Below are 54,435 nucleotides of genomic sequence, written 5' to 3' on the forward strand. Positions count from 1 at the left end.
TCGTCGCCCACTTCCACTACGTCGTCTTCGGCACCGTGGTGTTCGCCGCCTACGCCGGCATCTACTTCTGGTTCCCCAAGATGTGTGGCCGGATGATGGACGAGCGGATCGGCAAGCTGCACTTCTGGCTGACCTTCATCGGCTTCCACACCACGTTCCTGGTGCAGCACTGGCTCGGCGGTGAGGGCATGCCGCGCCGCTACGTGGACTACCTGGCCACCGACTCGTTCACCGCGCTGAACATGGTGTCCACGATCGGGTCCTTCATCCTCGGCGCGTCCGCCATCCCGTTCTTCTACAACGTGGTGCGGTCGTGGAAGTACGGCGAGCTGGCGCTGCGTGACGACCCCTGGGGCCACGGCAACTCGCTGGAGTGGGCGACCTCCTCGCCGCCGCCGCGGCACAACTTCGTCGAGATCCCCAAGATCCGCTCCGAGCGCCCGGCGTTCGAGGCGCACTACCCGCACCTCCTTAAGCGGCTCCAGGACGAGGCCCACGCCGGCAAGCGGCACAAGCCGTACGGCGGCGTCAGCGAGCTGGTCGGCGGTACCGGCCCACGTCAGGGCCCGAACGACCCCGACCCCACCTGAGCGCCCCGCGCGACTCCACGGACGCCCCGTCGGCCTACTCGGCCGGCGGGGCGTCCGTCGTCGGCGGTGTCGCGTCGCGGGCCGGAGCCCGCTCCTGCGCACACGGGGCTTCCCGAACCCCCGGGGAGCGGTGCTGCGCGTGGCGGGCGTCCCGGGGGCAGCGAGGGGGCGGTCCGGAGCGGTGCGGCACGATGACGGCGTGCCGCTCGATCCGACGCCCCGCCCCCCGACGGTTCCGCCGACGGAGGCGCCCCGGGCCCTGCTGACCGTCAGCGGGGCCGACCGGCCCGGGGTGACGGCGCGGCTCTTCTCCGCCCTCGCCGCCCCGGGCGACGGCGCACCCGCCGTCGAGGTGCTCGACGTGGAGCAGGTGGTCGTGCACGGACACCTCGTCCTGGGGGTCGTCGTCGGGGCGCGGGCCGGCGGCGACGGTCCGGCTGCCGAGGAGACGGCGCTCCTGAGCTTCCTGTCCGGGGTGGCCGGCGACGTCTCCGCGGCCATGGGGGTCACCGTCGAGGTCGAGTCCGCGTCGGAGCCGCACCGCGCGTCCACGGTCGGCCGCCCGCACCACGTGATCGTGCTCGGCCGCCCGGTCCCGCCGGACGCCGTCGCCGGTGCCGCCCGGGCGATCGCGGGGATCGGCGGCAACATCGACGCCATCCGGCGGCTGTCCGACTATCCGGTGACCAGCTTCGAACTCACCGTCTCGGGCGCCGAGGCGACCCGGCTGCGCACGGAGCTGGCCTCGGTGGCCGCCGCCACCGGCGCCGACATCGCCGTCGAGCAGGTGGGCCTGGCCCGCCGCAGCAAGCGGCTGATCGTCCTGGACGTCGACTCCACCCTCGTCCGTGGGGAGGTCATCGACGAGCTCGCCGCGCGGGCCGGCCGGGCCGCCGAGGTCGCCCGCATCACCGCGGCGGCGATGAACGGCGAGCTGGACTTCGCCGAGTCGCTGCGGGCCCGCGTCGCCGTCCTCGCCGGCCTCCCCGCCGAGGTCCTCGACGAGGTGCGCGAGGCGCTGGTCCTCACCCCCGGCGCGCGGACCCTCATCCGCACGCTCCAGCGTCTGGGGTTCCGCTGCGGCATCGTCAGCGGTGGCTTCACCCAGATCACCGATCCCCTGGCCGAGACGCTCGGGCTGGACTTCTCCGCCGCCAACACCCTCGAAGTGGTCGACGGCGAGCTCACCGGTCGGCTGGTGGGGGACATCGTCGACCGGCCGGGCAAGGCCCGCGCGCTGGCCCGGTTCGCCGAGCAGTACGGGATCCCGCTGGAGCAGACTGTCGCGGTCGGCGACGGAGCCAACGATCTCGACATGCTCAACACCGCGGGCCTGGGGATCGCCTTCAACGCCAAGCCGTTCGTCCGCGAGCAGGCGCACACGGCGCTCAACCAGCCCTATCTCGACGCGGTGCTGCAGGTGCTCGGCTTCACGAGGGACGAGGTCCTCGACGCGATACCCGCGTCATCCTCCGGATGACACCGCGGTGTGATCTGTCGTCCTCCGGACGACACCGCGGCCAATTGCCGTCCCGTGGTGCCTGGAGCCGCTGAGTCACGCCTGCGCGGAACCCTCCGGGTCCCACTCGGCGTGACAGCTCCGGTCTCAGCCCTGGCGGACCGCTCCCTGGAGTTCGACGCCGGCCATCTTCAGCTCCTCGATCGCGGCGTCGGTCGTCCCGTCGGTCACCCCGGCGGTGAGGTGCAGCAACACGCGGGTCGCGAAGCCGTTGCCGACCGCGTCCAGGGCCGTCGCCCGGACGCAGTGGTCGGTCGCGATGCCGACGACGTCGACGGCGTCCACGCCGCGCTCGCGCAGCCAGTCGGCCAGCGGCACGTCACCGGCCCGGCCCTCGAACCCGGAGTAGGCGGCGGCGTGCTCACCCTTGTCGAAGACCGCCTCGATCGGCTCGCGGTCCAGCGCCGGGTGCAGCTCGACGCCCTCCGTGCCGACCACGCAGTGCGCGGGCCACGTCTCCAGGAAGTCCGGGTGTTCGGCGAAATGGCCCCCCGGATCGATGTGGTGATCCCGGGTCGCGACCACGTGGGCGTAGTCCCCGGCCGCCGTCCGGACGTGTTCGGTGACGGCCGCGGCCACCGCCGCCCCACCGGCGACGGCGAGGCTCCCGCCCTCGCAGAAGTCGTTCTGCACGTCGACGACCACCAGCGCCCGTGTCATGACCCCTCCTCGATCAGACGTTCACCGTCTCCAACGCGCATTCCCCGCGGGACAGTGCCCAGGCCTCCTGAGGAAGTGCTCGCCGTGCCTGCTCGTGGTGGGCCCGGGCCCGCCGCAGTGCCTCCGCCGGCGTCACGTCGTCGCAGACGACGCCGGCCTGCACCAGCGGGACGACGAGGTCCCGGTCGCCGTCCCGGGGCGCGATGGGGTCACTGCTCACCACCTCGGCCACTGCGATGCCGTCGGCGTCGTGCCGGCGGACGGCGTGCTTCCGCCCGCCGACCGACACCTTGTCCTTCGACTTCTTGGCCACGGGCACGCCGTCGCGCTCGACCAGCTTGTAGACCATCCCCGCGGTCGGTGCGCCCGATCCGGTCACCAGCGAGGTGCCCACGCCGTAGCCGTCGACGGGGGCGGCCATGAGGCCGGAGATGGCGTACTCGTCGAGGTCGCTGGTGACGATGATCCGGGTCCTGGTGGCCCCGAGGGAGTCGAGCAGCTCGCGGGCGTGCGTGGCCAGCGTGGGCAGGTCACCGGAATCCAGGCGGATGGCGCCGAGCCCGGGTCCGGCCACCTCGACCGCGGCCCGGATGCCGTCGTCGATGTCGTAGGTGTCCACGAGCAGCGTCGTCCCGGGCCCGAGGGTGTCGACCTGGGCCTGGAAGGCCGAGCGTTCGTCGTCGTGCAGCAGCGTGAAGGCGTGTGCGCTGGTCCCTGTCGTCGGGACGCCGTAGCGCCGTCCGGCCTCCAGGTTCGAGCTGGACGCGAACCCGACCATGTGCGCGGCACGCGCCGCGGCGACGGCGGCCTCCTCGTGCGTGCGCCGTGACCCCATCTCGATGCACGGCCGCTCGCAGGCGGCGGCCACCATGCGGGCGGCGGCCGAGGCGATGGCGCTGTCGTGGTTGAGCACCGACAGGGCGAGGGTCTCGAGGAGAACGCCTTCCGCGAACGGCGCGCGCACGGTGAGGACCGGTGAACCGGGGAAGTACAGGTCGCCCTCGGCGTATCCCGCGATGTCACCCGAGAACCGGTAACCGGCCAGCCAGTCGAGGAGACGTTCGTCGGTCAGGCCCTGCTCGCGCAGGGCGGTCAGCTCGGTGTCCCCGAACCGGAAGTGCGGCAGCGCCTCCAGCAGCCGGCCCGTGCCGGCGAGGACGCCGTACCGGCGGCCGAAGGGCAGGCGGCGGGCGAACACCTCGAAGACGCAGTCGCGATCGGCGGTGCCGTCGGCGAGGGCGGCGGCGACCATCGTGAGCTCGTAGCGATCGGTGAACAGCCCTGGGGCCGGTGGGGGAGCGTGCCCGGTGTCCGCAGCCATGATCGGGAAGCGTAGGCGGGCCCGGTCACGGGGGCAGATCGGCGTCCTAAGGTGGAGCCGTGGCCGGACCGCTCGCTCCGACTCGGACTCCCGAGCAGACGGAAGAGGAACTCGGCGACCTCGACCGTCCGTGGGTGACGATCGTGTGGAACGACCCGGTCAACCTGATGACCTACGTGACCTTCGTGCTGCAGGACCTGTTCGGCTACGACGAGCCCACGGCCACGGCGCTGATGCTGCAGGTCCACCACGAGGGCAAGGCGATCGTCAGCTCCGGTCCACGGGAGCGGATGGAACACGACACCAGCCGGCTGCACGCCTACGGGCTGTGGGCCAGCTTCCAGCGGGACACCTGAGCGTGCGAGCTCACGCGTGGGCGATGCCGCCGGCGAGCACCGGCGAGGAGGTGGCATGAAGCCGTTCCGATCCAGCCGTGGGGGCGACATCGTCGCGCGCCTGGAACCGGCAGAGGCGAGCATCGTCGGTCTGCTCCTGGACCAGCTGGAGCAGCTGCTGGCGGCCGACGCCGACGACGTGGGTGACGACCCGGTGCTCGTGCGGCTGATCCCGGACGGACACCGCGGCGATCCCGAGCTGGCCGCGGACTACCGAAAGCTGACCGAGGCCTCGCTGCGCAGCGGCAAGGCCGAGGATCTCGCGACGGTGCGCGCCACCCTGCCCGACGGCGGGGGAGAGGTACGGCTGGACTCCGACCAGGCGGCGGCCTGGCTGCGCAGTACCAACGACCTGCGGCTGGCGTTGGGTACCCGGCTCGACATCGGCGAGGACACCGAACCGCCGGAGGAGATCACCGGCGAGGAGGACCAGCAGCTGGCGGTCTACTACTGGCTCACCGCGCTGCAGGGGTCACTCGTCGACGCACTGGTCGCCGGACGCGCCGCCCGAAGCTGAACACGATGAGCAGTGCCAGCAGCACGTCGAGACCGAAGAAGACGTACACCATCCCGTGCAGCGGGACCCCGACGACGGCTGCCCCCACGGTCGAGACGAGGACGACGACCGAGAGCGCGAGGACCAGCACCAGGGCGAGCGTGCGGAGGGCGACGACCAGGATGTAGGACGCCCGGTCGGCCGGCTCGTCGGGGCTGTAACCGGGACGCTTCGGCAGGCCGCGTACGCCCAGGACCAGCGCGGGGACGGGGAACAGCATCACCGCCGCCGCGACGAGAAGCTCCACCAGCACGTTACGGACCGTATCGGGTTCGGTGTGGCCATCTGACCGCCACCCGATGCCGCTCGGGGGCGCGGACCGAGGCGCCGGACAGCGCCACCTAGACTGCCGGTGTGCTGCGCATCGACCGCGCGACCTACGACGCCATCGTGGCTCACGCCCGGAAGGACCATCCGGACGAGGCCTGTGGCGTCGTCGCTGGTCCCGAGGGCAGCGACCGGCCCGAGCGGTTCATCCCGATGCTCAACGCGGCGCGGTCGCCCACGTTCTACGAGTTCGACTCCGGTGACCTGCTGCGGCTGTACCGGGAGATGGACGACCGGGACGAATGGCCGGTCGTCGTGTACCACTCGCACACCGCCACCGAGGCCTACCCTTCGCGGACCGACGTCGGCTACGCCTCCGGTCCCGCCGCCGACCCCCGCACCCACTACGTGCTCGTGTCGACGCGCCACCACGGGCACGAGACCGGCCTGGTGGACGACGAGGTCGAGTTCCGCAGCTTCCGCATCGTCGGCGGAGAGGTGAGCGAGGAAGAGGTCGAGGTCGTCGAGTCCTACCTCTTCGGGCACTCGCCGACCACCGTCGTCTACGACTGAAGAAGGACCCTCCTGCTCCCACCGTGGAAGGACCCCGTCCCTCTCACCCCTCGCACGCTCGGGGCGAGCCTCCGGACGGAGCCAGCGGCGGACCCTGCAGGAGGGCCACCCGCCGTCCGGAATCCCCGACGGCGACCGGGCGTTGGCCCGCTCAGACGCACGATCGCTGCCTGCGCAGCGCCCTTGACATCCCAGTTCGCGAGGAGAGACACGCCATGGCCATCGAGGTCCGGATCCCGACCATCCTGCGCACCCACACCGGCGGCAACAAGACCGTCGAGGGCAGCGGCGCCACGCTCGGCGCGCTCGTCGACGACCTGGACAGCAAGCACCCGGGCCTGAAGAACCGCCTCGTCACCGAGGAGGGCAAGCTGCACCGCTTCGTGAACGTGTACGTCAACGACGAGGACGTCCGCTTCACCGGTGCGCTGGACACCGAGGTCAAGGACGGCGACTCGGTCACGATCCTCCCGGCGGTCGCCGGCGGCTGCTGAGCCCCACCGATCCTCGTCCCCGTCCCGGAGGAGCTCTGATGGCCCGCTTCGCCTCCCTCGTCGACTCGCTCGGCGGCACCCCGCTCGTGGGGCTGCCCAACCTGTCGCCGACCCTCGACGTCCGGCTGTGGGCGAAGCTCGAGGACCACAACCCCACCGGGTCGATCAAGGACCGCGCGGCCATCGCGATGATCGAGGCGGCGGAGAAGGACGGCTCACTCCACCCCGGCGCCACGATCCTGGAGCCGACCAGCGGCAACACCGGCATCTCGCTGGCCATGGTCGCCAAGCAGCGCGGCTACAAGCTGGTCTGCGTCATGCCGGAGAACACCTCCGTCGAGCGGCGCCAACTTCTGGAGATGTTCGGCGCGCGGATCATCTTCTCGCCGGCGGCGGGGGGGTCGAACCAGGCCGTCGCCGTCGCCAAGGGGCTCGCGGCAGAGCACGAGGACTGGGTGATGCTGTACCAGTACGGCAACCCGGCCAACGCCCAGGCGCACTACGACGGCACCGGCCCTGAGATCCTCGCGGACCTGCCGTCGATCACGCACTTCGTCGCCGGGCTGGGGACGACGGGCACGCTCATGGGCGTCTCGCGCTACCTGCGCGAGCAGAAGCCCGGAGTGCAGGTCATCGCGGCGGAGCCGCGCTACGGCGAACTCGTCTACGGGCTCCGCAACATCGACGAGGGATTCATCCCCGAGCTCTACGACCCCTCGCTGCTGGACTCCCGCTTCTCGGTGGGGCCCGAGGACGCCATCCACCGCACCCGCCAGCTCGTGGAGCGCGAGGGCATCTTCGCCGGGATCTCGACGGGCGCGATCCTGCACGCCGCGCTCGGCATCGCCGACAAGGAGGTCGCCGCCGGCCGGCACGCCGACATCGTGTTCATCGTGTGCGACGGCGGCTGGAAGTACCTCTCCACCGGCGCCTACGGCGGTTCCCTGGAGGAGGCCACCTCCTCCCTGGAGGGCCAGCTCTGGGCCTGACGGGGGTCCTGCGGCCAGGTCCGGGCGCAACGGTCTGGCGTGCGTCGCCCGGATGCGCTGGACTGACCGGCGCCGGTGCGCACGGGGCGGTTCCTGGGTCGCCGGAGCACCGGCGCACAGGTCACCGTCGTCAGCGAGGAGCAGCCGCATGACCACCACCGGCGAAACGGGCAACGTCACCGGCACCAAGGACAAGGACTACAACCTTCTCTGGTTCACCGAGACCTGCCTCAGCAACGCATTGCGCCTGGAGACCTACATCCAGGACGCCGAGCGCGATGGGGACAGCGAACTGGCCGAACTCTTCCGTCGCGCCCAGACGGAGAGCCGCAAGGGTGGTGAGCAGGGCAAGCAGCTGCTCCGCAGCCGAATGTCTGGCTGACCTTCACCGTCGGCACCCGTGGAAGGCCCTCTCCGAACCCGCCTCTTCGGCTTCTGGTGAGGGTGCTCGGGGCACATCGGTGCCTCGGCTCCCGGGGCTCTGACACCGGTCCCCGCCTCGCCACCCGGCGAGGCGGGGACCGCTGCGTTCCGGGGCTCGCGCCCGGGGCTCCGGCGGCAAGCTGGGACCGCGGCGGCATGTGCGTGCTGCGCCGAGGGGGGCGGCGACGTGCCGCCCAGGTCAGCACCGGACGCCGATCAGGCGAACCCGGAGGGGGCCCTCGACGTGCGGAAGGCGCGGCGCGGGGGTCTGTGGCCACTCGTCCTGCGGGGCGTCAGCACCGACGGTTAGCCTGGCGCGCGACATGAGGACGACGGGGGGGCGCGGAGCAGAGGCGCCGATCAGCAACGTCGGCCCGGGCGTCGGTGGGAGCACCGTCGACCGGCCGGTGATGGACGCGCTCTGCGCTGCTCAGGTGGGCGCTGCGTGAAGCTCACCGTCGTCGGGTGCTCGGGCAGCGCTCCGGGCCCGAAGTCCCCGGCCTCCTGCTACCTGGTCGAACATGACGGCTTCCGGCTGCTCCTCGACCTGGGCAGCGGAGCGTTCGGCTCGCTGCTCGGACTGACCGACCCGGCGAGGATCGACGCGATCTTCCTGTCCCATCTGCACGGCGACCACTGCCTCGACGTCGTCCCGTTCGTGGTCTGGCACCGTTACTCGGGGCTGTCGTCGGGTCGGAAGGTGCCGCTGTTCGCCCCGTCCGGTGCCGACCGACGGCTGGCCCTGGCCTACGACGGCGACGGTGCGACGCTGACCGACGTCTTCGATTTCGCGGTCGTCACGCCCGGGAAGTACCGGATCGGCCCGTTCGACGTGGAGACCGCGCGCACCGCCCACCCGGTGGAGTGTCACGCCGTGCGGCTGACCGCGGGTGGCCGGTCCCTGGTCTACACCGGTGACACCGGGCCGTGCGAGCGCGTCGTCGAGCTCGCCCGAGGTGCCGACGTGCTGCTGGCCGAGGCCGCGCACCCGCCAGGCCCCGGCATTCCCCCGGGGCTGCACCTGACCGGCCGGGAGGCGGGGGAGCACGCCGACGCGGCGGGTGTCGGACGGCTGCTGCTCACCCACGTGCCGGCCTGGGTCGACGAGATCGGGCAGCTGTTCGCGGCCAGCGCGGTCTTCTCGGAGACCGAGCTCGTCCGCCACGGCGCGACCTACGAGATCTGAGGACGCGCGCATGGCCGAGGAGGAGCGGGACGGCGTCCGGCTGACCAGCCTCGACCGGCCGCTGGGGGACGCCCTCGGGGTGACCAAGGGCGAGCTCGTCGACTACCTGGACGCCGTCGCCGACCGGCTGGTGCCCCAGCTCGCCGGCCGGCCGCTGTCGATCAAGCGGGTGCGACCCGGGCAGCCGCCGTTCATGCAGCGCAACGTCTCCAAGGGCGCGCCGGACTGGGTCCGCACGGTCGCGGTCTGGTCATGGGGCGCCAACCGGGAGGTGCATCAGGTCCTGTGCGACGACCGGCGGACGCTGCTGTGGCTGGCCAACCAACGGGCGGTCGAGTTCCACGTCCCGTTCGTCCGCGCCGGGGAGGACCAGCCCACCGGCATCGTGCTCGACCTCGATCCGCCCGAGGACACCGACTTCGCCGTCGTCGTGCAGGCTGCCCAGCTGGTGCGGCACGCTCTGGACGACCTCGGCCTGGCGGGGGCGGTGAAGACCAGCGGATCCAAGGGCGTGCACGTCGTCGTCCCGGTGCGGGGCGCCGGCCCCGAGGACGCCGCGGCAGCGACCCGCGCGCTGGCCGCCCGCGCCGAGCGGCTGGACCCCGAGCTGGCCACCACCGCGTACATCAAGGAGGACCGGCACGGGCGGGTCTTCCTCGACTCCACCCGGGCCGGGCAGGGGACGATCGTGGCCGTTTACAGCCCGCGCATCCGCCCGGGGCTGCCGGTGTCGGCACCGGTGAGCTGGACGGAGCTGGCCGAGGTGCGTCCCGGCGACATCACCGTGACGACGGCAGCGGACGCCCTCGGCACGGGCGATCCCTGGGCGGCTCTCCTGCCGGAGCCGCAGCGGTTGCCGGCGGAGCTGATCGCGGAGGGACACACCATCCCGGTCGCCCGGGTGCAGGCCATGCACGAGGGCAAACGGCGAAAGCGGGCCGAGCGGGACGCCGCGGGCGGCGACTGATCCACCGGTCGCGCCGCTGTCCACAGACCCATGCGTGGACGCCGGCCGTGTCGGTCCTCCGGCGCACGCTGTTCCGCATGACGAGCGACCCGCGCACCCTCGCCTGGCTGGACCAGGAAGACGCCCACCTCGCCCGGACCATCAGGGCCCACCGGTGTGCGGTGCAGTACGTCGGTGCAGGGGAGGGGCCCGGTGAGCCGGCGTTCGGCTACACGATCGGGCTCTACGGGCTCGGGCACCCGGAGCTGGTCGTGGTCGGCCTCAGCGCCGAGACCACCCACGGCATCCTCGGCCGGGTCGCCGGCATGGTGGCCGACGGCCGCGACCTGCTGATCGGTGAGCTGCTGACGTGGCCGGAGTGGGACGGCCGGCTGGTCTTGGAGCACCTGCCGAACCCCGGTGACGTGGTGCTGGGCGCGAATCGCTTCTACGAGCGGCCGGCGGAGTACTCCGTGCCCGCCTATCAGCTCACCTGGGCGCACACCGGAGCCGTCTTCCCGTGGGACGAGGACTACCCGTGCGGGCCGGAGTGCCAGCCGCGGCCGGGCACCTGGCAGGCGTGAGCCGTCGGAGTCGGAGCCCCGCCGTGCGTGCCCGGGACGGGCCGTGGTGCGCGGCGCGGCGGCGCACCACGGACCCGGTCAGTTGATCCCGAGGTCGCGCATCAGCTTGGCGACGTGGCCGGTCGCCTTGACGTTGTAGGAGGCGCGCTCGATGCGGCCCTCGGCGTCGACGATGAAGGTCGACCGGATCACGCCGACGACCTCCTTGCCGTACAGCTTCTTCGGCCCGTACGCGCCGTAGGCCCGCAGGACCGACTTGTCCGGATCGGAGACGAGCGTGATGCCCAGCTGCTCCTCGTCCCGGAACCGCAGCAGCTTGTCGGGCTCGTCGGGAGAGATGCCGATGATGTCCAGGCCGGCCTGGGCGAGATCTCCGGCGGACGCGGTGAAGTCGACGGCCTGGGTCGTGCAGCCCGGGGTCAGCGCCGCCGGGTAGCAGTAGACGATCACCCGGCGGCCGCGGTAGTCGGCCAACGACACCGGGTTGCCGTCGGCGTCGGGGAGCGTGAAGCCCGGCGCCGGGTCGCCGGGGGACAGGCGCACGGGCGCCGTGGCGGTGCCGCTGTCGGTCTCGGTCATGACCGCATCCTGCCGTGTGCGGCTGACCGGACGGCAGTGGGGGAGCACTTCTCGCCGTCAGCCCGCGAGGAACGAGAACCGGACGTGGCGGGTGTGGTTGTCGACGTTGGTGTCGACCAGGCAGATCCGCTGCCAGGTGCCCAGCTGCATCAGCCCCTCGAGCACCGGCACCGTGGCGTGCGGCGGCACGAACGCCGGCAGCACGTGGTCGCGCCCGTGCCCCGCGCTGCCGTGCCGGTGCCGCCAGCGGTCGTCCCGGGGCAGGAGCTCGTCGAGCTGGGCGAGCAGGTCGTCGTCACTTCCCGAGCCGGTCTCCAGGATGGCGATGCCGGCGGTCGCGTGCGGAACGAAGACGTGCAGCAGCCCGTCGGTCTCCTGTTTCACGAAGTCCGCGCACTCGTCGGTCAGGTCCACCACCACGGGGACGCCGCCGGTCCGGACGGCACGCAGCTCCGATCGCATGCGGTCGATCGTGGCGGCGGGGCCCGATGCGTGCACGGCGGCCGGCCGGGAGATCGTGCCAACTACGCTCGGTTCCCGTGACCCGCCCCGACGGCCGTGCGGCCGACCAGCTCCGTCCGGTGACCATCACCCGTAACTGGCTCGACCACGCGGAAGGCTCCGTGCTCGTCGAGTTCGGCCGCACCCGGGTGCTCTGCGCGGCCAGCGTCACCGAGGGTGTGCCCCGCTGGCGCAAGGGCTCCGGCCTGGGCTGGGTGACCGCCGAGTACTCGATGCTGCCGCGGGCCACGCACACCCGCAGCGACCGGGAGTCGGTCAAGGGCCGCATCGGCGGACGCACCCACGAGATCAGCCGGCTCATCGGCCGCTCCCTGCGCGCCTCGATCGACCTGGCAGCGCTGGGCGAGAACAGCATCGCCATCGACTGCGACGTCCTGCAGGCCGACGGCGGCACCCGGACCGCGGCCATCACCGGCGCCTACGTCGCCCTGGCCGACGCCGTGTCGTGGCTGGGGGAGCGGAAGAAGCTGGCCCGCCCCAAGGCGATCGTGCAGTCCGTGGCGGCGGTGAGCGTCGGCGTCATCGACGGCGAGCCGCGCCTCGACCTCGCCTACGAGGAGGACGTGCGCGCCGGCACCGACATGAACGTCGTCTGCACCGGGGACGGGAACTTCGTGGAGGTGCAGGGCACCGCGGAGGGCGCGGTTTTCGATCGGAAGACCCTCGACGCGCTGCTCGATCTCGCGGTGGCCGGGTGCGGCCAGCTGAGCCGGCTGCAGGCCGACGCGCTCGCGCGATGAGCACGCGGCTCCTCCTGGCGACCCGGAACGCGGGCAAGCTCGCCGAGCTGCGGCGACTGCTGGAGACCGCCGTTCCCGGGGTCCAGGTCGTCGGCCTCCGGGACGTGCCCGACTACCCGGAGGCGCCGGAGACCGGGGCCACCTTCGCGGAGAACGCCCTGCTCAAGGCCCGGGAGGCGGTCCGGTACACCGGGCTGCCGGCGGTCGCGGACGACTCGGGCCTGACCGTCGACGCGCTCAACGGCATGCCCGGCGTGCTGTCCGCCCGCTGGTCCGGCCGGCACGGCGACGACGAGGCGAACACCGCGCTGCTGCTCGGGCAGGTCGCCGACGTCCCCGACGAGCGGCGGGGCGCCGCATTCGTCTGCGCCGCCGCCCTCGTCACCCCCGACGGTGCGGAGCGGGTGATCGAACGCCAGTGGCGTGGGCGGCTGGTGCGGGAGAAGCGCGGCACGAACGGCTTCGGCTACGACCCGGTCTTCGTGCCCGAGGGACTCCAGGTCACCTCGGCGGAACTCTCGCCGGAGGAGAAGGACGCGCGCAGCCACCGGGGGCAGGCGTTCGCCGCCCTGGTGCCGGTCCTCGCCGAGGTGCTCGGCGCCCGCTGAGGTCACCCGGCGTCGGCGAAGCCCAGCCAGGCGAACGGATCCTCGTCGCGCACCGAGTCGAACATCTGACGACTCCACTCCGGCTCGGCGTGCCGGCCGTGGCGGCCCAGGTCCTCGGTCATCGCCGTCTGCGTCTCTGTCTCGCCTGCGCTGTGCCGCCCTCCGGAGGGCACCCGCTGTTCGGCGGGAGGGCTGACGACAGCGGCGCGGGCGATGGCGGCCGGGAGCCACATGCCCGGGGAAGCGGAGCTCGTCATGTCCGGGTGTTCGGACGGCCGTGGCCCGTCCTCAGCCGCGGCCGGTATCACCCATCCGGACGGGTGAGGTGGCGCCCCGGTGTCATGCGGTGGCCCGGCCCTCGTACATGTAGCCCGACACCCTCGGTGCCCGCGGCTCGTACCAGCTCTTCATCCGGGTGACGGTCAGCGGCGAGGTGGCGAGGAAGCCGGCCACGTCGTTGTCCAGCACGCAGCCGGCCACCGCCCGGTTGATCCGGTTCCCCCGCCGCTGCCGGCGGACGACGTCGGCATCCGGGGCCAGGCCGTGCTCCACGAAGTGCAGGCTCCCACCGGGCCGGAGCACCCGCGCCACCTCCGCGAGGGCGGTGCCGGCGTCCGGTACGCCGCACAGGACCCAGGTGCACAGCGCAGCGTCGAAGCGGTCGTCCGGGAACGGCAACGCCTGAGCGTCGTCCCCGGCCACGACCACCGGGATCGGCGACGCGTCCCGTCGCTCCTGCGAGAGCCGCAGCGCCGTGGCCGACGGCTCGACCGCCCACACCCCGGTGACCTCCGGCGGCAGGTACGGCTGGTTCAGCCCCGCGCCGTAGCCGATCTCCAGCACGTCCCCGGTCAGCCCGGCGCACACGCGTGCCCGGACCTCACCGGTGAGGCGGTCGTTCAGTACGAGCTTGTGGAGCCGGGGCCGCACATGACGGCCGTAGATGCCCATCGGCGCAGCATGTCCCGCGGGGGCGGCAGAGGGAACTGCCGGACGCGTGAGCTGTGCCCTCCGAGGGAACAGCGAGCCGATGCGAATCCACGTGGACGACGTCAGGGCGCTGCACTTCGACGACGGGACGCCGGTGACCGCGGCGTCCGGCATCGCGCCGCTCGGAGTCGGGTGGCTGGTCGCGCAGGACGACGCCACCTTCGCGGCCTGGCTGCACGGGGACCACGTCACACCGGTCCGTGTGCTTCCGCCAGTCGAAGGATTCGACCGCTTCAGCGAGGCCGCGGGGACCAAGCGCCTCAAGCCCGATCTCGAGGTCGCGTGCCCGGCCGAGGTCGACGGGGAGCCGGCCGTCGTGCTCCTCGGGTCCGGCTCCACGGCCCGGCGCATGCGGGGTGTGCTGGTGCGGCTCGAGGACGGCGAGCCCGTCGTCCAGCACGGAGGTCTCGAACCTCTCTACGAGCTCGTCGCCCACCGGCTGGGCCTGCCGATGGACCACCTCAACCTGGAGGGCGCGAGCCGGCACGGCGACACGGTGCGGTGGTTCAACCGCGGCAACCTCGCCGCCGGTGTGTCGTCGGGCAGCGTGGACGTGCCCGTGGCGGGACTGGTCGCCGCCCTTCTCGGCCGGGCGCCCGCATCATCGGTCCCGGTGGCGGAGCCGCGGGTCTACGAGCTCGGTGCGGTCGAGGGCGTCGGACTGGCGGTGACCGACGCGATCGCGCTGCGCGACGGGCGAGTGCTGCTCAGCGCCGCCGCGGAGGACAGCCCCAACGCCGTCGACGACGGTCCCGTGGTCGCCACCGCGCTGGCCCTGCTGGACGGCGACGAGGTCCTGGACCTGGCCCCGATCCCGGAGGTCGGCGGACACGTGCACAAGGTGGAGGGGCTGGCTCTGCGGGGTCTCCGCGACGGGGAGGTGCATCTGCTGGCCGTCGTCGACGACGACGACCCCGAGACGCCGTCGGCCTGCATCGAAGTGCGCGTGGACGTGACCTAGGCCTGCAGGCACCAGCGCGCCGCGGTGCCGACGGATCGGCCGCTGTGGCATCGGCCCGCTGAGCTGCGGACCTCCCCGAGTTCGACGATCGGCCGGCGAGCGCCCCATCACTCCTGACGGTGCTCGTCGCTCTCAGCCGGCACGACGGCGGTGCCGCCGGGCGCTGTCCTCGTCCGTCGTCCGGCGACCGCTGTCCGGGCCGGCTTGCGCGTCGCAGTCGTGAGGGCCTGGCGCACCGCCTGGCGCGGACGGGCGGCGAGCGGCGCCGGGCGCCAGGGGGCCAGCGACGGATGGAGGGCGGTGTCGAGCTCCACACGCAGTCGGTCGATGGCCGTCAGGAGCGCGCCGTGCTGCACCCATGCGGCGGGGTCGGCCTGCGGGTCGACCAGGAGCAGGGCGCTCAACTTGTTGCGCCAGGTCTCCAGCGCCTCCAGATGCTTCTCGATGCGGCCGGCTGCGACCTCGGTCACCTCTCCTCTGCAGACGACCGCACCGGTGTCATCGAGGGCAGTGGACAACGCGTCGAGGACGTGGGCGAGGGCCGCCCGGGCCTCGGGGGAGTAGGCCGCTGCCGCCTCCTCCTCGGGCACGAAGAAGGTGCGGTCCAGGAGCGTTCGAGCGAGGTCGCGCAGCACCACCTGGACGTGCTCGAGCGCCGTGAGCGTGCCCCTCAGACGGGGCCGCGCCTCCCGGGCGACGCGGCCACGGGGGTTCAGCCGGGCGCTCTCCTCGGTCCGTGCCAGGTTCCGGTCGGCCCGGGCCACCTCCTCACCGAGCAACCGCGCCTCGGCCAGCTGGGCGAGCGCCGTCTGCCTCGACCACTCGCCGCAGACGGCCTCCGCCAGCGACCTGCTGAACATGGCCATGCGCTGGGTCAGTTCGGCGATGGCCTCGCTCGCGGGCTGGACGTAGAGCGGTGGGGCGATCAGCAGGTTGACCAGCACGGCGACGACCGCCCCGACCAGGGTCTCCACGACGCGGCCCTCGGCTGCGGCCACGGTCCCGACCCCACCCACCGCCAGGATGAGCATCGCGCTGATCGGCACCTCCATGAGGTGGTCCCCGAGCCGCAGCAGCCTCCCCGCCACCAGGGAGATCGCCACGACCAGGCCCAGGCTCCACCAGGTCAGCCCCGTCACCAGCGCGAACAGATAGGCGACCAGCACGCCGGACACGACACTGACGATGCGCTCCCATCCGGCCGTGAACGTCTCGTACATGCTCAGCTGGACGACCAGCAGCGCGGTCAGCGGTGCGAGTACCGGGGAGTCGCTGGTGTTCAACGCGTCGGCCACCGCGAACGCGATCATGGCGGCCAGCACGGTCTTCCCCGTCCGCAGGCCGGCTGCCCGGCCGCGTCGGAAGAGCCGGTTCACGCGGGAGGGCAGGACGTCGAGGACGGCGCTCGGCACCCGCCCGGCGCGGTGGAACCACGACGGCGATCCGGTCATCGGCCCGTGGTGAACCCCATGAGGCAACTCCCGCCGCTCGCCGGTCCGGTCGCACAGGCACCGGCCCCGCACCCCGCAGAGTAGCGCGATACCCGTGTCCGAACCGGCGACGCCGGGGCGGGCCCGTTCCGCTGCCGATGGCGATCCCGCGAGCCGTCCTGCCCCGCCTTCCTTCTTGCTGCGGCCGAGAACCAGGCTGGGAGCCGGCTGCTGCGCGGGGGCGGGATGATTCCGGGCGTCGTTGACTTCGCGCACTATCTCGGCTCGGCTGCGAGTCGCCCAGGGCTACTTCCTGTGCCGCGCGATGCCGGCCGACCAGTTGGAGGCGGGGTTCGGCGCCGGTCGCCGTCCGGACCTGACCGGGTCCGCGCGGCCGTCAGGGGGTCGGGTCGGCCTCGTCGTTCGGCGCCTGCGACGTCTTCGGCGCCTCGGAGGAGGGCTCCTCGGTCGGCTCGACGTCCGTCGGCTCCTCTGGCGCGCCCGTCGTCGGCGTGGTCGACGTGGTGGGCGCGGTCGGCGACGCCGAGTCCTCACCATCGGTCCCGGGGCCCTCCGTGTCCGGGGCGTCGGGCGCAGGCGCCTCACTGGTCGGGGTCGCCGGCGCGGTGGGTGCCGGTTCCGGGGTCGAGTCGTCGTCCGACGTCGAGGCGTCGTGGGTGAGCGTGCCGAGCGTCGTCGGCCGCGATGTCTCCGTGACGCCGACGATCGCGGATACCGGCTGCTTCGAGACCAGCTCGATCCCGGTGACGATCCCCATGGCCAGCACGAACACCGCGGCCGCGTAGGCGGCGATCCGCGGCCAGCGGATGCGCGCGCGCCGCTGGGGTGGGCGGCGCGGGTCGAGTTGGGCGGGCAGCACGGCGGTGGCCGGGCCGTCAGAGGGCTGCACCGCCGTCCGGCGCGTGACCTGCTGGCGCACCTGACGCAGCCGCTCGTTGGTCTTCTGCAGGGACTGGCTGTACAGCGTGGCGCTCACCGTGCTGATCACGCTGGCGACCGCCGCGCCGATCAGCGTGCCGGCCACCCCGAAGAACGAGGCCACGACGGCGGAGGAGACCGCGGCCAGGGCACCCGCGCTCAGCTGGACGACGCTGAGGCGAGCGCCCGAGGGCTTGTTCTCGTCGTCCTTCTTGCCGGGTTCGTCGAACTTCTTGCCGGGTTCGTCGGGCCGGTCGGTGCTCTCGGTGCGTGGCGTGGTCATGGGCTCCGAGGGGGGTCGGGTCCGGAGGACGTGCTCCGGTGGACGCGGCCTAGGTCCGGCGGCGTCGCGCGCCCGGCCTTTGTCCACGATACGGCGGCCGGACGGTCGACTGCGGGTCCGATCTCCCCTCGGAGCGGCCTGACCTGCGCAAAGACAGCGATGTGATTCGCACGACACGTCGGTGGGTGGGGTCGGCCGCCCCGGACGCGGTCGGGTGAGGGCGCCGAGCCGGCCGGCCAGTACGAGCGCCGCGCCGACGCCGGCGATGACGGCCGCGCGCGGCGGTGGAGGAGGGCGTGCCGTAGATGGAGGTGAACCCGGCCAGCGCGCCGGCCCGAGCAGGCCGGTGCTCCATCCGGCGGCCGGCCAGGCGATTCAGTCGAGTGCGGGAGGGGGGAGTCGAACCCCCACGCCCGAAGGCACCAGATCCTAAGTCTGGCGTGGCTGCCGTTACACCACTCCCGCGCGGTATCGCAGTCTAGGAGTACCCCCGGCAGGGTGCCCCGAAGTTGCCGGCCGAGCTGGACGGCGGATCGTCTGGCAGGCTGTCGCCGTGCCTCGCGACCCACGACAGATCCAGCTGGAGATCGACGCCGCCCGCGAGTCGCTGGCCGCCACGCTGGACCAGCTGACCTACCGGACCAGCCCGACGCGGCTCAAGACCAAGGGCAGGGACGCGGTCCAGCGCTTCCTGCAGACGCCGGCCGGCATGGCCACCGTCGGCGCGGTCGGCCTGCTGCTCACCTTCGCCGTCGTCCAGAAGATCCGGCACCGCAACGACTGACCCCGTGCGCCGCGCCCGTCCTGATCCGATCGGGCCAGGGCAGGAGTCCGTCTGGGACTACCCGCGGCCGCCGTCGGCCCAGGTGAGCACCCGCCGGGTCGTGGTCGAGCTCGGCGGCCGCGTCCTCGCGGACACCGTGCGCGCGGTCCGCGTCTGCGAGACCAGCCACCCGCCGGTGTACTACGTGCCGCGCGAGGACGTCGCCGACGACGTCCTCGAGGAGGCCCGGGGCGGGTCGTGGTGCGAGTGGAAGGGCGAGGCGACCTACTGGGACGCCGTCGTGGACGGCCGACGTGTTCCCGCCGTCGGCTGGTCCTACGAGGACCCGAGCCCCGGCTTCGAGCAGCTGCGCGGCGCTGTCGCCTTCTACCCCGGCCGCGTCGACCGGGCGACCGTCGACGGTGAACTGGTCCGGCCGCAGGCCGGCGGCTTCTACGGCGGTTGGATCACCGACGAGGTCGTCGGGCCCTTCAAGGGCGACGCGGGCACCTCGGGCTGGTAGCCCCGCAACGCAACGAGCGCCCCTCCCGTTCCGGGAGCGGGCGCTCGGCAGAGGCTCGATCAGACGGCGGTGCTGCGAATCAGCGGCATGATGATCGTGTCGAGGATCTGGTCGGCGTAGGCCTCGTCCACCGGCTCGCCGGTGAGCAGCCAGCGCTGCACGAGCGGAGCGCTCGCGGCCTCGCCGATGAGGGTTCCGGACACCTCCGGGCGGATCTCTCCCCGCTCCTGTGCCTGCTGCCACACCTGGTCGAAGGCGGTCCGCCATTCCGCGAGAGGACCGTCGCGGAACGCCTCGGCCAGCGCTGGCTCGTGCGGCACGGTCGAGAGCAGGGACAGCGTGGCCGCGCCTGCCGGGCCGGTGACGATGGCGAGCAGCGACCGCAGCAGGGCCCGGAGATCACCCTCGAGCGTGCCGGTGGTCGGCGGGGCCGCCTGCGCCCGGTTGAGCCCGGAGATGGTGTCGACGACCAGGTCCTGCTTGGTGCGCCAGCGGCGGTAGATCGTCGCCTTTCCGACGCCGGCCTCCGACGCAACGGCGTCCATGGTCAACGCGCCGTAGCCCACGTCCCCCAGCAGCCGCAGGATCGCGGCGCGGATGACGCTGTCCCGGCTGGGGTCGCGCGGGCGGCCACCACGACTGGGGCGGATGGCGTCGCTCGTAGCGGAACCGGACATGCCGAAACCTTAGACAATAAAGATACGAACGTTCCACAACTCCACCGCGAGTCGTCCGTGTGATCACCGGCACGGGCGCATGTCCCGGACGCCGCGCGCCTGCCCGCCGGGGCCGGGACGGTGAGTCATCCTGCGGACGTGGGAACCATCTGCGGTGGGGTCTGTGGGTGCCGCCAGAACTGGGAGGTGCCGGGGGCGGCTACCCGTGCCCTGCTGGCGACCTCCATCGGCCACGTGCTGCCGACCGTCGCGCGCCTCGCGAAGGCCCTGGGCATGACCGTCTACTCGTCCCCCCAACTGGTCGACATCCTCGACGACCGCGGAGGCAGACGGCTCGACGTCCTCTTCCAGCGGCTCGCCCGCGAGCTCACGGCCGCCGAGACCGAGGCCCTGCGGGTGGTCGCCGATCCGCCCGCGGAGGGCGCCGCACTCACCGCGCGGCTGCTGACCGCTCCGTCACTGGCGGTGGAGCTGGCTCGCCGCGGCGTGACCGTCGAGGTCGGGGTCCTCGCCGAGGCGGAGTTCTGGTCGGTCTACCAGCCGATCGTCTCCCTCGCCGACCGCTCCGTCGTCGCGCACGAGGCGCTGCTGCGCGGGGTCGTGGACGACCGGGAGGTCGGCGGCGGGGACCTCTTCTTCGTGGCCGAGCAGGCGGGTTGGCTGCACCGGCTGGACCGCATCGGCCGGGAGTCCGCGATCGCCGGTGCCGTGCCGTGGCTCGGTGACGACGACCTGTTCGTCAACTTCAACCCGGCGTCCATCTTCCGGCCGCAGGTCTGCCTGGCCAGCACCGAGCGCGTCGTCCACGACGCCGGCATCGACCCGGAGCAGCTGGTCTTCGAGGTCGTCGAGTCCCACGCCATCGCCGACCGCGGCCACCTCGTCTCGATCCTCGACCACTACCGATCGCTGCGCTGGCGGGTGGCGCTGGACGACGTCGGCGCGGGCTGGTCGAGCCTGTCGCTGCTGGCCGCCGTCCGCCCCGACGTGGTCAAGCTCGACAGGCGCCTGGTCCAGGAGCTGCCCGACGACGGCGCCCGCACCGTCCTCAAGGCGGTGACCGACCTGGCCCACAAGCTAGGAGCGGTGGTGGTCGCCGAGGGGATCGAGACCGAACGGCTGGCCGAGGAGGTGACCGTGCTGGGCGCCGACATGGGCCAGGGCTGGCTGTTCGGCCGGCCGGTGCGCCCCGATCCACCGGTCGAGGAGCCCGAAGGTCGCTGGCAGCCGGTCGTGCGGACGCCGGTCAGTGGAGCGCCCAGCCGGTGAGCACCGGCCGGGCGTGCTCGTGCCCGAGGATGCCGTAGGCCCCCGCGGGCATGGCGAACAGCGCTCCGGCGGCGGGTTCGAGGCCGAGCCAGCGGGCGGTCAGGATGCGGAGCACGTGCCCGTGGGCGAGCAGCAGGACGTCACCGCTCGGCAGGCGTTCCCGCGCGCGGGCGAGGACCCGGTCCACCCGCTTCCCGACGTCCGCGAGGGTCTCGCCGGGGCTGTCTCCCGGGATCGTGCCGTCGACCCAGATCGACCACACCCTGCCGAGCTCTTGGCTGATCTCCACCGTCGTCCGTCCCTCGTAGCCGCCGTAGTCCAGCTCCACGAGGTCCTGCTCGACGGCCGTCGGCACCAGGCCGGCGAGCTCCGCGGTCCGGCGGGCCCGCTGTCGCGGGCTGACCCACACCTCGGCGAACGACCGATCGGCCAGCGATGTCCGCAGGCTCCGCGCTTGTTCCTCGCCCTCGGGCAGGAGCGGGAGGTCGGTGATGCTCGTGTGCTGTCCGCTGCGGCTCCACTCCGTCTGCCCGTGCCGCAGCACCACGATCTCGCCCATCGGGTCTCCTGACTCTCGTGTGGCCGCTCACATCCGACGGCGGGCGGGAAGACGGGCGCGGGGTTCCGCGCTGCCGGGAAGAGTGCCCCGACGGCGACCGCCGCGGGGGTGAGTCGAACTTCCTGGGGGAATCCATGACCACGGTCGCGCCCGCTGACACCTTCTCCATCGGCGGCGATCTGCCCGTCCACCGGCTCGGCTACGGCGCCATGCAGCTGCCCGGCCCCGGCGTCTGGGGTGAGCCCGCCGATCACGCCGCCGCCGTCCGCGTCGTCCGCGCCGCGGTCGAGCAGGGTGTGGACTTCATCGACACCGCCGACTCCTACGGCCCTGTCGTCAGCGAGCGGATCATCGCCGAGGCGCTGCACCCGTACCCGGAGCAGCTGGTGATCGGCACCAAGGCGGGTCTGGTGCGCACCGGTCCGGGGGAGTGGCACCCGGTCGGCCGCCCGGCCTACCTCAAGCAGCAGGTCGAGCTCTCCCTGCGCACCCTGAGGCTGGAGCGCATCGACCTCATCCAGCTGCACCGCATCGACGGCGAGGTGCCGCTGGCCGACCAGCTGGGTGCCTTCAAGGAGCTGCAGGAGCAGGGCAAGGTGCGCCACATCGGCGTCTCGGAGGTCTCGGTCGAGGAGCTGAAGGCCGCCCGCGAGATCGTCGACGTGGTCAGCGTGCAGAACCTCTACAACCTGACCAACCGGCAGAGCCAGGACGTCCTGGACTACGCCACCGCCGAGGGCATCGCGTTCATCCCGTGGTTCCCGATCGCCACCGGTGATCTCGCCGCTCCCGACAGCCCGGTCGCCGACATCGCCCGTGAGCTGGGGGCGACCCCGTCCCAGGTCGCGCTGGCCTGGCTGCTGCAGAAGTCGCCGGTCGTGCTGCCCATCCCGGGCACCAAGTCAGTGGAGCACCTCGCCGAGAACCTGGGTGCGGCGCGACTGGCGCTCTCCGACGAGGACATGACCCGCCTGGACGCGCTGGCCTGACGGTCAGCACCCCAGAGCGGCCGCCGGCGCGCCGCGCGTGGGCGCGGGGCGCCGGCTCGCCGCGCGAGGGGCCGGCGCCCCGGCTGGGTGTGTCCCGCGAGTGGCCGCCGGATCGGCGGCGGCCGCCGGGACGCCGTCGAGCTGCAGTCGCCCGGCGAGGTTGGCCATGCCGATCAGGCGCCGGGTCGCCGGCAGCGCGCCGACGATGCGGCAGGCGCGGCCGGCTGCGGACAGCTCCCGCGTGAAGCCGGCCAGTGCGTGCAGCCCCGAGCAGTCCCAGAAGTGGGCACGGGCGACGTCGACGACGATCTGCCGCGTGTTCAGTTCCGCCGCCCGGGTGAGGACGTCGGTGACCTGTGGCGCGGTGGACAGGTCCGTGTCGCCGACGAGCCGGACCACCACCTGGTCGGGCGCGGGGACGAGAGCGGCGTTGAACTGGGGCATCGCGCCTCCAGCGACTCGGTGACGTCGGCCGCCGCGCCTCCAGCGACTCGGCGACGCCCGACCTTAGGTCGACCTCCGGCGTCTTCACAACGTAGAGCAACACATCGGCTGCGCGACGTTCCGAACGCGCTGCAGCCGGCGTCGGCGGGCCCCGGCAGCGCCCCGCGGCACCGGACGCGTCACCATGGCCGCGTGGACGCTGAAGACTTCCGCCAGATCCGGGACGCCGTGCGCCAGCTGGTCCGTGAGTCCGTCGTCCCCCGCGAGGAACAGATCGAGGACGAGGACCGCATCCCCGACGACCTGCGGGCCCGGGCCGCGGACATGGGGCTGTTCGGCTACGCGCTCCCCGAGGAGTACGGCGGACTGGGCGTGACCATGAGCGAGGACGTCGCGCTCGCGATGGAGTTCGGGTACACGACGCCCGCCTTCCGTTCCCTCTTCGGCACGAACAACGGCATCTCCGGCCAGGTGATCGCCAAGTTCGGCAGCGACGAACAGAAGAAGGCCTACCTTCCCCGCATGGCCGCCGGCGAGTTGATCGGCTCGTTCGCGCTCACCGAGGCCGAGGCCGGCTCCGACCCGGCCGGGTTGCGGACCACGGCCCGCCGCGACGGCGACGAGTGGGTCCTCAACGGCAGCAAGCGATACATCACGAACGCTCCACTCGCCGACTTGCTCGTCGTCTTCGCCCGCAGCAACCCCGACGAGCGCGGTGGCCGCGGCATCTCCAGCTTCGTCGTCGAGACCGCCACCCCCGGCGTCACCGTGGGCCCGAGGGACAAGAAGATGGGCCAGGCGGGCGCTTGGACCGCCGAGGTCTTCCTCGACGACGTCCGCGTGCCGGGCGACGCGCTGATCGGCGAGGAGGGCCGCGGGTACTCGAAGGCGCTCACCGTTCTCTCCCGCGGACGGCTGCACATCGCGGCGCTCTGCGTGGGAATGGCGCAGCGGGTCCTCGACGAGTCGGTCGCCTACGCGGCCACGGCCAAGCAGGGCGGTGCGCCGATCGGCCGCTTCCAGCTGGTGCAGGCGATGCTGGCCGACATGCACGCCGAGCTGCTGGCCGGCCGGAGCATGGTGCGCGAGGTCGCCGCCCGTTACGACAGCGGTGAGGACACCTCCGTCGGCCCCTCCTCGGCCAAGCTGTTCTGCACTGAGATGGTCGCGCGCGCCACGGACTCCGCGGTCCAGATCCACGGCGGCATGGGGTACCTGCGGACGACGCCGGTGGAGCGCTTCTACCGGGACGCCCGGCTGTTCCGCCTCTACGAGGGCACCAGTGAGGTGCAGCGGGTGATCATCGGTGGCGCGCTGCTGCGCGAGGCCGGCATGGGACAGGGCCCTCCTGCCCCCCACCACTCGCAAGCTCGCGGCGGGTCCCTGCAGGAGGACCGCTGAGCCCGGACGAGCGCGCCGTCCGCCGGGAGGCCGTCGGCGCGCTCGGCGCCGCGCTGCGGGACCTGGTCGATGCCGCCGTCCGCACGGAGGTCCCGCTCGACGAGCTGGCCGCCGTGACCGAGTCCGCGCGGGAGCTCGCCGCCCGCCTCCGGGCGGACAGTCGCGGGCTGCACGACATCGCCACCGTCGACGACCCCGAGATCGGCGAGCGCTGGTACAGCCCCGTCTACGGACCGGGCAATCCGGTGGCCCCGCCGATCGTGGCCACGGATTCCTCCGACGGTCGCGCAAGGGGCCGGGTGACCGTCGGGAAGACGCACGAGGGACCGCCCGGCCTGGTCCACGGCGGGGTCGTCGCCACCCTGCTCGATCACGTGCTGGCCCGGGCGGTGCGGGCCGCCGGCCGGGGCGGGCTGACGGCGACGCTGACGGTCACCTACCGGCGGCCGGTGCCGCTGGGCGTGCCGCTGATGGCCACGGCCGAGATGGGAACCACGGACGGGCGGCGCACGACGGCGACCGCCCGCCTGGTGGCCGAGGACGACCCGTCCACCACGCTCGCCGAGGCCGAGGGGCTCTTCATCGCGCTGCGCCCGGAGCGCGCTGCCGACGTGTTCGCGCCGACCGGGCGCAGCGTCGCCGCCTGGACCACCCGCACCTGAGAAAGCTCGCACCTGAGAAAGCTCCGCGAGATCCCCGACGGTTCCGCTACTGTCCGCCTCCCCAGCAGATCGGGAGGACGTAGTGGCCGGCCCGGCACACAGCTCGGAGCTTCGACTGACTTCGACGCTTCCCGGCCACCGGCCGACGGTGACCTCAGACCCGAGCTCGCCGACGTCGGCCGGCTCGTGCGCCGCGGGCTCCGCGCGGTCATCGGTGCGGCACGAGCCGAGGAACGGCCCGCCCTCGCCCGGATCGTGGGTGAGCACCTCGGGTCCGGCGGTGACCTGGAGGTCGTCGAGGAGAGCCGGCCCGGCTACGAGCACGTCAACGTGCAGGCCGGCCTGGACGCCTGGCTGACCGGTCCCGGCCGCACCGCCGAACTCGTCGGCGTCGTCGGCTACCAGCACCGCCGGTTCGGCCTGGCCGAGGTGCTCGCCGACGGGAACCGCCAGGCCGATCCGTACGGACCCCGGCCGGGCACCGCGGCGCGGGTGAACCTGGCGTGCGGGCCGGACGGCGAGGTCCGCCCCTGCGTGCGCTGCGGCATCTACCTGGTGACCGAGGGCGACGTCCGGACCGCCGTCCTGCTCCGCGGCCCCGAACCGGAGTCCGGCAACCCCCAGGTGTCGGTGCAGATCGTCAGCAGTGATCCCGGCATGCCCTCCCATGCGGCGGCCGGCATCCGCGACGCGGCGCGGGCGCGCAACGTCTTCCGTGGCCAGGTGCTCTCCTTCGGGCAGGAGATCTTCGGCCACGGCCAGACGCTGCTGCAGTTCCACCGGCGCCCGCGGCTCGCGGCCGGACAGCTGATCCTGGCAGCCGACACCCTCGCCGAGGTGCAGCGCCAGGTCGTCGAGGTCGCCCGGCACAAGGAACGGCTGCTCGCCGCCGGACAGCACCTCAAGCGGGGGCTGCTGCTCTACGGCCCGCCCGGCGTCGGGAAGACCCACACGGTGCGGTACCTCATGAGCAGCCTGGTCGACACCACGGTCATCCAGCTCACCGGTAACCCGCTGCACCTGATCGCCGAGGCCTGCTCGGTGGCACGGGCCCTGCAGCCGGCGATGGTGATCGTCGAGGACGTCGACCTCATCGCCGAGGACCGCGGCATGCACCCGGGCCAGCACCCGCTGCTGTTCCAGCTGTTGAACGAGATGGACGGCCTCGCCGAGGACGCCGACGTCGTCTTCGTCCTGACCACCAACCGGGCCGACCTCCTGGAACCGGCGCTCGCCGCCCGCCCCGGCCGCGTCGACCAGGCCGTGGGACTCCAGTTGCCCGACCTGTCGGCCCGGCGTGCCCTCTTCGAGCTCTACCGCGGCTCGCTGACGGTGGACGTGTCCGGCCTCGACGACGTCCTCGCGCGCACCGAGGGGGTGACCGCTTCGTTCCTCAAGGAGCTGCTGCGTCGGGCCGCGCTGGTGGCGTCGGCCCGCACCACCGGGGACGAGGACCTCGCGGTGTCCGCCGCCGACCTGGAGACCGCTCTCGAGGAGTTGCTCGACACCCGCAACGCCATGACCCGGACGCTCCTCGGCAGCGCCGCGGACTGATCGCTCAGTTCGCGCGGGGGCCGGGTGCGTTGGCGGGCTCACCGGCCGGGTCCAGCGACCGGCCGCCCGCCGGGCGGAGGAGGGGCCCCGGTGCGCCCTCGCCCGTCCCCAGGGCGGCGACGAACTGAGCCAGCACCTCGTCACTGCGGTGGAACGGTGCCCAGTCGAGCATCCTGCGGGCGCGGGAGGTGTCCAGGGCGGGCACCTTCGTGCCGATGTCGAGCCACCCCGGCTCCGTGGGCACCACGTGCGCTGCGAACGCGGCGTGCAGCACCGTGCGCAGGGCCAGCGCCGGAACCGGCACCCGCACCGTGCCCAGCGCCTGCGCGATGGCGCTCGAGTCCAGCAGCGGCTCCGCGGCCAGGTTGAACGGGCCGGGGGCTCGGCGGTCCAGCATCCGCTCCAGGGCGTCGGCGACGTCGTCGGCGTGGACGAAGGAGACAGCCACCGTCGGCAGCGGCAACGGCAGCAGGCGGGCCACCCTGTCGGGCAGCAGCCGGGCTGCGCCGAACAGCCAGGGCCCGAGGAAGTAGCGCCCGATCTCGCTGCTCGCCTCCGGCTGCAGGACCAGCGTCGGGCGGACGACGGTGAGCGTCGTGTCCGGGTGGCGCGCCATCACCTCCCGGACGACGCGCTCCGCCTCGGACTTGTCCCGGCTGTACTGGGCGCTCGGGATACCGGTCGTCGGCCAGTCCTCGGTGACCTTCTGCCCGACCGCGCCGGCGGCGTAGGCGCCGATCGAGGACAGGTGCACGAACTGGCCGACCCCCGCTGCGGCGACCGCGCGGGCGACCCTCCGGGTGCCCTCGACGTTGACCCGCCTGAGGTCGTCCGGGCGCCGGCCCGGCTGCAGCGCCCACGCCAGGTGGACGACGGCGTCGACGCCGTCCAGGAACTCGGCGAGCACCTCCTCGCTGGCGGCCTCGCCGAGGTCGGCGAGGTGCCAGCGCACCTTCGACCAGGGCGCCACGTCCGGCGGCTGACGGCGTGCCAGGCCGCGGACCTCGGCGACTCCGGCCGTCGGCGCGGTCAGCCGGCGCAGCAGCGCGGTGCCCACGTTCCCGCTCGCGCCGGTGACGGCGACGGTCATCCCCTGGAGGTGGTCGCGGGAGAGCTCAGCCATGCTCTGCCGCTACCCGGTCCGCTGGGCAGCAACCCGCCCGGCCCGCGACGGCTCAGGCGGAGCGCGCCCCGGCCGCGAGGGGTGCGGCGATGGCGTCCTCGAGGGCCTGACCGCGGCGCTCGGGCAGCCACCACGTGGCCAGCCCGCCGACGACGAAGAAGGCCGCGAACGTGGCGAAGACCAGCCCCGTTCCGCCGGCGTCCAGCAGCGGCGGCACGCAGAGCGGCGCGGCGATCGAGGCCAGTCGCCCGAAGCCCGCCGCGGCGCCGGCCCCGGTCGCGCGGAGAACGGTCGGGTAGACCTCCGGCGTCACCGCGTACAGGGCGCCCCAGGCGCCGAGGTTGAAGAACGACAGCACCATGCCGGTGAGGGACGGCGGTCTCGCCGTCGGCGGCCGCGAACAGACCGGCCCCCAGGGCGGAGCCCGCGAGGAACGTCGCCAGCGTCGCGCGCCGTCCCCACTTCTCGATCAGGAACGCGGCCACCGCGTACCCCGGGAGCTGGGCCAGCGTGATGACCAGGGTGTAGCCGAACGACCGGACGAGTGAGAACCCGTTGGCCACCAGCAGCGTCGGCAGCCAGATGAAGGCGCCGTAGTAGGCGAAGTTGATGCTGAACCAGACGACCCAGAGGGCCGCCGTCCGCACGCGGGTACCGGCCGCCCACAGCGCGCGGGGGCCGGGGGGCGCGGTTGGCTCGACCGGGGGTGACTCGACCGGCGCGACGCCCGCTGCCCGTTCGAAGCGGCGGACGGCGGCTTCCGCCTCGTCCACCCGTCCCCGCAGTTCCAGGAACCGCACCGACTCCGGCAGCCCGCGGCGCACGACGACGGCGTAGAGCGCGGGCAGGGCGCCGATGGCCAGCGCCCACCGCCAGCCCGCGTCGCTGCGGGGGACGACGAAGTAGCCGATCAGCGCCGACAGCGTCCAGCCGACCGCCCAGAACGCCTCGAGCAGCACGACCACCCGGCCCCGCACCCGCGCGGGTGCGAACTCGCTGACCAGGGTGGAGGCCACCGGGAGCTCGGCGCCCAGACCGAGGCCGATGAGGAAGCGGAACACCAGCAGCGCCCCGACCGACCAGGACAGGGCCGCGGCGCCGGTCGCCAGCCCGAAGATCAGCAAGGTGATCGCGAAGACCTGGCGTCGTCCGAACCGGTCGGCCAGCAGGCCGCCGAGGGTGGCCCCGAGCGCCATCCCGGCGAACCCGATGGAGCCGATCCAGGACAGCTCGGTGGGGGAGAGCTGCCACTGGACGGCGAGCGCGGCCATGACGAAGGAGATGAGCCCGACGTCCATGGCGTCGAGCGCCCAGCCGAGCCCGGAACCGACCACCAGGCGGCCGTGCTCGCGGGTGAAGGGCAGCCGGTCGAGCCGTTCGGCCCGGGGGAGCGGGGTCGCCGTCGCCGTCATGCCGTGCAGTCTGACAACGCCGTCCGGCTCCCGCGCCGCCAGCCCGGCGACGTCAGCCGCGTCGGTGCAGGTGGACGGCTCGCCGGCTCAGGCGGAGCGCACGTGGGCGGCGACGAGTTCGGCGACCCGGTCGGGGGCGAGCTCGGGGATCCAGTGCGGCACGTCGTCCAGCACCTCGAGCCGGTAGGGCGCGTCGACGTACTGCTCGGTCGCCTCGATCCCGGCGCGACCGAGGAACGCGTCGCCCGTACTCCACACGTGCAACGTGGGCACCCGGATCCTGCCCACGGGGTCCTGTCCGTTCCAGGGGAGCGCCCGGTACCAGCCCAGTGCAGCCGTCAGGGCGCCCGGCTCGCGCATGCGGGCCACGTAGCGGTCGACCGCGTCGTCGGGCAGGCCCGCGCGGCTGAGCACCCAGCGCAGCGCGGCGCCCCTGCCGGCCAGCAGCAGCCGCTCGGGCAGCACGGGGATCTGGAACACCCCGACGTAGTACGAGCGCAGCGCCTGGTCGCTGGTGACCATCGCCTTCGCCATCGCCGCCGGGTGGGGCACCGAGAGCACGCTCAGCGTGCGGACCCGATCCGGGTGCCACGCGCCCAGCGCCCACCCCACGAGCCCGCCCCAGTCGTGGCCGACGACGTGCGCGCTCTTCAGTCCCGCGGCGTCGAGCATGGCCAGGACGTCATCCGTCGTCTCCCGGAGCCGGTAGCGCGACCGCCCGCGCGGCCGGGCCATGGTGCAGTACCCCCGCTGATCCGGCGCGAGGGTGCGCAGCCCGTGCTGATGCAGCGCGGGGGCCACCCGGTTCCAGGCGGTCGAGTCCTGCGGAAAGCCGTGCAGCAGGACGACGGGCTCGCCGTCGGAGGGGCCGGCGTCGAGGACGTCGAAGGTCAGGCCGTCGCGGCGGAAGTTCTCCACGCCCGAGATGGTGCCTTGGGCAAGTGTCGCGACGAGCGGGGCCCCGGAGGGGTCCCCGAGGAACGACGGGCGCCACCCCGCGGAGCGGGTCCCGCGGAGTGGGGGGCCGGAGGCTCCCCCGACGGGGGACGGGAGGGCGCTCAGCGCAGCAGGGGCACGGCACGTGGCCGCGGTGTCGCCCCAAGGGCGACAATGAAGACATGGAGCTGATCGTCCTGGTGGACGACGACGGACAAGCCATCGGCGCCATGCCCAAGCCGCTGGTGCACCATGGCGAGACCCCGTTGCACCGGGCCTTCTCCGCCTACCTCTTCGACGACACCGGCCGGCTGCTGATCACGCGGCGGGCGGTCGACAAGGCGACCTTCCCGGGCATGTGGACCAACACCGTCTGCGGGCACCCCGGTCCGGGTGAGCAGGACGCCGACGCCATCGCCCGGCGGGCGCAGTTCGAGCTCGGCCTGGGCATCGCCGACGTCCGGCCGGCCCTGCCCGGCTACCGCTACCGGGCGGAGTTCCGCGGCGTCGTCGAGAACGAGATCTGCCCCGTCTACCTGGGCCGGTTCACCGGCTCACCGGCGCCCGACGCCACCGAGGTGGAGGAGTGGGAGCTGCTGGACTGGGCGGCCTTCCGCCGGCGGCAGGAGACCGAGGGCGACGCGTGGTCCCCGTGGTGCCGCGAGCAGGCCCGCATGATCGAGGACGCGGGGCTGGTGCCCGCGGTCTGACCCGTAGGCGCCGTCAGCGGCTACGCAGCTCGTCCGTCCGCATGCGTGGCGAAGTGGTGCGGCGCGTCGGTCGCGCGCCTGCCGGAGGCCGCCACCCGACGTGCCTACCGTCCGCGCCATGGAGCGACGCGGGTTCCTGCTCGCCCTCGCGGCCGGTCTGGCCGGTGCGGCCGTGGGCCGGGGCGCGACGGGCCTGACCGACGGCGATCCGGCCCCGCTGGCCGTCTCATCGGGGAGCACCGAGGCCGTCGCGGTGCCCGGCCCTGCTCTGCCACCCTCCCGGGTGGTGCAGGGGCTGCCCGGCAACGGGTCCTCGCTCGCCCTCACCATCGACGACGGGACGAGCACCGAGGTCGTCGCGGCGTACACCGCTTTCGCCGTCGATACCGGGACGCGGCTGACCTTCTTCCCGAACGGCTGCTACCGCTCGTGGAAGGACAACGCGAGGACGCTCCGGCCACTGATCGAGTCCGGTCAGGTGGCGCTGGGCAACCACACATGGTCCCACGCCGACCTGACGACCTTGAGCGATCGCCAGGTCGCCGAGGAGATCGGGCGCAACCGCGACTTCCTGCGCTCGGTCCTCGGCGTGCGGGACAGCCCGTTCTTCCGGCCGCCGTTCGGCGCCCGCAACGAGCGGATCGACCGGATCGCCGCCGACCACGGGCACCCGACCGTCGTGATGTGGAACGGCACGCTGGGGGACTCCCGCGTCGGCACCGCCGCAGCGCTCATGACCGCCGCCCGGGAGTGGTTCACGGCGCAGCGCATCGTCGTCGGACACGCCAACCACGCGACGGTGACGACGCTCTACGGCGATCTGCTGGCGCTGATCGCCGAACGCGGCCTGCACACCGTCACGCTGGCCGACGTCTGGCCCACCCCGGCGCAGCGGCTCCGTGGAGCCACGGTGGAGAGTCACGCAGGCCTCGACTGATCGTCCGTGTCGACCTGCGCCCGGGCGCCGCTTCGGAGAGGCTGTCGGTGAGGCAACCGAACGTGGATGGAGGGGTCGATGGAGGACACCGGTGCCCTGAAGGGCCGGGTCGGGCTGGTCACGGGTGGGGCCAGCGGGCTGGGCCGGGCCACCGCCGTGGCGCTGGCCGAGGCAGGGGCGCACGTGGTGATCGCCGACATCGACGCAGCGGGTAGCGAGGAGACGCGCGCCCGAGTCGCGGAGGCGGGCGGTTCGGCGGAGGTCGTCGCCCTCGACGTGACCGACGACGCGAACCGGCGTGCGGTCATCGCGGACCTCTTCGACCGGCACGGGGACGCGTTCGACGTCCTCGTCAACGTCGCGGGCATCGACCGGCCGGGCTACATCACCGACATCGACCTCGCCGACTACCGCCAGGTGCAGGCGGTCAACTGCGAGGGGCCGGTCTTCCTCACCAGCGAATTCATGAAGCGGGTGCAGCACCTGCCCGAGGGCCGCACGGCCGACGTCGTGCACATCGTGTCGCTGTCGGCGATCACCTCCGGCAGCGGCGCGATCGCCTACAACGGGTCCAAGGCCGGCTTCCTGAACGCCACGAAGTGCATCCAGCGGGAGCTCCGGGAGAAGGCGGTCCGGCAGCCCGACGGCTCCGAGCGGCCGTTCCCCTGCCGCGTGCAGGCAGTCATCCCGGCCGCGATGGACACTCCGATGATGGAGCAGTGGGGCATCCCGGCCCACCTGATGATGCCGCCGTCGGCGGTCGCGGAGATGGTCCGCACGCTGCTGCTGCTGCACCCCTCGAGCTTCGTTCCCGAGATGCAGATCGTGCCCCGGCTGGAGCCAAATTTCCCCCGATGAGCGCTGCACGCGAGGAGGCCGCGATGAGCATGGCCGGACCACAGGGCGACGACCCGGCGAGCGGCATGGCGTCGGGCTCCGACGCGGGTGAGCCGGGTGGTCATCTGGGCCCCGGTGACCTCGATCCCGACGAGGAGCGACTGCTCGCGGCTCTGGAGCGGGACGCGCGCAACCTCGAGGAGACCCCGGTGGAGGAGTCGCTGCAACAGGTGCGCGCGGCCGAGGACGAGGCTCCGCTGCCCGGGGAGGGCGGCCCCGTGGACGACGGGCTGACCCCTCGGTTCACTGCTCCCGACATGGAGTGAGCCAGCGGTTCCGCGGCCCGTCGGTCACGCCCTCGCGGGAGCAAGCGGGCGGCACCATGTGGCGAGCTCCCGGAAGGTGGTCCGCGCCGAATCGAGTATCACGTCGGCGTTCCCCCCGGCGGCCACGCGGTCGCGGGTCACCCGCCGGAAGGCCTCCCACATCGACCCGGTCTCCGGGCCGTACGGGGAGAAGGCCCGGATGCGGACGTCCGACAGATGCGGCAGCGAGGCCAGGTGCCGGTCGATGAAGGTGCCCCCGAGCGTGGAGCCCTCCAGCACGTAGAGCCGGCCCAGGGCGTGATCGGTGTCGGCCACCGGGGGCAGCTGCGGCAGGGCCGCCGTCACGCTCGCGCCGAGGGCGTGGAGGTCGGCGGCGAAGAGCGCGGCCCGCCGGCGGCGCGGCCATGCGACCTCGTCGGCGTGGGCCGGGGTGCCCGCCGCCCAGACGTCCAGACCGGCCTCCGCGGCGACCCAGAAGCCGTGCATGCGACCGAGGACCTCGACGAGCCGGGCCCGCCCCAGCCCTGGGCTGAGCAGGTCGAGGGTGCGCTCGACGTCCTCGTGTTCGTCGGCCGTGCCGGTGCGCAGTCTGCGCAGGACGTCGTCGTTCCCGTCGGTGGGCGCCTCCGTGCCTGCCGCAGCCATCCGGGCGAGCGTAGGTGACCGGCCGCCGTGGATGCCGTGCTGGTCAGGAAGGCTGGCCAGGAAGGCTGGTCAGGGGGCTGGTCAGGGACCGAGCAGGGCAGCCCGGAGCGAGGTGTGCAGCAGCAGCCGGGCGCCTCCGTCGGCCAGGTCCAGGCCGGTGACGGCCTCGATGCGGGAGAGCCGGTAGTACAGCGTCTGCCGGTGGATCTGCAGCGCCGCCGCGGCCCGGGAGGCGCTGCCGGCGCAGTCGAGGAACACCGCGGCGGTCTCGGTGAGCACGCGGTCGGCCAGCAGCGGGACGACGACGGGATCCGGACCGGCCAGCTCGGTGACCGGCCGCCACGCTCCCAGCTCCGCCCAGTGCGCGACGGGGGAGAAGTGCGGCACCGCGCCGGCGACGCGCGCCGCCGCCCGGGCCTGTGTCCACTGCCCTCGCACATCGCCGACGCCGCGGCGCACCTCCGACACCCCGGCGGTGCTCCCGGCGGGGAGGTCTGCGAGCGACGCGGCCGCGAGTGCCCCGGCCGGACGGAGGTCCGCCGTGCCCGCGAGCGGCACGAGCACGGCCGCGACCGGGCCGGCCGGGTCGTCGGGCAGCACCGTCGCAACCGCGCCCGCCCCCGGCCGCCGCCAGCGGTCGGGCAGCCCGTCGGGTCCGGGCACGAGCGCGACGAGCACGAGAGGGAGTTGGTCCCCGATGGCCGCGGCGAGCACCCGGACCGCCTCCGCCTCGGCAGCCGGGCCGCTGGTGAGTGCCGTGGACAGCGGCCGCCCGAGGTCGTCGTCGGAAGAGGCGCGCTCGGCGAGCAGTCGTCCGGCGTCGGCGGCGAGGTCCACCGCAGCGGCGAGCGCGACGTCCTCGGTGTCCCGCGGGTCGATCCGGCCACCGTCCAGCAGCCAGAGGTAGCCACGGGTACGGCCGGCGTGCCGGACGGGGATGACCAGGCGGGTGAGGATGCCGGCAGCCGCGTCGGCCGGCGTGCGCAGCGGCCCCTCGGCGGAAGCGATGCCGAACTCCTCGAACCAGGCACGGGTGGGCGCCGGCGAGCCGCGGGTGAGGATCGAGCGCGTGCGGACGGCGTCCATCGCCCCCTCGGCGCTGTCGTCGTGCGCGCAGAAGGCCAGCAGGGTGAAGTCGGCGTCCTCGAGCGTGGCCGGGGCGGCCAGCAGCCGCGAGACCTCGTCGACGAGCTCCTGCAGGTCGTCCCGCATCCCACCCCTTCCCCCACCCTGCGGCCTGTGTGGCCACCATGGCCGTTCCTCATACAGCTGTATGAGAGCACAGGGACGGGTTCTGGACATCTGTCGCTGGCTCTGAAGGGTGGCGGTGCCTAGCGTTCTGGGTGTCCGCCGTCCCCTGTGCTGGAGGTCCCGTGGTCCTGCAGAAGGCCCTCCTGGCCGCATCCCGCCGACCCGGGTTGCGCCGGGCGGTCACGGGCAACCCCGCGACCCGCCGGGTGGTCGACCGGTTCGTCGCGGGGGAGACCCTGGACGAGGCGCTGGCCGTCGTCCGGACGCTGGACGCCGACGGCATCCACGTGACCCTCGACCATCTGGGCGAGGACATCACCACCCGCGCCGAGGCCGAGCACTCCCGTGACGCCTACCTGGCGGCCCTCGACGGCCTGGCGGCCCTCGGCCTGGGCGCCGGTGCCGAGGTGTCGGTGAAGCTGTCCGCCTTCGGTCAGGCGCTGCCCGACGGGCACGACCTCGCCCTCGAGCTGGTCCGCCCCGTGGCCGAGGCGGCGACCGCGATCGGTACGACCGTCACCCTGGACATGGAGGACCACCGCACCGTGGACTCCACGCTGGCCGCCCTCGCGGAGCTGCGCAAGGAACACCCCGGCACCGGAGCCGTGCTGCAGGCCATGCTCTTCCGCACCGAGGACGACGCCAAGGCCCTCGCGGTCACCGGCTCCCGGGTGCGGCTGGTGAAGGGCGCCTACAACGAGCCGGCGACCGTCGCGCACCAGAAGAAGAAGGACGTCGACGCCGCCTACGCCCGGTGCCTGGAGATCCTGATGGCCGGCCCGGGGTACCCGATGGTCGGTTCGCACGACCCGGCCATGGTGCAGCGGGCGCACGAGCTGGCCGCCCAGCACTCGCGGGCCGCCGACTCCTGGGAGGTGCAGATGCTCTACGGCATCCGCCCCGAGGAGCAGCGCCGGCTCGCCGCCGCCGGGACGCGCGTGCGCGCCTACGTCCCGTACGGCGTGGACTGGTACGCGTACTTCATGCGCCGGCTGGCGGAGCGCCCGGCCAACGTCGGCTTCTTCCTCCGTTCCCTCGCCACCAAGTCCTGAAGCGAAAGAGGTCCCGGAAATGGACGCCGTCACCCGTGTCCCGGCCCCGCGCAACGAGCCGGTCCTGACCTACGCCCCCGGCTCGGCCGAGCGCGCCGCGCTGCAGGCCCGCCTGACCGAGCTCGCCGCCGAGCCGATCGAGCTGACCAGCACGATCGGCGGCCGGCAGCGGATGGCCGCCGGCGAGAAGTTCGAGGTCGTCCAGCCGCACCGGCACGCCGCCGTCCTCGGGGCGTCGGCGCAGGCCACGCACGCCGATGCCGAGGACGCCGTCCGCTGCGCGAAGGAGGCCGCACCGGCCTGGCAGGAGCTCTCCTTCGACGACCGCGCCGCGGTGTTCCTCAAGGCCGCGGACCTGCTCGCGGGACCGTGGCGGCACACGCTCAACGCCGCGACGATGCTCGGTCAGAGCAAGACCGCCTACCAGGCCGAGATCGACGCGGCCTGCGAGCTGATCGACTTCTGGCGCTTCAACGTGCACTTCGCCCGGCAGATCATGGCCGAGCAGCCGGAGTCCTCGCCCGGCGTGTGGAACCGGGTGGACCACCGGCCGCTCGAGGGTTTCATCTACGCGATCACGCCGTTCAACTTCACCGCGATCGCCGGCAACCTCCCCACGGCACCGGCCCTGATGGGCAACACCGTCGTCTGGAAGCCCTCGCCCACCCAGCAGTTCGCAGCGCACTTCACCATGCGCCTGCTGGAAGCCGCCGGCCTCCCGCCCGGTGTGATCAACCTGGTGAGCGGCGACGGGATCCCGGTGTCGGAGGTTGCCCTCGCCGACCGCGACCTGGCCGGCATCCACTTCACCGGATCGACGGCGGTGTTCCAGCACCTGTGGCGGACGGTGGGGGAGAACATCGCCTCCTACCGCGGCTACCCGCGCATCGTGGGGGAGACCGGCGGCAAGGACTTCGTCGTCGCGCACGCCTCCGCCGACGTCGACGTCCTCCGGACGGCGCTCGTCCGCGGGGCGTTCGAGTTCCAGGGGCAGAAGTGCTCCGCGGCCTCGCGCGCCTACGTCCCGCGCAGCGTCTGGTCCCGGCTGCGCGACGACCTGGTGGCCACGACCGAGTCGCTGTCGATGGGCGACGTCACCGATTTCTCGAACTTCATGGGCGCGGTGATCGACCGCAAGTCCTTCTCGAAGCTGTCCGGCGTCCTGGACCGGGCGAAGGACGACGACGCGCTGACCGTCGTCGTCGGCGGGACGGCCGACGACAGCGAGGGGTTCTTCGTCCGGCCCACGATCATCGAGGGCACCGACCCCGGCCACGAGGTCTTCACCACCGAGTACTTCGGGCCCATCCTCGCGGTGCACGTCTACGACGACGCCGACTACGACGCGGTGCTCACCCAGATGGAGTCGGTGGCGCCCTACGCGCTGACCGGATCGATCATCGCCCAGGACCGCGCCGCGATCGCCCACGCCCAGAAGTTCCTCCGCAACGCGGCCGGCAACTTCTACATCAACGACAAGCCGACCGGCGCCGTCGTCGGCCAGCAGCCCTTCGGTGGCGGGCGTGCCTCCGGGACCAACGACAAGGCCGGCGCACCGCAGAACCTGCAGCGCTGGACGAGTACCCGGTCGGTCAAGGAGACGTTCGTCCCGGCGACCGACCACCGCTACCCCCACATGGCGTAAGGACGTCGTCCTCCCCGCCCTTCGCAGGCTCAGGGCGGGGCCGGGACGAGGCCATCAGTGGGCGGGCCAGGAGAGGGTGCCGTGCGCGCTGAGGACGGCACCCTCGGAGGGGCGGTGCGGCGTCAGGCGCCGGTCGGGCATCAGGTGGGTGACCGGCACCCCGCGGGTGAGGACGGCGACGTCGGCGATCAGTCGTCGGTGGCAACGCCACCACACGCTCTCGCTGCACATCACCGCGACGACCCGTGTCCCGCTCTTCGCGAGCACCTCGTCGAGGGCGGCCGCGAACTCCGGCGTCCGGGTGTGGGCGGCGTAGGCGGCGAACTGCGCGACGGTCCACCAGCCGTCCTCGACCGGCTCGTCCGACGGCAACCGGCGGCGACCACCGAGTCGCTCCTCCCAGCGGTAGTCGACGCCCAGTGCCGGCAGCCACCGTTCGAGGGACTCCCGCGCCACGTCGGGGTTGTTCCGGCTGCCGGGGAAGCGACGGACGTCCACGAGCAGTTCGACACCCGCGGCGGTGAGCCGGGCGCCGAGGGCCGCGCGGTCCTGCGGGCCGTGACCCACGGTGAGCAGCGGCATCGTTCCTGCCTACCCGGTCGCGGCCGCCCGGGCACGGGTCGTCATGCTCGGTGGGTGAGTGCAGGAATTCTCGACGAACGGATGTCCCTCTGGCGATCGCGGGGCATGCTGGCCCTGATCGGGGTCACCGTGCTCGGCTTCGCCAGCTACTGCCTGACCCTGGCCTCGCTGCCGGTGTACGCGGTGGCCGGGGGAGCGGTGGAGAGCACCGCAGGCGTGGTGACCGCCGTGTTCCTCGTCGTCACGATCGCCGTGCAGCTCATGGTCCCCGCGCTCACGGCCCGCTTCGGCGTCGGCCCGGTCCTGGTGGCCGGCCTGGTCGCGATGGGGCTGCCCTCGCCGTTCTACGTGCTCGGCGACGGCCTCGGCTGGATCAGCGGCCTGTCGGCGGTCCGGGGCGCCGGGTTCGCCGTCCTGACCGTGCTCGGCGCCACGCTGGCCGCGCAGGTGGCCCCGCCGGAGCGGCGCGGTGAGTCGATCGGCCTCTACGGGCTGGCGATCGCCGTCCCCAATCTCATCGCCGTCCCCGCCGGCGTGGCTCTCGTGCTCGACGGCCACGTCGGCTGGCTGTCCTGGCTGGCGGCCTCGCCGATCCTGGGGGCCTTCCTGGTTCCGATGCTGGTGCGGTCGACCGCCGAGCAGCCGAGGGCGGCCGCCACGGGGACACGGCGGGCGGCGGTGCTCGCCGCGCTGGCGCCGTCCCTGGTGCTGTTCGTCGTGACGCTGGCTGGTGGCGGGCTGGTCACCTTCCTGCCCATCGAGCGACCGGACGGCGTGCTGGCCACCGTGGCCCTGCTCCTCTTCGGGCTGACCGGCGCCGTCACCCGCTGGCGCGCCGGCATGCTCGCCGACCGGCTGGGGAGCCGGCTGCTGCTGCCACTCGCCCTGGTCGTAGCCGCCCTCGGGATGGCGCTCACCGCCCTCGGGCTGTGGGCCGGGCCGGCGTGGGTGCTGGCCGGGGCGGCCGTCTTCGGGGCCGGCTACGGTGCGACGCAGAACCTGACCCTGCTGGCGGCGTTCGCCCGTGCCGGCGAGGGTGGGACGACGACGGCCAGCGCGCTGTGGAACATCTCCTTCGACGCCGGTACGGCCATCGGGGCGCTCGCGCTCGGCTTCCTCGCCGCCGGGATCGGGCTGGACTGGACCTACGTCGTCGTCGCGGCGCTGCTGGCGGCGGCGCTGCCGCTGGCCTCGGCGGCCGCCCGGGTCGCCGTCCGTTCCTGAGCGTCGGCCTCGACACGGTCGGCGATCGCCTGCTGCGCGCGGATGAGCAGGATCTCCTCACCCGCCCGGCGCAGCCACGTCCGCAGGCCTTCGGCATTGTTCCGGTTGGCGTCGCGCAGCAGGCCGAGCCGGAGCTGACGGGTGTTGGCCTGGGCGCGCTGGGCCGGTGGCAGCGAGCGGGATTCGCTGCGGGCGACGGCGGTCAGTCCCGCACCCAGGAACACCAGGTCGCGCACCTCCGTGAGGTCGTCCAGCAGCTCGTCCGCGGCGGCGTCGTCGGTGTCCAGGAGCGTGAGGAACTGGTCGGCGCGGCGGGCGCCCTGGACCAGCGGATCGGGTGAGGTCACGGCACCACTGTGCCCCGGCCGGTGGGGCCGGGGCACAGGCGGGGCGGGCGTCAGGCGTCCCGACGCCGGAACATCGACCAGGCCACCAGGAGCAGGGCGGCCACCTCGCCGGCGAACACAGCGAACCCCACCCACGGGTCGAGCAGCTCGGGGTTGAACGACACCGGGGTCGCGACACCGGAGCCGGCGTTGCCCGGCATCAGCTTCGCCGTCCACTCACCCCAGCCGCCCGGCAGCAGGAACGCCATGTTGCCGACGACGAAGACCAGCGCCAGCACGATCGACAGCGCGGCCGCCGTGTGCCTGATCAGGAAGCCCACCGCGGCGGCGAACAGCCCCAGACCGGCCATGTACAGACCGCTGCCGAACATCGCCCGGAGGACGCCCTCGTCACCCAGGGCGACGCCGATGCCCTCGCGGTCGAGGAACCAGTTGCCGCCGAAGTAGCCGGCGAAGGCGGTGACGGTGCCAACCACGAACAGCGTGCCGGCGAGGACCAGCGCCTTCGCCGCGAGGACGGCGCCCCGGCGGGGCGTCGCGGCGAGCGTCGCCCGGATCATCCCGGTGCTGTACTCACTGGTGACGACGAGCGTCCCGAGGGCGATCGCGGTGATCTGGGCGAACATCAGACCCCAGGTCACGAACGACAGCGGCGACTCGTCGGCCTCGCCGCTGGCCAGCCATCCGGCGCTGGTCGCGCACACCAGGACGGTCAGCCCGGCTCCCAGGACGAAGAGCATCGCCGTCGACCAGAACGTGGAGCGCACCGACCAGAACTTGATCCACTCGGCGCGCAGCGTGTGGGAGAAACCCGGCCGGCGGACGCCGGGAACGTTGCGGTTCGGGTCGAGGTCGACCGTGCGGGAGATCGTGGTCATGGTCATCGGGCGATCCCTGCGGGAGTGGCGGCCATGGAGTGGGCGGAGTACTCCACGCTGTCGGCGGTCAGTGTCATGAAGGCGTCCTCGAGGGAGGACCGGACGAGCGTGAGCTCGTGGAGGAGCAGCCCGCTCTTCCCGACCAGCTCGCCGACGGCGGCGGCGTCCAGACCCTGGACGCGCAGTTCCTCCTCGTGTGGGGTGACGTCGAGGCCCTGGCGGCGCAACAGGTCGGCGACCTCGCCGAGCTGGGGGCTCTGCACCCGCACGTAGGACGCCGCGTGCTCGGCGATGAACTCCGACATCGAGCAGTCGGCCAGGATGCGGCCGCGGCCGACGACGACGAGGTGGTCGGCGGTCAGCGCCATCTCCGACATCAGGTGGCTGGAGACGAACACGGTCCGTCCCTCGGCGGCCAGCCGGCGAGCGAGGTTCCGGACCCAGCGGATGCCCTCGGGGTCCAAGCCGTTGACCGGCTCGTCGAGGACGACGACCGGCGGGTCCCCGAGGAGTGCGACGGCGATGCCGAGCCGCTGCCCCATGCCGAGGGAGAACTTGCCGACGCGCTTGCTCGCGACCGCCTCCAGCCCGACGAGACCGAGGACCTCGTCGACCCGCGACGAGGGGATCCCGTTGCTCACGGCGAGCCAGCGGAGGTGGTCGCGCGCCGAGCGGCCGGGGTGCAGGGCCCGGGACTCGAGGAGCGCTCCCACCTCCCGGAGCGGGGCGGGGGAGTCCTGGTAGCGATGGCCGTTGACGGTGACGCTGCCGGCGGTGGGCCGGTCGAGGCCGAGGATCATCCGCATCGTCGTCGACTTGCCCGCGCCGTTGGGCCCTAGGAAGCCGGTGACCCGGCCCGGCTCGACGGTGAAGGTGATGCCGTCGACCGCGGGCTTGTCGCCGTAGATCTTGGTGAGGCTCCGGGCGACGATCATGCGATCGACCCGCTGCCGCAGAGGGGAGAAGTCATGTCAGGAACGATGTCGGCCGGGCCGGCGCCGATACATCGGGGGAAGCCCTGAACCGACCCTGAACCGACCCCGAAAGGCCCCCCTGCAGGTGGCCCCGTCCGGAGGCTCACGCCGAGCTTGCGAGGCGTGAGGAGGACGGGGTCCTTCTACGAGTGGTGGGGGGCAGGGGGGTCCTCTTTCAGGCCGTGCGGGGGAGTTCCCCGGGTTCCTTCAGCACTCGCCGCAGCTGGCGGGCGGCGGCCTGCCCTGCGCGGTTGGCCCCGATCGTGCTGGCCGAGGGGCCGTAGCCGACGAGGTGGATCCGCGGCTCACCGGCGACGTGGGTGCCGTCCATGCGGATGCCGCCCCCGGTTCCGCGCAGGTGCAGGGGCGCGAGGTGGTTCACGGCCGCCCGGAAGCCGGTCGCCCAGAGGATGACGTCGGCGGCGATGAACCGGCCCTCGTGCCCGTCCGCGGGATCCCAGGCCACGCCGTCCTCGGTGATGCGGTCGAACATGGGCAGGCGGTCGAGCACGCCGCGGTCGAGGCCGTCGCGGATGTAGGGGGTGGAGACCAGCAGCCCCGTGACGCCGACGACGCTGCCGGGACGGCGTCCTTCCCGCACGGCCTCCTCGACCATCGCCACGGCCCGCCGCCCGGCGTCCTCGTCGAACGGTTCCTCCCGCCAGACCGGCGGCCGGCGGGTGACCCAGGTCGTGCTCGTGACGGTCGAGATCTCGACCAGCAGCTGGGTGGCCGAGGCGCCGCCGCCGACGACGACGACGTGCTGGCCTGCGAAGTCCCGCGCGGAGCGGTAGTCGACGGTGTGCAGCTGGCGGCCGCGGAAGAACTCCTGGCCGGGGTAGCGGGGCACGAACGGGCGGGTCCAGGTGCCGGTCGCGTTGACGATCGCGCGCGCGATCCAGTCACCGGAGTCGGTCTCGACGCGGAAACGGTCGTCGTCGGTACGGCGGACGGCGCTCACGCGGACCGGACGGTGGACGGGCAGCTCGAAGCGGCGCTCGTACCGGGCGAAGTAGGCCGGGACGGCGTCGGCGGCACGCGGGTTGCCGGCGTCGGGCTCGAACGGCAGGCCGGGGAGGTCGTGCACGCGATGGGTGGTGCCGACGGTGAGCGACGGCCAGCGGTGCTGCCACGCCCCGCCGGGTGCGTCGTCGGCATCGAGGACGACGAAGTCCGATTCCGGCGCGAACCCCTGCCGGGCCAGGGCCCACGCCGTCGACAGACCGGCCTGCCCGGCGCCGATGACGACGACGTCCACGGTGCGGACGTCGGGGCTGCTGATCACGCTCGGCACAACACGGGGACCCGGCCGCCCCTTCCGCCGCGCGACGTCATGATCAACACACGCTGAGCGCCCTCTCCCGCACGGGAAGAGGGCGCTCAGCGTGCTCGCGTCCGCGGACTAGCCGGGCTCACCTGCCGAGTTGAGGTAGGTCAGCGTCAGGTCGACCCGGGTGCTCGGGGCGCCGGCCCAGTTGTGGACCTCGATCCGGTAGCGGCCCGGCGCCGGGGTGGCGTAGCGGAGTGACTCCTCGGTCAGGCTGCTGCTGCCGCCGGAGGTGAGGTCGGCGCTCCACGTCCCGTCGGGATTCTGCCGCTGCAGGTACAGGTCGATGTCGGCGTCCAGGCTGGGCACCGCGCTGACCAGCAGGGCCGCGTTGTCGAAGCCGTCCTGCACCTCGAACTCGTGATAGGCCACGGTGGCCGGCGTCCGCGCGGGACCGCCCAGGGCGGGTGTGACCGACGTCTGCTCCTCCGGCTGGGCCGGTCCGGCAGTGGCCGGCTGGTCCTGGTGGAACGGCACCGTGTCGTCGACGAGGACCGGCTGGTCGACCACCGGCACCTGCAGGGAGGTGCCGCCCGGGCCCGTCGCGATCGTGACCCGCGGGTCGACGGCGAAGGTCGGCACCTTGTCCGGGTCGGAGGTGGTGAACCGCAGCGTCAGGCGGTGCCCCTCGCGCAGGTTGTGCGCCATGGCGAAGCCGGGGGGCTGCATCTCGTAGAGGACACCGGGCACGACCGGCTTCGGCGTCGCCACGCCCACCCGCAGCTCGGGGTTGATGGCGAACTGGCTGATCCGGCGTCGGTCCCCCTCGGGGCTCTCGTCGTAGAGGGTCCCGATCAGGTGCACCCGCGGCGCGGTCACCGAGGCCACCAGGTCCAGCAGCGGCTTCCCCGCGAGGACGGTGTCCTGCGCCATCGGCTCGGACACGAAGTCCGCGCCCCCGGTGCCCTGCGGGTCGGTGAATCCGCTCGGATCACCGGTGAAGCTCACCGAGCCGGGCAGCGCCGGAGCGGTGGAGTCCAGCGTGCCGTCGGCGGCCGGGTGCAGGGTGAGCATCGAGGTGGTCGACGGTGGCCACTGCGAGTCGTTCAGGATCTGGCTGCGGTCACCGGTGCGGCTGCCCTCGAAGGTTCCGTCGGAGAGGAACAGCTCCGCGGCCGGACCGGTCGCGACGTCGCGCTGGGCGAGGTGCTTGTCGAACCAGGCGTGCAGTGCGTACGTCCACTGGATGCCGCGGCGGGTGGGGCAGCAGCCCGAGCCGTGGTCCCACTGCCCGAGCCAGATCTTGTCCCCCGCCCGGCCGCCACGCTGGGTGAACCAGTCCATGCCGGCGACCCTGGCGGCGTTGTCGTTCACGCCGTGCACCATGAACACGGGAATGTCGGCCGCGGTTGCGCCGGCCCGCCAGTCCCGCTCGCCGTGCCAGGACGTGTACTGGCCCGAGAGCTGCGCCTCGCCCGCGGTCAGCGAGCTGTTCGGCAGGCCGCAGCCGGTCTCCTCCGGCTTCTGCCCGAAGTGCTCGCCGTCGGGCAGGTCCCGCTCGAGCGCGATCTGCTCGTAGGCCTCCATGGGGCCGGCCCACTGCAGGAAGTAGGGGACGCCGGCCTGGAACTGGTGGTCGTACATCGTCGCCATGCCGGCGCTGGGGACGATGGTCTCCAGGCCGTCGGGGTTCATGGCGGCGGCCAGTGACGGCGTCGAGCCGACGTAGGAGTGGCCGGTCATGCCCACCCGACCGTTGGACCACGGCTGGGACGCGGCCCACTCGACGACGGCCTTCAGGTCCTTTGCATCGTTGGCGGCCAGGTGATCGAGGCACCCGTCGCTCAGGCCGGTGCCCCGCAGGTCCATCATCACGACTGCGTAGCCCTTGGGCGCGAAATAGCCGGTCAGGCCCAGCGACGTGCCGTCCTCGTCGCGCGGCTCGGGCAGGATGCGCATGCCCTCGCGGTCGGCGAGCGTGCCGTGGTACGGGCTGGCCTCCAGGATCACCGGCCACTCGCCGTCCAGGGGCTGCCCGTTCGCATCGGCCGGCCGGGTGACCTCGATGTGCACCTCGGTGCCGTCGTGCATCGGCAGCTCGAGGTTCTCCTTGACCGTGCCGTACCGGTCAGCGGTGAGTCCCTCGACCTGTGTGTAGTCGAAGGCGGCGGGCGGTTGTGACGGCTGGGTGGCGGGCGGCCGCCCGTGCCCCTTCCCGGGGTTGTCGTCTCGTGGAGTCGCGTACGCCGGCTGGGCGAGGGCGACGGCGACGACGAGGGGGAGTGCGAGACCCAGGGAACGGGCGATGCGTCGTCGGGGTCGGGCAGCTGCGGTCATCATGAGCCTTTCGGCGACGTGGCCAGGTTGATCGGGCAACGAGCGAGCTGGCGGCGGGTAACGCCCTCGACCTGGGAACGCCGCGGCGACCAGGCGTTCTGCTGCGGGCCGGGTGGTGCACGACGGGGCGGGCGCCGGCGCGCAGGAGCGCTACCGCGGGGGCCGCAATGTGGTGAGCGCACGCACTTCGACCGGGGCTGCCTGTGGCGCCGCCCCAAGATCCGGTCCCGTGGTGGACGAGCGCCCGCAAGTTGATCGATCCGTGACCTCTTCCCAGGTCGAATCCACCATTTATGCCCTTAGAGTTCCGGCCCATGTGGTGCAAGTCACGAAACGTTCGTCGGCCGGTCGGGTCGGCCGCGGCCGTTCGCCGGCCGGCCGGCGCGGGCCCGGCGACCCCGTGACGGTGCTCCTCCCTCCCCAGCCGCTGGCTGCGCCCGCGTCGCCCGGCGACGCAGAAAGGACGTGCTGCCCGTGTTGAGCATCGATGCGCTCCACGTGACCTACGGCGGCGCCGTGCAGGCGGTCCGCGGGGTGTCGATGGAGGTCCCCGACGGCAAGGTCGTCGCCGTCCTCGGTAGCAACGGCGCGGGGAAGACCACGCTGCTGCGCACCATCTCCGGCACCCTGCGGCTGCACCGCGGCCGCGTCGAGTCGGGCTCGATCCGCTTCGGCGGGACCGACCTCGGCTCCCGGGATCCGGCCCAGGCCGTCCGCATGGGCATGGTCCAGGTCCCCGAGGGACGCCGGATCTTCGGGCGCCTGACCGTGGAGGAGAACCTCCGGGCGGGCGGTATGGGCAACGCCGACAAGTCGGCGAAGGCGAGGGCTCAGGACCGTGTCTACGAGATGTTCCCGGTGCTCAAGGAGCGCAGGTCCCAGCGCGGAGCACTGCTGTCCGGTGGTGAGCAGCAGATGCTGGCGATCGGGCGGGCACTGATGGCGAGTCCGAAGCTGCTCCTGCTCGACGAGCCCTCGCTGGGCCTCGCGCCCCGGGTCATCGGCCAGATCGGCGAGGTCATCGCCGAGATCAACCGCCAGGGCACGTCCGTGCTGCTGGTGGAGCAGAACGCGACCATGGCGCTCGGGGTCGCCGATCTCGCCTACGTGCTCGACGTCGGCGAGGTGTCGCTGTCCGGGAACGCACGCGAGCTCGCGCAGACCGACGAGGTGCAGCGCCTCTACCTCGGGCACGCGGCTGAAGCCGACCATCCGCACGACCGGACGCGCGCGGCATCCGGCAAGAAGCTGTCCCGGTGGACGGCGTGACCGCGGCGCGCGCCGCCGCGGCGGAGGTCCGACCGGACCTCCCGCCGGTCGAGGTGGACAACGTCAGCGTCCGCTTCGGGGCCATCAAGGCGCTGTCAGAGGTGTCCTTCACGGTCATGCCCGGAACCATCCACGCGATCATCGGGCCCAACGGCGCCGGCAAGTCCACGATGTTCAACGTCCTGTCGGGGGTCTACAAGGCCGCCGAGGGACAGGTGCGCTTCGGGGACGCGCGACTGGACCAGATGCGGCCGTACCAGATCGCCGGCATCGGGGTGGCGCGGGCGTTCCAGAACATCGCGCTCTCCGGCGCACAGTCCGTCGCCGAGAACCTCATGCTCGGTCGCCACCACCTGACCAAGGCCGGGTTCATAGCCGCCGGCCTGCGGCTGCCGCGGGCCACGCGTGAGGGCAAGGTGCATGGCGCGCGGGTCGCCGAGATCGCCGAGTTCCTCGAGCTCGGGGACAAGCTGCACACCCCGGTCGGCGTCCTCTCCTACGGCGACCAGAAGCGCGTCGAGGTGGCCCGGGCGCTCTGCACCGAGCCGCGACTGCTCCTCCTCGACGAGCCGGTGGCCGGCATGAACGCCGAGGAGACCGAGCGGATGGCCGAGGCCATCCTCGAGATCAGATCGGCGCTCGGCATCTCCGTCGTCCTGGTCGAGCACGACATGGGCATGGTCATGTCACTGGCCGACCGGGTCACCGTCCTGGACTTCGGCCGCCGCATCGCCGATGGCACACCGGCCGAGGTCCAGCAGGACCCGGAGGTCATCCGCGCCTACCTCGGCTCCGGCGACGAGATCAACCCTTCCGAGGCGGCAGAGGCCGCCGCGACCGGTCACCACTCCTCCGAGACCCCCGGGACGCACTCGTGACCCAGTTCCTGTCGCTGCTGCTCAACGGCATCTCGCTCGGCGCCCTCTACGCGCTCATCGCCCTCGGCTTCGTGATCATCTTCAAGGCGAGCGAGGTGGTCAGCTTCACCCACGGCTCCCTGCTCCTGCTGGGCGCCTACTCGATCGCACGGCTCTCGGAGACGATCGGGTTCCTCCCGGCGGTGCTCGTGGGGATCGCCATCACGGCCCTCGCGGCCTTCCTGGTGGAACGGTTGATCATCAACCGGCTCCGCGGCGCGCCGGTGATCAGTCTCGCGATCGTCACCATCGGCGTGGACATCATCCTGCTGACGGAGCTCGTCCGGCGGATCGGCTCGGACATCCTCAACGTGCCCCACCCGTGGGGCGGGGGATCGGTCCGGATCGGCGACGTCGGCATCAGCCAGAACCGCCTGATCGCGATGATCGTCGCGGCCATCCTGATCGCCCTGTTCTTCGCGGCCTTCAAGTACTCGAACTGGGGCGTCGCCATGCGCGCGTCGGCCGAGGACGGCGAGACGGCGGCGCTGATGGGGATCCGCCAGGGGCGGGTCTCGGCGCTGGCCTGGGTGGTCGCCGGCGTACTCGCCGCGGTCGCGGCCCTGTTCCTCGTCGGCTCACCCACACCGGGCGTCACGCCGGCGGCCTACGCCGTCGGCCTCCGCGCCTTTCCCGCGGCGATCCTCGGGGGGCTCGACTCCACGGGGGGCGCTCTGGTGGGCGGGTTGCTGATCGGGATCGCCGAGGCTCTCGCCGCCGGCTATCAGGACCAGTTGCTCTTCCTGGGCCGGGGGTTCAGCGCGGTCGTCCCCTTCATCGTGATGATCGCGGTGCTGCTGTTCCGACCGTCCGGGCTGTTCGGGACCAAGGAGTTGACCCGTGTCTGAGACGACCGCTCCCGCCGCGCAAGGGGCGACTCGCGCCGCGCCGCCTTCCGCGGCAGCCGCGGGGAGCCGTTCCAAGCGGGGACGCTCGCTGCTGCGGCCGCTGCTCCTCGTCGCCCTGCTGATCGTCCTGCTGGCCCTCCCGCTGTACGTGGAGGAGTTCTGGCTGCGCACCGGGTTCGCCGTGTTCGGCGCGATCGTCGGTGCCATCGGACTGAACCTGCTCGTCGGGAACACCGGCCAGCTCTCGCTCGCGCACGCCTTCTTCCTCGCCGTCGGTGCGGTCAGCTACGTCTACGTCTCCGGTGAGTCGGGCGGGATCGGTGTCGCACAGCTGTCCGGGCTCGGGCTGCCGCCGATCGTCGGGATGATCGTGGGCGTCCTGCTCGCCGGCCTCGCCGGCCTGCTCTTCAGCCCCATCGCGGCGCGGCTGCGCGGTATCTACCTCGGTGTCGCGTCACTCGCGCTGGTGTTCATCGGTATCCACGTGCTCAACGCCTGGACATCGGTCACCGGCGGCTTCAACGGCCGCTCGGCACCGGAGTTCTCGCTCTTCGGGTTCACCTTCGGCAACCGGGATCCGGAGCTCTACGTCCTCGGAGTTCCGTTCCGGGAGGCTGAGCGGCTCTGGTACCTCGGGCTGGTCCTGGCCGTGGCCGCCTACCTCTTCGCCCGCAACCTTCTCCGCAGCCGGGCAGGCCGCGCGCTGCAGACCTTGCGGGACAGCGAGGTGGCGGCGTCGGTCATGGGCGTCAACGTCCAGGGCTACAAGGCGCGCATCTTCCTGGTCAGCTCGATGTACGCGGGGCTGTCCGGGGTGATGTACGCGCTGTCCATCGGCAGCATCGCCCCGGAGTCCTTCGGACTCGAGGTGTCGATCCTCTACCTCGCGATGATCGTGCTCGGCGGGCTCGGGTCGGTGAACGGAGCCGTGCTCGGAGCCCTGTTCGTCAGCGCCCTGCCCCTGGTCTTCCAGCGCTACGCCGAGATCATCCCGTTCGTGGGCGGCCAGGGTGAGGGTGGGCTGGCCGCTGGTGAGGCGGCCCGTTACCTCTTCGGCGCGGCCATCATCCTCGTCATCCTCTTCGAGCCCGCGGGCCTCGCCGGCATCGCCAATCGCATCACCGGCCGTGGCCGGGGCCGTCCCCGGGGCGGCGTCACGGCTCGATCACCGTCGACCGATACCGCCACCAGCGCCACACCCTCCGACCGTCCATCACAAGGGAGCACGACATGAATCTAGGCAAGGGTTCACGCAGCGCGGTCGTCGTTGCTGCCGCCGTCGTCGTCACGGCGAGCGGCTGCAGCACCAAGGCGCCGGAGGGCGGTGGCGGCGGTGGCGGCGGCGGTAGCGAAGCCGCCGACGTCCAGACCGACGTCGGGGTCGAGGGCAACACGATCACGCTGGGCGTCCTCACCGACCTGACCGGTGTCTTCGCCGCGCTCGGCAACGACATCACCAACGCCAATCAGCTGTTCTGGGAGAACAACCAGGTCTGCGACACCTACGACGTCGAGCTCAACATCCAGGACACCGGCTACGTCCCCCAGCAGGGCGTCCAGCTCTACAGCGGCATGAAGGACGGCATCCTCGCGATGCAGCAGACGATCGGTTCGCCGATCAACACGGCGCTGGCGCCGGAGTACGAGGCCGACGAGATCGTCAACTTCCCGTCGGCCTGGTCCAAGACACTCACCGAGATCCCGGGTACCGGTGTCCTGGGTGCCACCTACGACGTGGAGATCGCCAACGGCTACTCGTACCTCTTCGACGAGGGTCTCCTCCAGGAGGGCGACACCGTCGGGCACATCTACTTCGAGGGTGAGTACGGCGCCAACGGGCTCGCGGGCACCCAGGCCGTCGCCGACGAGATGAACCTCGAGGTCATCGAGGCGCAGATCAAGCCGACCGACCAGGACATGAGCGCGCAGATCACCCAGTTCAAGGCTGCGGGTGTCGACGCAATCGTCCTCACCGTCGCACCCGGGCAGACGGCGTCCGCCGCCGGCGTGGCTGCGGCGCAGGGGCTGGACGTGCCCATCCTGGGCAGCAACCCGGTCTTCGCGCCGGGTCTGCTGGCCGGTCCCACCGCGGACGTCCTCAAGAAGAACCTCTACGTCGCCTCCCCGATCTCGTCGTTCGACCAGCACCCCGAGCAGCTGGAGCAGTACGAGGAGGCCTACCCCGACGCCACTCCGAGCCTCGGCGTCGTGTTCGGATTCGGCATGGGTGAGGCCATGAAGCAGGTGCTCGACACGGCCTGCGAGAACGGCGACCTCACCCGCGCCGGCGTGCGCGCGGCCTTCGACGAGCTGGAGGAGGTCGACACCGGCGGCCTCATCGTCCCGCTCCGGGGCTTCGAGCTCGGCAAGTCGCCCAGCCTCTCGAGCTTCATCCTCCGGCCGGCCGACGTGCCGGGTGGCGCCACGGTCGCGACCGACGCCTTCGAGGGCGAGTTCTCGGAGAAGATCGCCGGCTGATCCCCGGTCCGGCACGCCGCGGCGCCTCCTCCCTCCGGGGAGGGGGCGCCGTCGCCGTTGGCGGGGCGTTCCCGGGCTAGAGCCGGCCGACGCGGGCCACCGGCAGCAGGCGCACGGCGAGCGCTCCGGTGAGTGCGGCGCCCACGGCCAGCGGCACGCTCGCCGACGTCGCCCGGGCCGCCACGGCCATCGCGAAGGGCGCGGCGAACCCGACGTAGGCGCACGCCAGGAACAGCGACGTCAGCGCGCCGAGTCGACCGGGTGCGGCCAGTCGGGCGGTGAGCGTGAGGCCGGCGGCGAGGCAGAGGCCGCCCCCGGCGCCCAGGAGGGGCGAGGCGACGACGAGCCAGGGCAGGACGCCGGTGGCCGCGAATGCGGCAGCGGCAGCGAACCCGACCGCGCCGAGCCCGGCACCGACGACCGCCGTCCACGCGCGGAACCGGCGCTGCAGACCGGCGACGACCGTGCCTGCGCCGAGGGTGACCCCGGCCAGGACGCCGGTGACCGCCACCCCGCCGTAGGGCAGCTCCACGAGCAGCGGGACGGCGTTGATGATCGTCGAGGGGAACGCGTAGACGCAGACGGCGACCGGTGCCAGGACGGTGACCACGAGCAGGCCGTCGCCCGCGCGGATCAGGGGCGCGTCGGGCGTGCGATCGGGACCGCGCCGGCTGGCGTGGAGCAGGTCGACGGTCTCGGGCAGCCGGGTGGCGAGGGTGAGGCCGACGGCGACCAGGGCCACGTGGATGAGATACGGCAGCACGGTGGGGGCCGGGGCGTACTGGCCGAGCAGGCCGCTGGTCAGCGGGCCGAGCGAGAAGCCCGCCGTCATGGCGAAGGCCGCGCGTCGTCCACCCGCTCCTTCCCCGGACGCGAGCGACAACTCCCCGACCCACGCGCTGCCCACGCTGAAGACGACGCCGCTGACGACCCCCTGGGCGAACCGGGCGAGGAACAGCAGCGCCAGGGAGTCGCCGGCCGCGGCGAAGGCCAGCGAGGCGATCGCGGAGAGCACGATGCCGGGGATGGCGACCCGTCGGCGGCCCAGCCGGTCCGACAGCGGGCCGGCGAGCAGCAGCGCGGGCACGAGCCCGGCGGCATAGACGCCGAACAGCGCAGTGAGGACCTCGGGGGAGAGGTCCAAGCGCTCCTGGTAGACGAGCAGCAGCGGTGTCGGGACGTTCGTGCCGGCGGCGACGGCGAACAAGGCGAACACTGCCCGCTTCCACATCACCGGCAGACCCTACGGACCAGGGGACATTTCGCTGCCCTGCGCCGCGTTTCGGATCGACAAGATCAGGGGAGGGCAGGGTCGGACAGCGGGAGGCCGCGTGAACCTGGAGAAGGTCGTCTTCGGTTTCTTCGTCGTGCTCGCTGCCACGCTCAACTTCGGGTTCTTCCTCGGCGACATCGACAACCCCGCCCTGCACAACCCCTACGAGCTGTTTGCGGCGGTCGTGGTCAACCTGATCGCGACCGTGCTGAAGTTCGGCGACCGCACGCAGATCGGCGCGGTACACCTGGCGACGAGCCTGGTGGCCGACCTCCAGCTCATCGGCGCCGCGCTGGTCTTCGGTTACGCGGAGTACGTCTCGACCGCGGGCATGAACCCGTCCTGGACGGCGAGCGTCGTGTCCCTCTCCGGCGGCGCGCTCCTGGCCAACATCGTCTCCATCGTGCTGCTGGTCGTGGAGACGGTCTCCTTCCACCGCGGCTGACCGGAGTCCGCCATGGGCAACCCCCTGCTCGCCTTCTGGGAGAACCTCTTCCGGCGGGACGACGACCAGCGGCGGATCCGCCGGGACACGTTCCGCGTCGCCGCGACGTCGGCGGCGCAGGCCTCGGCCACGATCTTCCTGATCCTGCGGCGGATGCGCGCCCCGCTCATCGTCCTCATCGTCATCTTCTCCGTGAGCGTGCTGGGGCTGACCGTGATCCCCGGCGAGGACGCGGAGGGCCGGCCGTGGGACATGGGCTTCTTCGATGCCTTCTACGTCATGAGCTACACCGCCACGACCATCGGCTTCGGTGAGATCCCGTATCCGTTCACCTACAACCAGCGGATGTGGGTGACCATCTCCATCTACCTGACGGTGGTCGGCTGGGCGTACGCGATCGGGTCCCTCCTGGCGTTGTTCCAGGACCGAGCATTCCGGTCCGCGCTGGCACTGCAGCACTTCAGCCGGAAGGTCGCCCGGTTGCGGGAGCCGTTCCTGCTGATCGCCGGGTACGGGCGCACGGGGGAGTTGCTCGCGCACTCGTTCGACCGGCTCGGCCGGCGGTTCGTCGTCCTGGACCTCTCCGACGAGCGCATCGACGGGCTGGAGCTCGCCTCGTACCGTGCCGACGTGCCCGGGCTGGCCGCCGATGCGCGCGACCCCGGGCACCTCGCGGTCGCCGGCCTCGGCCACACCTGCTGCGAGGCGGTCGTGGCGCTCACCGACGACGAGGAGGCCAACCTCGCGATCGTCATGGCCGCCGCCCTCCTGCGCCCCGAGCTGCCGGTCATCGCGCGGGTCACGTCGCGGACGATCGCCGAGCGGATGCAGGCGTTCGGCAGCCCCAGCACGGTGAATGCGTTCGACCGGTTCGGTGACCACCTGCGTCTCGCCCTCCGGGCGCCGTCGTCCTTCCAGTTGCTGACGTGGCTGGAGAGCGGCCCCGGTGCCGAGGTGCCGAGCCGGGGACTACCGCCGCGCAGCGGACGCTGGATCGTCTGCGGGTACGGCCGCTTGGGCCGGGAGGTGACCGCGGACCTGCGCGCGGAGGGCATGGACGTCACTGTCATCGAGGACCGCCCCGTGGACGTGGACGGCGCCGACCTGCTCGTGGGCGACGGCTCCGATCCATGGGTGATGGCGCAGGCGGACCTGGATCAGGCGGTCGGGCTGGTCGCCGGTACGGACAACGACACCACCAATCTGTCGCTCGTGGCCGCGGCTCGCCGCAGCAATCCGTCGCTGTTCCTGGCGGCACGGCAGAACCGGCCGGACAACGCCCCACTGTTCGCGGCGATGGAGGTCGACGCCCTGCTCGTCCCTACGGAGGTCGTCGCGCACGAGGTCTACGCGCAGCTGTCGACCCCGCTGCTGTGGCGGTTCCTGCGGGACATGCCCGCGCTCGGCGACGCGTGGGCGCGGGAGCTGGTCGACCGCCTCACCGGTGTGTGCGGCACCCACCTGCAGGAGTTGTGGAAGGTGCGGCTGACGCCGCAGGAGGCGCCCGCTCTCGATGGGTGGCTCGCCTCCGGGACGGCGCAACTCGGCACCCTCCTGCGCAACCCGGACGACCGGGACGACTCTCTGCACCTGGTGACGTTGCTCGTCCTCCGCGGCGGCGAGGCCACGCTCGCGCCGGGCGACGACTTCGTCCTGCGGCCCGGCGATGAGCTCCTCCTCGCCGGCTGGCCCGCCGCGCGGCGGGCACTGGCGATGATCCTCGTGGTGGACGGTGTCCTCGAGTACGTCGTGACCGGCCGTCGGGTGCCGTCCAGCTGGATCTGGCGCAGGCTGCGGCCGGCTGCGGAGGCGAACGGGTGATGTCGACGCGGCACCGCCCGGATGCAGATCGCGCCGTCCGGGCCTAGCCTGCAGGGATGCCGGGCAAGGACCTGCAGCAACTCGTGCGGCGACGGCTCTGGGAGTTGGCCCGCACGGCCGACGACGCCGCGCGCCTCGCCCGCTGGGTGGTCCCGCCGGAGACCCTCAAGCGCATGGCCCGCAGCGGGGGCACGAGCTTCATCACCGAGGGGCTGGCCGAGTTCCTGGCGCGGGCGCTCGAGGTGCCGGAGAACCGGGTGCGCCGGGCGGCCGGTCTGCCGCTGGTGCCGGACGACCGCGAGAGCATCACCACGCGGCCGCACCTGCGGCTGGTGGGAAAGAGCGACTAGCCCGCAGAAGCGTCAGCGGTCAAGCGCCACCGCGGGCCGTGCCTCACGTCGGCCAGCGCACCGCGAGCATCCGGCCGATGACCTCCGTCCAGGCGGCCCGCACCTCGTCCGACTGATCCCGGACCACGTTCGCCACGCTCGTGAGGGTGGGCTGC

Annotated in this window: 61 protein-coding genes and 1 tRNA gene (1 of these 62 only partly in view); 36 read left to right on the forward strand and 26 right to left on the reverse strand. The window is 72.8% G+C overall.

Translation table 11 applies throughout. From position 1 onward, the window contains the following. Together CHB94_RS13355 and serB are read left to right on the forward strand one after the other, a co-directional pair. On the forward strand, positions 1–590 hold a 590-nt coding region (locus CHB94_RS13355; protein ID WP_176445552.1), incomplete at its 5' end, for a cbb3-type cytochrome c oxidase subunit I. A 199-nt stretch (positions 591–789) separates the two neighbouring features. After that, entirely contained in the window at positions 790–2,070 is a 1,281-nt protein-coding gene (gene serB / locus CHB94_RS13360; protein WP_089337169.1) for a phosphoserine phosphatase SerB, read from the forward strand. Positions 2,071–2,196: 126 nt separating this feature from the next. On the opposite strand, the gene CHB94_RS13365 is transcribed toward serB, so the two are convergent. Together CHB94_RS13365 and CHB94_RS13370 are read right to left on the reverse strand one after the other, a co-directional pair. Beyond that, positions 2,197–2,769 carry an isochorismatase family protein gene (locus CHB94_RS13365; RefSeq protein ID WP_089337068.1) on the reverse strand — a complete coding sequence of 191 codons (573 nt, stop codon included), beginning with the start codon at positions 2,767–2,769 and terminating at the stop codon, positions 2,197–2,199. Between the two features lie 13 nt (positions 2,770–2,782). Beyond that, positions 2,783–4,090, reverse strand: coding sequence for a nicotinate phosphoribosyltransferase (locus CHB94_RS13370; protein WP_089337069.1), 1,308 nt, complete (start codon positions 4,088–4,090; stop codon positions 2,783–2,785). A gap of 59 nt (positions 4,091–4,149) precedes the next feature. Between CHB94_RS13370 and clpS the strand changes: the two genes are divergently transcribed. Further along, positions 4,150–4,446: an ATP-dependent Clp protease adapter ClpS gene (clpS, locus tag CHB94_RS13375; RefSeq protein ID WP_089337070.1), complete on the forward strand. Its 297-nt coding sequence runs from the start codon at positions 4,150–4,152 to the stop codon at positions 4,444–4,446. Between the two features lie 55 nt (positions 4,447–4,501). Then, the gene (locus CHB94_RS13380; protein WP_089337071.1) at positions 4,502–5,002 is read left to right on the forward strand and encodes a DUF2017 family protein; all 501 of its coding nucleotides are present in this window, start codon (positions 4,502–4,504) and stop codon (positions 5,000–5,002) included. On the opposite strand, the gene CHB94_RS13385 is transcribed toward CHB94_RS13380, so the two are convergent. Then, positions 4,941–5,294, reverse strand: coding sequence for a hypothetical protein (locus CHB94_RS13385; protein ID WP_089337072.1), 354 nt, complete (start codon positions 5,292–5,294; stop codon positions 4,941–4,943). The two genes, CHB94_RS13380 and CHB94_RS13385, sit on opposite strands and share 62 nt — an antisense overlap. 101 nt (positions 5,295–5,395) lie before the next feature. Between CHB94_RS13385 and CHB94_RS13390 the strand changes: the two genes are divergently transcribed. The 7 genes from CHB94_RS13390 (at position 5,396) to CHB94_RS13420 (ending at position 10,503) form a co-directional block, all read left to right on the forward strand. Next, entirely contained in the window at positions 5,396–5,881 is a 486-nt protein-coding gene (locus CHB94_RS13390) for a M67 family metallopeptidase (protein ID WP_089337073.1), read from the forward strand. Positions 5,882–6,096: 215 nt separating this feature from the next. Continuing rightward, on the forward strand, positions 6,097–6,375 hold the full coding sequence (locus tag CHB94_RS13395) for a ubiquitin-like small modifier protein 1 (protein WP_089337074.1): 279 nt from the start codon (positions 6,097–6,099) through the stop codon (positions 6,373–6,375). Between the two features lie 38 nt (positions 6,376–6,413). Further along, a complete protein-coding gene (locus CHB94_RS13400) occupies positions 6,414–7,364 on the forward strand; it encodes a PLP-dependent cysteine synthase family protein (protein WP_089337075.1) in 951 nt (316 codons plus the stop codon). A 148-nt stretch (positions 7,365–7,512) separates the two neighbouring features. After that, entirely contained in the window at positions 7,513–7,746 is a 234-nt protein-coding gene (locus tag CHB94_RS13405) for a hypothetical protein (protein WP_089337076.1), read from the forward strand. A 486-nt stretch (positions 7,747–8,232) separates the two neighbouring features. Then, positions 8,233–8,973 carry an MBL fold metallo-hydrolase gene (locus CHB94_RS13410; RefSeq protein WP_089337077.1) on the forward strand — a complete coding sequence of 247 codons (741 nt, stop codon included), beginning with the start codon at positions 8,233–8,235 and terminating at the stop codon, positions 8,971–8,973. 10 nt (positions 8,974–8,983) lie between these two features. After that, entirely contained in the window at positions 8,984–9,940 is a 957-nt protein-coding gene (locus CHB94_RS13415) for a DNA polymerase domain-containing protein (RefSeq protein WP_089337078.1), read from the forward strand. Positions 9,941–10,017: 77 nt separating this feature from the next. After that, positions 10,018–10,503 (forward strand): DUF4262 domain-containing protein, encoded by a 486-nt coding sequence (locus CHB94_RS13420; RefSeq protein ID WP_089337170.1) that lies wholly within the window; start codon positions 10,018–10,020, stop codon positions 10,501–10,503. Between the two features lie 78 nt (positions 10,504–10,581). On the opposite strand, the gene bcp is transcribed toward CHB94_RS13420, so the two are convergent. After that, positions 10,582–11,082, reverse strand: coding sequence for a thioredoxin-dependent thiol peroxidase (gene bcp, locus CHB94_RS13425; RefSeq protein WP_089337079.1), 501 nt, complete (start codon positions 11,080–11,082; stop codon positions 10,582–10,584). Between the two features lie 57 nt (positions 11,083–11,139). After that, positions 11,140–11,544 carry a YjbQ family protein gene (locus CHB94_RS13430; RefSeq protein WP_089337171.1) on the reverse strand — a complete coding sequence of 135 codons (405 nt, stop codon included), beginning with the start codon at positions 11,542–11,544 and terminating at the stop codon, positions 11,140–11,142. A gap of 77 nt (positions 11,545–11,621) precedes the next feature. Between CHB94_RS13430 and rph the strand changes: the two genes are divergently transcribed. Beyond that, positions 11,622–12,344: a ribonuclease PH gene (gene rph, locus CHB94_RS13435; protein ID WP_089337080.1), complete on the forward strand. Its 723-nt coding sequence runs from the start codon at positions 11,622–11,624 to the stop codon at positions 12,342–12,344. Further along, positions 12,341–12,952: an RdgB/HAM1 family non-canonical purine NTP pyrophosphatase gene (gene rdgB / locus CHB94_RS13440; protein WP_089337081.1), complete on the forward strand. Its 612-nt coding sequence runs from the start codon at positions 12,341–12,343 to the stop codon at positions 12,950–12,952. The genes rph and rdgB overlap by 4 nt, the downstream gene beginning before the upstream one ends. Before the next feature lie 2 nt (positions 12,953–12,954). Here rdgB and CHB94_RS13445 read toward each other — a convergent pair whose 3' ends face one another. Both CHB94_RS13445 and CHB94_RS13450 read right to left on the reverse strand, forming a co-directional pair. Next, entirely contained in the window at positions 12,955–13,209 is a 255-nt protein-coding gene (locus CHB94_RS13445; protein WP_141137493.1) for a hypothetical protein, read from the reverse strand. 82 nt (positions 13,210–13,291) lie between these two features. Beyond that, on the reverse strand, positions 13,292–13,903 hold the full coding sequence (locus CHB94_RS13450) for a class I SAM-dependent methyltransferase (protein WP_089337083.1): 612 nt from the start codon (positions 13,901–13,903) through the stop codon (positions 13,292–13,294). Between the two features lie 79 nt (positions 13,904–13,982). Between CHB94_RS13450 and CHB94_RS13455 the strand changes: the two genes are divergently transcribed. Next, complete coding sequence (locus CHB94_RS13455; protein WP_089337084.1) at positions 13,983–14,903, forward strand: DUF6910 family protein; 921 nt, start codon at positions 13,983–13,985, stop codon at positions 14,901–14,903. 107 nt (positions 14,904–15,010) lie between these two features. On the opposite strand, the gene CHB94_RS13460 is transcribed toward CHB94_RS13455, so the two are convergent. From CHB94_RS13460 to CHB94_RS13470, 3 genes are all read right to left on the reverse strand, one after another. Continuing rightward, a complete protein-coding gene (locus CHB94_RS13460) occupies positions 15,011–16,354 on the reverse strand; it encodes an FUSC family protein (protein WP_089337085.1) in 1,344 nt (447 codons plus the stop codon). A 376-nt stretch (positions 16,355–16,730) separates the two neighbouring features. Next, positions 16,731–17,555, reverse strand: coding sequence for a hypothetical protein (locus tag CHB94_RS13465; protein ID WP_089337086.1), 825 nt, complete (start codon positions 17,553–17,555; stop codon positions 16,731–16,733). Positions 17,556–17,939: 384 nt separating this feature from the next. Then, positions 17,940–18,020 (reverse strand) — tRNA-Leu (locus CHB94_RS13470). Between the two features lie 88 nt (positions 18,021–18,108). Here CHB94_RS13470 and CHB94_RS13475 point away from each other — a divergent pair. Together CHB94_RS13475 and CHB94_RS13480 are read left to right on the forward strand one after the other, a co-directional pair. After that, entirely contained in the window at positions 18,109–18,339 is a 231-nt protein-coding gene (locus tag CHB94_RS13475; protein WP_089337087.1) for a DUF3618 domain-containing protein, read from the forward strand. Between the two features lie 82 nt (positions 18,340–18,421). Continuing rightward, on the forward strand, positions 18,422–18,841 hold the full coding sequence (locus CHB94_RS13480; protein ID WP_254920625.1) for a DUF427 domain-containing protein: 420 nt from the start codon (positions 18,422–18,424) through the stop codon (positions 18,839–18,841). Positions 18,842–18,900: 59 nt separating this feature from the next. On the opposite strand, the gene CHB94_RS13485 is transcribed toward CHB94_RS13480, so the two are convergent. Continuing rightward, complete coding sequence (locus CHB94_RS13485; protein WP_089337089.1) at positions 18,901–19,518, reverse strand: TetR/AcrR family transcriptional regulator; 618 nt, start codon at positions 19,516–19,518, stop codon at positions 18,901–18,903. A 138-nt stretch (positions 19,519–19,656) separates the two neighbouring features. On the opposite strand from CHB94_RS13485, the gene CHB94_RS13490 reads away from it, so the two are divergent. After that, positions 19,657–20,787 carry an EAL domain-containing protein gene (locus CHB94_RS13490; protein WP_089337090.1) on the forward strand — a complete coding sequence of 377 codons (1,131 nt, stop codon included), beginning with the start codon at positions 19,657–19,659 and terminating at the stop codon, positions 20,785–20,787. Here the strand turns inward: CHB94_RS13490 and CHB94_RS13495 are convergent. After that, the gene (locus CHB94_RS13495) at positions 20,765–21,346 is read right to left on the reverse strand and encodes a histidine phosphatase family protein (RefSeq protein WP_089337091.1); all 582 of its coding nucleotides are present in this window, start codon (positions 21,344–21,346) and stop codon (positions 20,765–20,767) included. The two genes, CHB94_RS13490 and CHB94_RS13495, sit on opposite strands and share 23 nt — an antisense overlap. A 134-nt stretch (positions 21,347–21,480) precedes the next feature. Between CHB94_RS13495 and CHB94_RS13500 the strand changes: the two genes are divergently transcribed. Then, positions 21,481–22,335: an aldo/keto reductase gene (locus CHB94_RS13500; RefSeq protein WP_089337092.1), complete on the forward strand. Its 855-nt coding sequence runs from the start codon at positions 21,481–21,483 to the stop codon at positions 22,333–22,335. A 3-nt stretch (positions 22,336–22,338) separates the two neighbouring features. Here the strand turns inward: CHB94_RS13500 and CHB94_RS13505 are convergent, their stop codons facing one another. Beyond that, on the reverse strand, positions 22,339–22,779 hold the full coding sequence (locus tag CHB94_RS13505) for an STAS domain-containing protein (protein WP_089337093.1): 441 nt from the start codon (positions 22,777–22,779) through the stop codon (positions 22,339–22,341). A gap of 192 nt (positions 22,780–22,971) precedes the next feature. Between CHB94_RS13505 and CHB94_RS13510 the strand changes: the two genes are divergently transcribed. From CHB94_RS13510 to CHB94_RS13520, 3 genes are all read left to right on the forward strand, one after another. Next, a complete protein-coding gene (locus tag CHB94_RS13510; RefSeq protein ID WP_089337094.1) occupies positions 22,972–24,180 on the forward strand; it encodes an acyl-CoA dehydrogenase family protein in 1,209 nt (402 codons plus the stop codon). 113 nt (positions 24,181–24,293) lie between these two features. Then, entirely contained in the window at positions 24,294–24,842 is a 549-nt protein-coding gene (locus tag CHB94_RS13515) for a PaaI family thioesterase (RefSeq protein WP_176445554.1), read from the forward strand. A 186-nt stretch (positions 24,843–25,028) separates the two neighbouring features. Further along, positions 25,029–26,396 carry an AAA family ATPase gene (locus tag CHB94_RS13520; RefSeq protein WP_089337096.1) on the forward strand — a complete coding sequence of 456 codons (1,368 nt, stop codon included), beginning with the start codon at positions 25,029–25,031 and terminating at the stop codon, positions 26,394–26,396. 4 nt (positions 26,397–26,400) lie between these two features. Here CHB94_RS13520 and CHB94_RS13525 read toward each other — a convergent pair whose 3' ends face one another. The 3 genes from CHB94_RS13525 to CHB94_RS13535 form a co-directional block, all read right to left on the reverse strand. Continuing rightward, entirely contained in the window at positions 26,401–27,519 is a 1,119-nt protein-coding gene (locus CHB94_RS13525; protein ID WP_089337097.1) for an NAD-dependent epimerase/dehydratase family protein, read from the reverse strand. Continuing rightward, positions 27,483–28,931: an MFS transporter gene (locus tag CHB94_RS26190; RefSeq protein ID WP_438264942.1), complete on the reverse strand. Its 1,449-nt coding sequence runs from the start codon at positions 28,929–28,931 to the stop codon at positions 27,483–27,485. Before CHB94_RS26190 ends, CHB94_RS13525 begins: the two co-directional genes overlap by 37 nt. 87 nt (positions 28,932–29,018) lie before the next feature. After that, entirely contained in the window at positions 29,019–29,849 is an 831-nt protein-coding gene (locus CHB94_RS13535; RefSeq protein ID WP_089337098.1) for an alpha/beta fold hydrolase, read from the reverse strand. Positions 29,850–30,049: 200 nt separating this feature from the next. On the opposite strand from CHB94_RS13535, the gene idi reads away from it, so the two are divergent. The 4 genes from idi to CHB94_RS13555 all read left to right on the forward strand — a co-directional run bounded on the left by idi (position 30,050) and on the right by CHB94_RS13555 (position 32,677). Further along, a complete protein-coding gene (gene idi, locus CHB94_RS13540; RefSeq protein ID WP_089337099.1) occupies positions 30,050–30,577 on the forward strand; it encodes an isopentenyl-diphosphate Delta-isomerase in 528 nt (175 codons plus the stop codon). Positions 30,578–30,695: 118 nt separating this feature from the next. Beyond that, positions 30,696–31,514 (forward strand): polysaccharide deacetylase family protein, encoded by an 819-nt coding sequence (locus CHB94_RS13545; RefSeq protein WP_089337100.1) that lies wholly within the window; start codon positions 30,696–30,698, stop codon positions 31,512–31,514. Between the two features lie 78 nt (positions 31,515–31,592). Further along, entirely contained in the window at positions 31,593–32,372 is a 780-nt protein-coding gene (locus CHB94_RS13550) for an SDR family NAD(P)-dependent oxidoreductase (protein WP_089337101.1), read from the forward strand. Further along, positions 32,369–32,677 (forward strand): hypothetical protein, encoded by a 309-nt coding sequence (locus CHB94_RS13555; RefSeq protein ID WP_254920626.1) that lies wholly within the window; start codon positions 32,369–32,371, stop codon positions 32,675–32,677. Before CHB94_RS13550 ends, CHB94_RS13555 begins: the two co-directional genes overlap by 4 nt. Before the next feature lie 24 nt (positions 32,678–32,701). On the opposite strand, the gene CHB94_RS13560 is transcribed toward CHB94_RS13555, so the two are convergent. After that, positions 32,702–33,322, reverse strand: coding sequence for a biliverdin-producing heme oxygenase (locus CHB94_RS13560; RefSeq protein ID WP_089337102.1), 621 nt, complete (start codon positions 33,320–33,322; stop codon positions 32,702–32,704). A gap of 81 nt (positions 33,323–33,403) precedes the next feature. Next, positions 33,404–34,534 (reverse strand): helix-turn-helix domain-containing protein, encoded by a 1,131-nt coding sequence (locus CHB94_RS13565; RefSeq protein ID WP_089337103.1) that lies wholly within the window; start codon positions 34,532–34,534, stop codon positions 33,404–33,406. A 161-nt stretch (positions 34,535–34,695) separates the two neighbouring features. Here CHB94_RS13565 and CHB94_RS13570 point away from each other — a divergent pair, with 161 nt between their 5' ends. Both CHB94_RS13570 and pruA read left to right on the forward strand, forming a co-directional pair. Next, positions 34,696–35,625, forward strand: coding sequence for a proline dehydrogenase family protein (locus tag CHB94_RS13570; RefSeq protein ID WP_089337104.1), 930 nt, complete (start codon positions 34,696–34,698; stop codon positions 35,623–35,625). Between the two features lie 19 nt (positions 35,626–35,644). After that, the gene (gene pruA / locus CHB94_RS13575; protein ID WP_089337105.1) at positions 35,645–37,270 is read left to right on the forward strand and encodes an L-glutamate gamma-semialdehyde dehydrogenase; all 1,626 of its coding nucleotides are present in this window, start codon (positions 35,645–35,647) and stop codon (positions 37,268–37,270) included. Positions 37,271–37,324: 54 nt separating this feature from the next. Here the strand turns inward: pruA and CHB94_RS13580 are convergent, their stop codons facing one another. Beyond that, on the reverse strand, positions 37,325–37,852 hold the full coding sequence (locus CHB94_RS13580; protein ID WP_089337106.1) for a DUF488 domain-containing protein: 528 nt from the start codon (positions 37,850–37,852) through the stop codon (positions 37,325–37,327). Here CHB94_RS13580 and CHB94_RS13585 point away from each other — a divergent pair. Next, positions 37,829–39,076, forward strand: coding sequence for an MFS transporter (locus CHB94_RS13585; protein WP_497006393.1), 1,248 nt, complete (start codon positions 37,829–37,831; stop codon positions 39,074–39,076). The genes CHB94_RS13580 and CHB94_RS13585 overlap by 24 nt on opposite strands. On the opposite strand, the gene CHB94_RS13590 is transcribed toward CHB94_RS13585, so the two are convergent. The 5 genes from CHB94_RS13590 to CHB94_RS13610 form a co-directional block, all read right to left on the reverse strand. Continuing rightward, on the reverse strand, positions 38,998–39,423 hold the full coding sequence (locus tag CHB94_RS13590) for a hypothetical protein (RefSeq protein ID WP_176445555.1): 426 nt from the start codon (positions 39,421–39,423) through the stop codon (positions 38,998–39,000). The genes CHB94_RS13585 and CHB94_RS13590 overlap by 79 nt on opposite strands. A gap of 50 nt (positions 39,424–39,473) precedes the next feature. Next, on the reverse strand, positions 39,474–40,307 hold the full coding sequence (locus CHB94_RS13595; protein WP_254920628.1) for an ABC-2 transporter permease: 834 nt from the start codon (positions 40,305–40,307) through the stop codon (positions 39,474–39,476). Continuing rightward, positions 40,304–41,236 carry an ABC transporter ATP-binding protein gene (locus CHB94_RS13600; protein ID WP_089337108.1) on the reverse strand — a complete coding sequence of 311 codons (933 nt, stop codon included), beginning with the start codon at positions 41,234–41,236 and terminating at the stop codon, positions 40,304–40,306. Before CHB94_RS13600 ends, CHB94_RS13595 begins: the two co-directional genes overlap by 4 nt. A 214-nt stretch (positions 41,237–41,450) precedes the next feature. Beyond that, entirely contained in the window at positions 41,451–42,560 is a 1,110-nt protein-coding gene (locus CHB94_RS13605; protein WP_089337174.1) for an FAD-dependent oxidoreductase, read from the reverse strand. A 117-nt stretch (positions 42,561–42,677) separates the two neighbouring features. Further along, on the reverse strand, positions 42,678–44,882 hold the full coding sequence (locus CHB94_RS13610; RefSeq protein ID WP_089337109.1) for a CocE/NonD family hydrolase: 2,205 nt from the start codon (positions 44,880–44,882) through the stop codon (positions 42,678–42,680). A 471-nt stretch (positions 44,883–45,353) separates the two neighbouring features. On the opposite strand from CHB94_RS13610, the gene CHB94_RS13615 reads away from it, so the two are divergent. Genes CHB94_RS13615 through CHB94_RS13635 form a run of 5 tightly spaced genes read left to right on the forward strand, consistent with a single transcriptional unit; the run spans position 45,354 to position 50,391 of the window. Continuing rightward, complete coding sequence (locus tag CHB94_RS13615; protein WP_089337110.1) at positions 45,354–46,148, forward strand: ABC transporter ATP-binding protein; 795 nt, start codon at positions 45,354–45,356, stop codon at positions 46,146–46,148. Further along, complete coding sequence (locus CHB94_RS13620) at positions 46,136–47,026, forward strand: ABC transporter ATP-binding protein (RefSeq protein WP_254920629.1); 891 nt, start codon at positions 46,136–46,138, stop codon at positions 47,024–47,026. Before CHB94_RS13615 ends, CHB94_RS13620 begins: the two co-directional genes overlap by 13 nt. Next, positions 47,023–47,913, forward strand: a complete 891-nt coding sequence (locus tag CHB94_RS13625; RefSeq protein ID WP_089337111.1) for a branched-chain amino acid ABC transporter permease — start codon at positions 47,023–47,025, stop codon at positions 47,911–47,913. Before CHB94_RS13620 ends, CHB94_RS13625 begins: the two co-directional genes overlap by 4 nt. Continuing rightward, a complete protein-coding gene (locus tag CHB94_RS13630; protein WP_089337112.1) occupies positions 47,906–49,147 on the forward strand; it encodes a branched-chain amino acid ABC transporter permease in 1,242 nt (413 codons plus the stop codon). Before CHB94_RS13625 ends, CHB94_RS13630 begins: the two co-directional genes overlap by 8 nt. Next, entirely contained in the window at positions 49,144–50,391 is a 1,248-nt protein-coding gene (locus CHB94_RS13635; protein ID WP_089337113.1) for an ABC transporter substrate-binding protein, read from the forward strand. Before CHB94_RS13630 ends, CHB94_RS13635 begins: the two co-directional genes overlap by 4 nt. Before the next feature lie 76 nt (positions 50,392–50,467). On the opposite strand, the gene CHB94_RS13640 is transcribed toward CHB94_RS13635, so the two are convergent. Continuing rightward, a complete protein-coding gene (locus tag CHB94_RS13640; protein WP_254920636.1) occupies positions 50,468–51,622 on the reverse strand; it encodes an MFS transporter in 1,155 nt (384 codons plus the stop codon). Between the two features lie 100 nt (positions 51,623–51,722). Here CHB94_RS13640 and CHB94_RS13645 point away from each other — a divergent pair, with 100 nt between their 5' ends. From CHB94_RS13645 to CHB94_RS13655, 3 genes are read left to right on the forward strand one after another with little or no spacing between them, the layout of a single operon-like run. Further along, positions 51,723–52,109, forward strand: coding sequence for a DUF6394 family protein (locus CHB94_RS13645; RefSeq protein ID WP_089337115.1), 387 nt, complete (start codon positions 51,723–51,725; stop codon positions 52,107–52,109). Between the two features lie 12 nt (positions 52,110–52,121). Further along, on the forward strand, positions 52,122–53,930 hold the full coding sequence (locus tag CHB94_RS13650) for a potassium channel family protein (RefSeq protein ID WP_089337116.1): 1,809 nt from the start codon (positions 52,122–52,124) through the stop codon (positions 53,928–53,930). Between the two features lie 56 nt (positions 53,931–53,986). Next, entirely contained in the window at positions 53,987–54,280 is a 294-nt protein-coding gene (locus CHB94_RS13655) for a hypothetical protein (RefSeq protein WP_089337117.1), read from the forward strand. A 43-nt stretch (positions 54,281–54,323) separates the two neighbouring features. On the opposite strand, the gene CHB94_RS24540 is transcribed toward CHB94_RS13655, so the two are convergent. After that, on the reverse strand, positions 54,324–54,435 hold the end of the coding sequence (locus CHB94_RS24540; protein WP_141137494.1) for a hypothetical protein. 125 nt of this gene lie beyond the right edge of the window; 112 of the gene's 237 nt are visible here — the last part of the coding sequence; its start codon lies off the right edge, out of view — the gene reads right to left on this strand; the stop codon is at positions 54,324–54,326.

It is taken from the genome of Blastococcus mobilis, from assembly GCF_900188025.1.
Taxonomy (GTDB): Bacteria; Actinomycetota; Actinomycetes; order Mycobacteriales; family Geodermatophilaceae; genus Blastococcus_B; species Blastococcus_B mobilis.

What these genes read in the sequence shown, in the direction of transcription:
- CHB94_RS13365 (WP_089337068.1), bottom strand. Translation starts at nt 2,769, where the DNA reads ATGACACGGGCGCTGGTGGTCGTCGACGTGCAGAACGACTTCTGCGAG.
- CHB94_RS13370 (WP_089337069.1), bottom strand. Translation starts at nt 4,090, where the DNA reads ATGGCTGCGGACACCGGGCACGCTCCCCCACCGGCCCCAGGGCTGTTC.
- CHB94_RS13380 (WP_089337071.1), top strand. Translation starts at nt 4,502, where the DNA reads ATGAAGCCGTTCCGATCCAGCCGTGGGGGCGACATCGTCGCGCGCCTG.
- CHB94_RS13395 (WP_089337074.1), top strand. Translation starts at nt 6,097, where the DNA reads ATGGCCATCGAGGTCCGGATCCCGACCATCCTGCGCACCCACACCGGC.
- CHB94_RS13400 (WP_089337075.1), top strand. Translation starts at nt 6,414, where the DNA reads ATGGCCCGCTTCGCCTCCCTCGTCGACTCGCTCGGCGGCACCCCGCTC.
- CHB94_RS13405 (WP_089337076.1), top strand. Translation starts at nt 7,513, where the DNA reads ATGACCACCACCGGCGAAACGGGCAACGTCACCGGCACCAAGGACAAG.
- CHB94_RS13415 (WP_089337078.1), top strand. Translation starts at nt 8,984, where the DNA reads ATGGCCGAGGAGGAGCGGGACGGCGTCCGGCTGACCAGCCTCGACCGG.
- CHB94_RS13420 (WP_089337170.1), top strand. Translation starts at nt 10,018, where the DNA reads ATGACGAGCGACCCGCGCACCCTCGCCTGGCTGGACCAGGAAGACGCC.
- bcp (WP_089337079.1), bottom strand. Translation starts at nt 11,082, where the DNA reads ATGACCGAGACCGACAGCGGCACCGCCACGGCGCCCGTGCGCCTGTCC.
- CHB94_RS13430 (WP_089337171.1), bottom strand. Translation starts at nt 11,544, where the DNA reads ATGCGATCGGAGCTGCGTGCCGTCCGGACCGGCGGCGTCCCCGTGGTG.
- rdgB (WP_089337081.1), top strand. Translation starts at nt 12,341, where the DNA reads ATGAGCACGCGGCTCCTCCTGGCGACCCGGAACGCGGGCAAGCTCGCC.
- CHB94_RS13445 (WP_141137493.1), bottom strand. Translation starts at nt 13,209, where the DNA reads ATGACGAGCTCCGCTTCCCCGGGCATGTGGCTCCCGGCCGCCATCGCC.
- CHB94_RS13450 (WP_089337083.1), bottom strand. Translation starts at nt 13,903, where the DNA reads ATGGGCATCTACGGCCGTCATGTGCGGCCCCGGCTCCACAAGCTCGTA.
- CHB94_RS13455 (WP_089337084.1), top strand. Translation starts at nt 13,983, where the DNA reads ATGCGAATCCACGTGGACGACGTCAGGGCGCTGCACTTCGACGACGGG.
- CHB94_RS13460 (WP_089337085.1), bottom strand. Translation starts at nt 16,354, where the DNA reads ATGACCGGATCGCCGTCGTGGTTCCACCGCGCCGGGCGGGTGCCGAGC.
- CHB94_RS13465 (WP_089337086.1), bottom strand. Translation starts at nt 17,555, where the DNA reads ATGACCACGCCACGCACCGAGAGCACCGACCGGCCCGACGAACCCGGC.
- CHB94_RS13485 (WP_089337089.1), bottom strand. Translation starts at nt 19,518, where the DNA reads ATGTCCGGTTCCGCTACGAGCGACGCCATCCGCCCCAGTCGTGGTGGC.
- CHB94_RS13495 (WP_089337091.1), bottom strand. Translation starts at nt 21,346, where the DNA reads ATGGGCGAGATCGTGGTGCTGCGGCACGGGCAGACGGAGTGGAGCCGC.
- CHB94_RS13500 (WP_089337092.1), top strand. Translation starts at nt 21,481, where the DNA reads ATGACCACGGTCGCGCCCGCTGACACCTTCTCCATCGGCGGCGATCTG.
- CHB94_RS13505 (WP_089337093.1), bottom strand. Translation starts at nt 22,779, where the DNA reads ATGCCCCAGTTCAACGCCGCTCTCGTCCCCGCGCCCGACCAGGTGGTG.
- CHB94_RS13525 (WP_089337097.1), bottom strand. Translation starts at nt 27,519, where the DNA reads ATGGCTGAGCTCTCCCGCGACCACCTCCAGGGGATGACCGTCGCCGTC.
- CHB94_RS26190 (WP_438264942.1), bottom strand. Translation starts at nt 28,931, where the DNA reads ATGACGGCGACGGCGACCCCGCTCCCCCGGGCCGAACGGCTCGACCGG.
- idi (WP_089337099.1), top strand. Translation starts at nt 30,050, where the DNA reads ATGGAGCTGATCGTCCTGGTGGACGACGACGGACAAGCCATCGGCGCC.
- CHB94_RS13545 (WP_089337100.1), top strand. Translation starts at nt 30,696, where the DNA reads ATGGAGCGACGCGGGTTCCTGCTCGCCCTCGCGGCCGGTCTGGCCGGT.
- CHB94_RS13550 (WP_089337101.1), top strand. Translation starts at nt 31,593, where the DNA reads ATGGAGGACACCGGTGCCCTGAAGGGCCGGGTCGGGCTGGTCACGGGT.
- CHB94_RS13555 (WP_254920626.1), top strand. Translation starts at nt 32,369, where the DNA reads ATGAGCGCTGCACGCGAGGAGGCCGCGATGAGCATGGCCGGACCACAG.
- CHB94_RS13560 (WP_089337102.1), bottom strand. Translation starts at nt 33,322, where the DNA reads ATGGCTGCGGCAGGCACGGAGGCGCCCACCGACGGGAACGACGACGTC.
- CHB94_RS13565 (WP_089337103.1), bottom strand. Translation starts at nt 34,534, where the DNA reads ATGCGGGACGACCTGCAGGAGCTCGTCGACGAGGTCTCGCGGCTGCTG.
- pruA (WP_089337105.1), top strand. Translation starts at nt 35,645, where the DNA reads ATGGACGCCGTCACCCGTGTCCCGGCCCCGCGCAACGAGCCGGTCCTG.
- CHB94_RS13580 (WP_089337106.1), bottom strand. Translation starts at nt 37,852, where the DNA reads ATGCCGCTGCTCACCGTGGGTCACGGCCCGCAGGACCGCGCGGCCCTC.
- CHB94_RS13595 (WP_254920628.1), bottom strand. Translation starts at nt 40,307, where the DNA reads ATGACCATGACCACGATCTCCCGCACGGTCGACCTCGACCCGAACCGC.
- CHB94_RS13600 (WP_089337108.1), bottom strand. Translation starts at nt 41,236, where the DNA reads ATGATCGTCGCCCGGAGCCTCACCAAGATCTACGGCGACAAGCCCGCG.
- CHB94_RS13610 (WP_089337109.1), bottom strand. Translation starts at nt 44,882, where the DNA reads ATGATGACCGCAGCTGCCCGACCCCGACGACGCATCGCCCGTTCCCTG.
- CHB94_RS13635 (WP_089337113.1), top strand. Translation starts at nt 49,144, where the DNA reads ATGAATCTAGGCAAGGGTTCACGCAGCGCGGTCGTCGTTGCTGCCGCC.
- CHB94_RS13640 (WP_254920636.1), bottom strand. Translation starts at nt 51,622, where the DNA reads ATGTGGAAGCGGGCAGTGTTCGCCTTGTTCGCCGTCGCCGCCGGCACG.
- CHB94_RS13650 (WP_089337116.1), top strand. Translation starts at nt 52,122, where the DNA reads ATGGGCAACCCCCTGCTCGCCTTCTGGGAGAACCTCTTCCGGCGGGAC.
- CHB94_RS13655 (WP_089337117.1), top strand. Translation starts at nt 53,987, where the DNA reads ATGCCGGGCAAGGACCTGCAGCAACTCGTGCGGCGACGGCTCTGGGAG.